General features: G+C 35.8%; 50 protein-coding genes (2 of these 50 only partly in view). 44 read left to right on the plus strand and 6 right to left on the minus strand.

Going from position 1 to position 57,671, the window contains the following annotated elements:
- The 21 genes from IPN70_04300 to IPN70_04400 form a co-directional block, all read left to right on the plus strand.
- Window positions 1-1,097 carry the 3' portion of an RpiB/LacA/LacB family sugar-phosphate isomerase gene (locus IPN70_04300; GenBank protein QQS61078.1) on the plus strand. 82 nt of this gene lie to the left of the window's left edge, so the window shows 1,097 of its 1,179 coding nt (coding positions 83-1,179); the start codon falls outside the window, past its left edge; its stop codon occupies window positions 1,095-1,097.
- On the plus strand, window positions 1,094-1,510 hold the full coding sequence (locus tag IPN70_04305; protein ID QQS61079.1) for a hypothetical protein: 417 nt from the start codon (window positions 1,094-1,096) through the stop codon (window positions 1,508-1,510). The genes IPN70_04300 and IPN70_04305 overlap by 4 nt, the downstream gene beginning before the upstream one ends.
- A gap of 15 nt (window positions 1,511-1,525) precedes the next feature.
- The gene (locus IPN70_04310; GenBank protein ID QQS61080.1) at window positions 1,526-2,536 is read left to right on the plus strand and encodes a hypothetical protein; all 1,011 of its coding nucleotides are present in this window, start codon (window positions 1,526-1,528) and stop codon (window positions 2,534-2,536) included.
- A gap of 263 nt (window positions 2,537-2,799) precedes the next feature.
- Entirely contained in the window at window positions 2,800-3,432 is a 633-nt protein-coding gene (gene lepB, locus IPN70_04315) for a signal peptidase I (GenBank protein ID QQS61081.1), read from the plus strand.
- 36 nt (window positions 3,433-3,468) lie between these two features.
- Window positions 3,469-4,881, plus strand: coding sequence for a histidine--tRNA ligase (locus tag IPN70_04320; protein ID QQS61082.1), 1,413 nt, complete (start codon window positions 3,469-3,471; stop codon window positions 4,879-4,881).
- Between the two features lie 5 nt (window positions 4,882-4,886).
- Window positions 4,887-5,381 (plus strand): HIT family protein, encoded by a 495-nt coding sequence (locus IPN70_04325; GenBank protein ID QQS61083.1) that lies wholly within the window; start codon window positions 4,887-4,889, stop codon window positions 5,379-5,381.
- Between the two features lie 40 nt (window positions 5,382-5,421).
- On the plus strand, window positions 5,422-5,679 hold the full coding sequence (locus IPN70_04330) for a 30S ribosomal protein S21 (protein QQS61084.1): 258 nt from the start codon (window positions 5,422-5,424) through the stop codon (window positions 5,677-5,679).
- Between the two features lie 5 nt (window positions 5,680-5,684).
- On the plus strand, window positions 5,685-6,152 hold the full coding sequence (locus IPN70_04335) for a GatB/YqeY domain-containing protein (GenBank protein ID QQS61085.1): 468 nt from the start codon (window positions 5,685-5,687) through the stop codon (window positions 6,150-6,152).
- A 4-nt stretch (window positions 6,153-6,156) separates the two neighbouring features.
- A complete protein-coding gene (gene ybeY, locus IPN70_04340; protein ID QQS61086.1) occupies window positions 6,157-6,621 on the plus strand; it encodes an rRNA maturation RNase YbeY in 465 nt (154 codons plus the stop codon).
- A 3-nt stretch (window positions 6,622-6,624) separates the two neighbouring features.
- Complete coding sequence (locus IPN70_04345; GenBank protein QQS61087.1) at window positions 6,625-6,978, plus strand: diacylglycerol kinase; 354 nt, start codon at window positions 6,625-6,627, stop codon at window positions 6,976-6,978.
- A gap of 45 nt (window positions 6,979-7,023) precedes the next feature.
- Entirely contained in the window at window positions 7,024-8,265 is a 1,242-nt protein-coding gene (gene ftsA, locus IPN70_04350; protein ID QQS61088.1) for a cell division protein FtsA, read from the plus strand.
- Window positions 8,266-8,376: 111 nt separating this feature from the next.
- Window positions 8,377-9,708: a cell division protein FtsZ gene (gene ftsZ / locus IPN70_04355; protein ID QQS61089.1), complete on the plus strand. Its 1,332-nt coding sequence runs from the start codon at window positions 8,377-8,379 to the stop codon at window positions 9,706-9,708.
- A gap of 275 nt (window positions 9,709-9,983) precedes the next feature.
- Window positions 9,984-10,349: a CoA-binding protein gene (locus IPN70_04360; protein ID QQS61090.1), complete on the plus strand. Its 366-nt coding sequence runs from the start codon at window positions 9,984-9,986 to the stop codon at window positions 10,347-10,349.
- A 3-nt stretch (window positions 10,350-10,352) separates the two neighbouring features.
- The gene (locus IPN70_04365) at window positions 10,353-10,850 is read left to right on the plus strand and encodes an NUDIX domain-containing protein (protein QQS61091.1); all 498 of its coding nucleotides are present in this window, start codon (window positions 10,353-10,355) and stop codon (window positions 10,848-10,850) included.
- Window positions 10,851-10,897: 47 nt separating this feature from the next.
- Complete coding sequence (secE, locus tag IPN70_04370; GenBank protein ID QQS61092.1) at window positions 10,898-11,083, plus strand: preprotein translocase subunit SecE; 186 nt, start codon at window positions 10,898-10,900, stop codon at window positions 11,081-11,083.
- A gap of 62 nt (window positions 11,084-11,145) precedes the next feature.
- A complete protein-coding gene (nusG, locus tag IPN70_04375) occupies window positions 11,146-11,691 on the plus strand; it encodes a transcription termination/antitermination protein NusG (protein ID QQS61093.1) in 546 nt (181 codons plus the stop codon).
- 39 nt (window positions 11,692-11,730) lie between these two features.
- Window positions 11,731-12,153 (plus strand): 50S ribosomal protein L11, encoded by a 423-nt coding sequence (gene rplK / locus IPN70_04380; GenBank protein ID QQS61094.1) that lies wholly within the window; start codon window positions 11,731-11,733, stop codon window positions 12,151-12,153.
- 73 nt (window positions 12,154-12,226) lie between these two features.
- A complete protein-coding gene (gene rplA, locus IPN70_04385) occupies window positions 12,227-12,907 on the plus strand; it encodes a 50S ribosomal protein L1 (protein QQS61095.1) in 681 nt (226 codons plus the stop codon).
- Between the two features lie 42 nt (window positions 12,908-12,949).
- Entirely contained in the window at window positions 12,950-13,513 is a 564-nt protein-coding gene (locus IPN70_04390) for a hypothetical protein (GenBank protein ID QQS61096.1), read from the plus strand.
- Window positions 13,514-13,535: 22 nt separating this feature from the next.
- On the plus strand, window positions 13,536-13,844 hold the full coding sequence (rplU, locus tag IPN70_04395; GenBank protein QQS61097.1) for a 50S ribosomal protein L21: 309 nt from the start codon (window positions 13,536-13,538) through the stop codon (window positions 13,842-13,844).
- A gap of 216 nt (window positions 13,845-14,060) precedes the next feature.
- Window positions 14,061-14,741: a metal-dependent hydrolase gene (locus IPN70_04400; GenBank protein QQS61098.1), complete on the plus strand. Its 681-nt coding sequence runs from the start codon at window positions 14,061-14,063 to the stop codon at window positions 14,739-14,741.
- Window positions 14,742-14,851: 110 nt separating this feature from the next.
- Here the strand turns inward: IPN70_04400 and IPN70_04405 are convergent, their stop codons facing one another.
- Window positions 14,852-15,088, minus strand: coding sequence for a hypothetical protein (locus IPN70_04405; protein ID QQS61099.1), 237 nt, complete (start codon window positions 15,086-15,088; stop codon window positions 14,852-14,854).
- Window positions 15,089-15,148: 60 nt separating this feature from the next.
- A complete protein-coding gene (locus tag IPN70_04410; protein QQS61100.1) occupies window positions 15,149-16,432 on the minus strand; it encodes a nucleotide sugar dehydrogenase in 1,284 nt (427 codons plus the stop codon).
- A 253-nt stretch (window positions 16,433-16,685) separates the two neighbouring features.
- On the opposite strand from IPN70_04410, the gene uvrA reads away from it, so the two are divergent.
- Window positions 16,686-19,538, plus strand: coding sequence for an excinuclease ABC subunit UvrA (gene uvrA / locus IPN70_04415; protein QQS61101.1), 2,853 nt, complete (start codon window positions 16,686-16,688; stop codon window positions 19,536-19,538).
- Between the two features lie 103 nt (window positions 19,539-19,641).
- Here the strand turns inward: uvrA and IPN70_04420 are convergent, their stop codons facing one another.
- The gene (locus tag IPN70_04420; GenBank protein ID QQS61102.1) at window positions 19,642-19,875 is read right to left on the minus strand and encodes a hypothetical protein; all 234 of its coding nucleotides are present in this window, start codon (window positions 19,873-19,875) and stop codon (window positions 19,642-19,644) included.
- 76 nt (window positions 19,876-19,951) lie between these two features.
- Between IPN70_04420 and IPN70_04425 the strand changes: the two genes are divergently transcribed.
- From IPN70_04425 to IPN70_04490, 14 genes are all read left to right on the plus strand, one after another.
- Window positions 19,952-21,265 (plus strand): GIY-YIG nuclease family protein, encoded by a 1,314-nt coding sequence (locus tag IPN70_04425; protein QQS61103.1) that lies wholly within the window; start codon window positions 19,952-19,954, stop codon window positions 21,263-21,265.
- Between the two features lie 42 nt (window positions 21,266-21,307).
- Window positions 21,308-21,727, plus strand: a complete 420-nt coding sequence (gene vanZ / locus IPN70_04430; protein QQS61104.1) for a VanZ family protein — start codon at window positions 21,308-21,310, stop codon at window positions 21,725-21,727.
- Window positions 21,728-21,755: 28 nt separating this feature from the next.
- Window positions 21,756-24,497 (plus strand): HAD-IC family P-type ATPase, encoded by a 2,742-nt coding sequence (locus tag IPN70_04435; GenBank protein ID QQS61105.1) that lies wholly within the window; start codon window positions 21,756-21,758, stop codon window positions 24,495-24,497.
- A 15-nt stretch (window positions 24,498-24,512) separates the two neighbouring features.
- On the plus strand, window positions 24,513-24,860 hold the full coding sequence (locus IPN70_04440) for a GNAT family N-acetyltransferase (protein QQS61106.1): 348 nt from the start codon (window positions 24,513-24,515) through the stop codon (window positions 24,858-24,860).
- Between the two features lie 161 nt (window positions 24,861-25,021).
- Complete coding sequence (locus tag IPN70_04445; GenBank protein QQS61107.1) at window positions 25,022-29,374, plus strand: hypothetical protein; 4,353 nt, start codon at window positions 25,022-25,024, stop codon at window positions 29,372-29,374.
- A gap of 264 nt (window positions 29,375-29,638) precedes the next feature.
- A complete protein-coding gene (locus tag IPN70_04450) occupies window positions 29,639-30,088 on the plus strand; it encodes a hypothetical protein (GenBank protein ID QQS61108.1) in 450 nt (149 codons plus the stop codon).
- A 168-nt stretch (window positions 30,089-30,256) separates the two neighbouring features.
- Window positions 30,257-31,996 (plus strand): single-stranded-DNA-specific exonuclease RecJ, encoded by a 1,740-nt coding sequence (gene recJ, locus IPN70_04455; protein QQS61109.1) that lies wholly within the window; start codon window positions 30,257-30,259, stop codon window positions 31,994-31,996.
- A 52-nt stretch (window positions 31,997-32,048) separates the two neighbouring features.
- Window positions 32,049-32,483, plus strand: coding sequence for a ribonuclease HI family protein (locus tag IPN70_04460; GenBank protein QQS61110.1), 435 nt, complete (start codon window positions 32,049-32,051; stop codon window positions 32,481-32,483).
- Between the two features lie 8 nt (window positions 32,484-32,491).
- Complete coding sequence (locus IPN70_04465; GenBank protein ID QQS61111.1) at window positions 32,492-33,517, plus strand: efflux RND transporter periplasmic adaptor subunit; 1,026 nt, start codon at window positions 32,492-32,494, stop codon at window positions 33,515-33,517.
- A 21-nt stretch (window positions 33,518-33,538) separates the two neighbouring features.
- Window positions 33,539-34,333, plus strand: coding sequence for an ABC transporter ATP-binding protein (locus IPN70_04470; GenBank protein ID QQS61112.1), 795 nt, complete (start codon window positions 33,539-33,541; stop codon window positions 34,331-34,333).
- A 166-nt stretch (window positions 34,334-34,499) separates the two neighbouring features.
- On the plus strand, window positions 34,500-35,747 hold the full coding sequence (locus IPN70_04475; protein ID QQS61113.1) for an ABC transporter permease: 1,248 nt from the start codon (window positions 34,500-34,502) through the stop codon (window positions 35,745-35,747).
- A gap of 9 nt (window positions 35,748-35,756) precedes the next feature.
- On the plus strand, window positions 35,757-37,010 hold the full coding sequence (locus IPN70_04480; protein ID QQS61114.1) for an ABC transporter permease: 1,254 nt from the start codon (window positions 35,757-35,759) through the stop codon (window positions 37,008-37,010).
- Between the two features lie 236 nt (window positions 37,011-37,246).
- Window positions 37,247-39,877 (plus strand): ATP-dependent chaperone ClpB, encoded by a 2,631-nt coding sequence (gene clpB / locus IPN70_04485; protein QQS61115.1) that lies wholly within the window; start codon window positions 37,247-37,249, stop codon window positions 39,875-39,877.
- Window positions 39,874-40,656, plus strand: coding sequence for a hypothetical protein (locus tag IPN70_04490; GenBank protein ID QQS61116.1), 783 nt, complete (start codon window positions 39,874-39,876; stop codon window positions 40,654-40,656). The genes clpB and IPN70_04490 overlap by 4 nt, the downstream gene beginning before the upstream one ends.
- A 10-nt stretch (window positions 40,657-40,666) precedes the next feature.
- Here IPN70_04490 and IPN70_04495 read toward each other — a convergent pair whose 3' ends face one another.
- From IPN70_04495 to IPN70_04505, 3 genes are all read right to left on the minus strand, one after another.
- Complete coding sequence (locus IPN70_04495; protein ID QQS61117.1) at window positions 40,667-41,926, minus strand: glutaredoxin; 1,260 nt, start codon at window positions 41,924-41,926, stop codon at window positions 40,667-40,669.
- A gap of 11 nt (window positions 41,927-41,937) precedes the next feature.
- Window positions 41,938-43,722 (minus strand): hypothetical protein, encoded by a 1,785-nt coding sequence (locus IPN70_04500; GenBank protein ID QQS61118.1) that lies wholly within the window; start codon window positions 43,720-43,722, stop codon window positions 41,938-41,940.
- 294 nt (window positions 43,723-44,016) lie between these two features.
- The gene (locus IPN70_04505) at window positions 44,017-44,265 is read right to left on the minus strand and encodes a carbon storage regulator (protein QQS61119.1); all 249 of its coding nucleotides are present in this window, start codon (window positions 44,263-44,265) and stop codon (window positions 44,017-44,019) included.
- A gap of 142 nt (window positions 44,266-44,407) precedes the next feature.
- On the opposite strand from IPN70_04505, the gene IPN70_04510 reads away from it, so the two are divergent.
- From IPN70_04510 to IPN70_04545, 8 genes are all read left to right on the plus strand, one after another.
- Entirely contained in the window at window positions 44,408-45,097 is a 690-nt protein-coding gene (locus IPN70_04510) for a WecB/TagA/CpsF family glycosyltransferase (protein ID QQS61120.1), read from the plus strand.
- Between the two features lie 246 nt (window positions 45,098-45,343).
- Window positions 45,344-46,795, plus strand: coding sequence for a glutamate--tRNA ligase (locus tag IPN70_04515; protein ID QQS61121.1), 1,452 nt, complete (start codon window positions 45,344-45,346; stop codon window positions 46,793-46,795).
- 17 nt (window positions 46,796-46,812) lie between these two features.
- On the plus strand, window positions 46,813-47,301 hold the full coding sequence (locus tag IPN70_04520; protein QQS61856.1) for a dihydrofolate reductase: 489 nt from the start codon (window positions 46,813-46,815) through the stop codon (window positions 47,299-47,301).
- Window positions 47,298-47,849: a nucleoside monophosphate kinase gene (locus IPN70_04525; protein ID QQS61122.1), complete on the plus strand. Its 552-nt coding sequence runs from the start codon at window positions 47,298-47,300 to the stop codon at window positions 47,847-47,849. Before IPN70_04520 ends, IPN70_04525 begins: the two co-directional genes overlap by 4 nt.
- A gap of 8 nt (window positions 47,850-47,857) precedes the next feature.
- A complete protein-coding gene (locus tag IPN70_04530; protein ID QQS61123.1) occupies window positions 47,858-49,561 on the plus strand; it encodes a (2Fe-2S)-binding protein in 1,704 nt (567 codons plus the stop codon).
- 38 nt (window positions 49,562-49,599) lie between these two features.
- Window positions 49,600-51,360: an ABC transporter ATP-binding protein gene (locus IPN70_04535; GenBank protein QQS61124.1), complete on the plus strand. Its 1,761-nt coding sequence runs from the start codon at window positions 49,600-49,602 to the stop codon at window positions 51,358-51,360.
- A 50-nt stretch (window positions 51,361-51,410) separates the two neighbouring features.
- Window positions 51,411-51,950 carry a hypothetical protein gene (locus IPN70_04540; protein ID QQS61125.1) on the plus strand — a complete coding sequence of 180 codons (540 nt, stop codon included), beginning with the start codon at window positions 51,411-51,413 and terminating at the stop codon, window positions 51,948-51,950.
- Between the two features lie 78 nt (window positions 51,951-52,028).
- Window positions 52,029-57,671, plus strand: the 5' portion of a protein-coding gene (locus tag IPN70_04545) for a fibronectin type III domain-containing protein (protein QQS61126.1). 2,244 nt of this gene lie beyond the right edge of the window; only the first 5,643 of its 7,887 coding nucleotides appear in the window; the start codon lies at window positions 52,029-52,031; its stop codon lies beyond the right edge, outside the window.

The following is a 57,671-nucleotide window of genomic DNA, read 5'->3' on the forward strand; positions in this document are numbered from 1 at the left end:
ACGCTCATCGTCTTATACAAGATCTTAAGAAAAAAGGATATCAAGTTATTGATTGTATTGTTGGGGAGAAGTCAAAAACTGATGATTATCCGGATAGGGTTTTTGATCTGTATAGAGCTATGGCGAGAGAAAATTTTTCAGGTGAAGGTATTTTATTTTGTTCAAGTGGTGAAGGGGTATGTATAAGTGCCAATAAATTACCAGGAATTCGTGCTGTGGAGGCTCGCGATAGCTTGGAGGCTCGAAAATCGAAAGAACATAATAATGCAAATGTTCTTTGTTTGGGAGCGAAAGAACTTTCTTATGAAGAATCTTTTGAATTAGCTATGGAGTGGCTTTTGGCAGTGTTTTCCGAAGAAACGAGACATGAGAGGCGCTGTGAAAAAATACAGAGGTTGGAATATGCTAGTTTTGTTTATAAAAGTCGACAGATGCCAAAGCAACATATTATTCCTGCCATTCTTTCTTCTCGATACCATGAAATTTCTGAAAAATTACACACATTGTATGGTTTGGTACAGTGGGTACAAATAGATGTTATTGATGATTCTAATGTATCAGGAAGAACAGTACTTCCTTTTGAAATGAATCTTTTAGAATGGCCCTTTCTTTTCGAGGCTCATCTTATGGTGGCCAATCCTATGAAATACATAGATACTTGTAAACATGCAGGATTTTCTCGGATTATTTTTCATCATGAAGTAGAAGAGGATTCGGAGCTCATTATTAATGCTATCCATTCTGCTGGAATGGAAGTGGGAATTGCTATTAATCCCAAAACTCCTTTGGTAACATTAGAGCCTTTTATAAAGAAAATTGATCGCATTCTTCTCCTTGGTGTTCATCCTGGAAAATCAGGACAGATATTATTTCCTGAAACAAGAGAAAGAATAAAAATACTAAGAAAAAAAATATACAGAAATCCTTCACTTTTTGTGGATGGTGGTGTAAATGAAAAAAATATAATGTCTATCGTCAATGCTGGAGCTGATGGTGTTTGTGTTTCGAGTGCACTTTTTGAAGGAAGAAAAGATGCTGACATAGCAAAAAGACTACAATACTTGGAAAGTTTTTTTGAAAATAATGAAAATATATGAAAATACAAATGAAAAAGGCTTCCGTTCTTGCGTTCACCCTTATTATGATGGGAGTTCTCCTTTTGGCAGGACTTTCTCTCTCAGAGGCAACACTAAGAGATAGAAGAACGGCTTTGGATTCCGGTAATAGCTTGCAGGCACTTCAAATCGCTGAATCTGTGGGGAATACTGCTATAGAGAAATTAACAGCTAATACAAGTGATGTCGCAACAATAGAGACTGTTATAGAAAATGGAACATCCATTATTTGTTCTTCTGGTCCTTCTGGCGTAGGTACATACGATATTCTTTTTTATAAAATAAATGAGATACGGATGGAATGTGGTGAGGCTGCAGAGGATGTTGCAAAGATAAAAGTATATGGAAAATATCGAGGGACGGCTCGAGTTATAGATCGGGCAATTGCCAAATAACTGAAAGATAAAAATATGAAAAATAAAAGAAATAGAAAAGGTTCCATCCTTGCTTTTACTCTTATTATGCTAAGCATTCTTCTTCTTGCGGGAATTTCTCTTTCGGGAGTTGTTCTGACTGATAGAAAGATGGCTATAAACTCAGGAAAAAGTTTACAAGCACTTCAAACAACAGAGAGTGGAATTGCAAATGTTGTGGATATAATAAAGAGAAAAGAACAGACTAATAATTTAGAAGATACCATTGGGAATACTGTGGAGGATTGGGGAGGGACTTGCAGTAATGGAGTTATTGAGGGATTGATACCAGATTCTCAAATTTATTTTCGTAATGAGGCGGGAAATGACACGCTTGATTGTAGTGATCCTCTTCATAAAATAGGAAGTATTCGTTCTTATGGAAAAGAAGCTCAATCTGCTCGAGCAGTTGAAGTTAATATAAGAAAGTATGTATTTTTTTGTGGATATCATAAAATAAAGGATAGCGATGAAACTATTTATTATACTCAAAAAATAGGTGATCAGTGCTGGATGAAACAAAATCTTACTGTGGGAGAGCAGATCGATGGAAATGAATTACCAAATGGATCAGAAATAGAAAAATATTGTCCTGATGATGAGGAGGATAAATGTACACAATATGGTGCTTTGTATTCTTTTGGAGAAGCAAAAGAGGCTTGTCCTTCCGGCTGGCATCTTCCTACAGACGGTGAGTGGACTATTTTAGAAAAAAAAATGGGAAATTGTGGAGCTTCTAGGGATGATGGCTGGGACTGCGCACCTGCTGGAAAAGAATTTATAAATGAAAACAATGAGCCACGACAATTAATATTCCCTCTTTCTGGAAAAAGAAACACAAACACACCTCCTCGTTTTGAATCTCCAGGATTTGATGGTTATTATTGGACTGCTAATGATAGCGGTAATACAGCAACATACAGACAAATACAGGCAATTAGAGAAGATGTAAACAAAGCTAGTATGAACAAAAGTTCCGGATTAAGTGTTCGCTGTATAAAGAATTGACCTTGGGACTTTTTTGTTATAGACTAAGGAGGAAGACGGTAGTGCGTTGTCTGTGAGGTTTTTGTAAGAAATAGTTCCTCTTTATTTCTTACAAACGAAATCGATCGAAGTAGTATTACTTGTAAAAGTATAAAGAAAAGATCGGGCCCCGCGGATGACGTGGTATCGTTTTTTCTTTATAACAAAAGGAAAGAGAGGGCTTGCTTTTTATGAAATAATATGGTACTTTTCTGGTGTTTTCTTTTTTGAAAAAAGAATCTTATATGATACATGAAAGACAGAAAGAGGAGGAAGTTGACTCAGCAACCTATGGCGTTGGAAGTTTTCTTTTGGAAATTGTAAAGGTTTTTTTGCTTGCGGTAATTATTATTTTTCCCGTGAGAGTTTTTTTATTTCAACCTTTTTTTGTTCAAGGGGCAAGTATGGAACCCAATTTTTATGACGGAGAGTACCTTATCGTAAATGAATGGCGTTATAAGAAAACAACTATTGGTTTGAAAGAAAGTCCTATTTTTCAAGTAGAGCCTTCGAAAGAACTTTCTCGTGGAGATGTTGTTGTGTTTCGTTATCCCAAAAATCCCTCTCAATTTTTTGTAAAGCGCGTTATAGGACTTCCTGGTGAAAGGATTCATATTGAAAATAGTTTTATTATGATATTTAATTCTGAACATCCAGACGGAATGATTTTAGACGAAGAAGAATATCTTGAAAAAGCAGCAAAAGCAAAAGACTCCTCCTCTTTTACTCTCAAAGATGATGAATATTTTGTTATGGGAGATAATCGACAACATAGTCACGATTCAAGATCGTGGGGACCCCTTCAAAAAGAATTTGTTATTGGAAAGGTCGTTCTTCGAGCGTGGCCCATTGATCGTGTGAAGTCATTTTTTAAGTAGAGAATTTTTTTGGTTATAGAATAGTAACATTTTAATATGAGTATGCAATCTAAATCATCTTCAGAAAAAATAGGAAAGAAAAAAGCTTCTCTTCCTCTTAAAAAAGAAATGACAGAACGCGTTGTAAAAAGAAGGAATAATTCTTCAAAAAAAGTGAACACCTCAAGTCTTACAAAAACTGTTCGAGGTATGCGAGATATTTTGCCAGAAGAATATGTGTATTGGAATCATGTGTATCGTGCGCTTGAAAAAGTTGTTCGCGAACTTGGTTTTCGAAGAATTGAGCTTCCTGTGATTGAATTTTCTCAATTGTATAAAAGATCTCTCGGAGAGGGAACAGATGTTATTGAGAAAGAACTTTTTGAATTTATCACCAAAGGAGGGGATAAAGTAGCCCTTCGTCCTGAAATGACAGCTGGTTTAGTTCGTGCTTTTCTTCAGAATGGTATGCAAGTATGGCCAAAACCTATCAAGATGTACTCTTGCGGTTCTCTCTTTCGCTACGATCGCCCTCAGGCTGGAAGGTATCGAGAACATCGTCAGGCAAATTTTGATGTTTTTGGAGAAACAGATCCTATTATGGATGCTCAACTTATTCAAGCTGCGTATAGAACATTGACTTCACTTGGTTTGAAAAAAATTCGTTTTTTTGTAAATAGTCTTGGAAATGAAAGTGATAGAAAAACATACCAAAAGCTTCTCACAGTCCATTTTCGTTCACAGAAATCAGGACTTTGCTCTGATTGCTTGGAAAGATTGAAAAAAAATCCTTTGCGAATATTGGATTGCAAAGAGGAGGCGTGTCACCAAATAGTATTAGGAGCTCCTCAAATTATTGACCATCTTTCTTTAGAATCTCATAAACACTTCAAATTTGTTTTGGAATATCTTGATGAATTAGAAATTCCTTATGAAATAAATCCCTTTCTTGTTCGAGGTCTGGATTATTATAATGAAACAGTATTTGAAGTATATTGTGAACAAGAAGAGGGAAAAGCATCTCTTTCTCTTGGAGGGGGAGGACGTTATGATCTACTTGTTTCACGAATTGGAGGAGGAGAAGGTGTTCCAGCGATAGGTTTTGGTTTGGGTCTGGATAGAATCATTCTAGAAATGCGAAGACAAGGAACAAAAATTTATCAAGAACCAAAACCAAAAGTTTTTCTTGCTCAACTTGGTGAGATGGCAAAGAAAAAGAGCTTGAAACTTTTTGAATATTTGGAAAAAAATGGGATCCTTCTTGCTGAAAGTTTTGGTCGTGGAAGTCTGAAGGCGCAATTACGACAAGCTTCCAAAATAAATGCAGAAATCACTCTTATTTTGGGGCAAAAAGAAGTTCTTGACCAAACACTTATTGTAAAGGATATGCGTACTGGATCTCAAGAAACAGTTCCTCAGGAAAAAGTTGTTGATTTTTTGAAAAAGTTTTTGAAAAAAACTTCTAAATAGAAAGTATGGCAATAGCATCTCATCCAGATTGTCTTTTTTGTAAATTTGTAAATTCTCAAGAATCGTGTTATAAAATTTGGGAAAATGATGATCACTTTGCATTTCTTTCAATTTTTCCCAACACAGAAGGTGTTTGTGTAGTTATCCCCAAAAAACATCTAACAAGTTATATTTTCGATGCATCAGATGAAGAAATATCTTCTCTTATGAAAGCATCTAAATTTGTAGCAAAGGCTCTTGATAAAACATTTTCTGATGTGGGAAGAACGGGTGTTATATGTGAAGGTTTTGGAATAGATCATCTTCATGTTAAACTTTTTCCTATGCATGGTACGGGAAATATGGAAAAATGGCACCCTATTGAAAATAATCGAGAGGAGTATTATACTACTTATCCTGGATTCCTTTCTTCGCATGATGCAAAACGAGCTGAAAATGCGTTTCTGAAAGATGTGGCGAAGAAAATCCAAGGAACTCTTACTGGAATAAATGAATTATGATTAAAGAAATGTTGATAGAATCGAGAAAGGAGGTTTTAGTATGACTGAAGTAAAACGAAAAGATCGCGAGACTATTGAAAGCTTATTGAGACGATTTAGTAGAAAAGTTCAACAAAGTCGTATTCTTCGTATTGCACGAAGAAAAAACGATCGCGAACAGGTTGTTTCCAAAACGAGAAAACGTGAACGTGCTCTCTATAATATTTCTATTCGAAAAGAGATCGATCGATCCAAAAAAATGGGTCGTTTTGATGAGAAAGAATTGCGCGAAATTAAGAAGCGTATGGGAAATCGTTAAAAATTATGACACTTCGTGATTCTTTGCGAAAAAACATGATAGAAGCAATGCGCTCGGGAGATACATTCTCCCGAGATGTTTTGCGTATGATTGAAGGATCTATTCGAAATAAAGAGATTGAATTTCGTGGTCTAAAAAAAGAACTATCAGAGGAGGATATTTTGAATATTTTAGCTACACAAATAAAACAACGGCGAGAGAGTGCTCGGCAGTATGAAGAGGGTGGGCGTACGGATTTAGTTCAAAAGGAAAAACAAGAAATATCTGTTCTTGAAAAGTTTCTTCCAGAAAAAATCTCATCTGATCAATTGAAAAAAATTGTTCAGAAAATTATTACTCTTACAAAAGCAAAAGATATTTCTGATATAGGAAAAGTTATAGGAGCTTCGATTGTTGAAGCAAAGAAAATAGGGTTTGTCGAAGGAAATGAGGTTCGAGAGATTGCAAATGATCTTCTTATGGGAAAAAAATAAAAGTATGAAAATTCTTTTGGATGTTCCTAAAGAAGGTTTGTGTGGTCTTTCAAAGAATTTTTATGAAGAAATTTCTTCTCTCATTTTGAGTGAAATAGAAATTTTATTCTCGTTTCCGAAAAAAATTGGCATTGGTTTGAGTAGTGCTTCTTTAGAAGATATGGCAATGCTGAATAAAGAAAATATAGGAAAAGAAGGTCCGACAGACATTTTATCTTTTCCTGCTTATCCAGATAAGGAAACTATTAAATCTCTGCAGGGAGAAGAATTCTTTTTGGGAGATATTATTCTTTGTGAAGATATTATTCGAAAAGATGCAGAAAAAGATGATGTTTCCTATGAGCGTGAAATGGCATTCGTTTTTTCTCATGGGATACTTCATCTTTTCGGTTATGAACATAGCGAGGAAATGTTTGCTCTTCAAGATAAAGTGTGCGAAAATATAAAGGAAGAAAAAATTACGAAATAAAATATGTTGAGATTGTTTCTCAAAAGCTTTCATCACGCGTTTTCCGGTTTGCAATATGCATATCGGCATGAACGCAATTTCCGCATAGAATGTTTTTTTGCATTGGTTGTTATTATTGCTCTTTTTTCTTTTCCGATGGATGTGTGGAAACAAGTGATACTTATTATAATGATTGGTTGGGTTTTAAGCGCTGAACTTGCCAATACGATTGTCGAGAGAATAGTTGATATGGTAAAACCGAAACTACATCCTTATGTTCGAGTAATTAAGGATCTCATGGCTGCAACGGTACTTCTTTCCTCCGTATTTGCTTTGATTGTTGGAATATTGATTATTTTGCCGTATATTATTCCATAAGAAGAAAGGAATAAGAAAAAATTTCTCCAAAAAATAAAATAAATTATGTCAAAAAGTCGTTTTCTTTCAGCTATTGATTTAGGGACACATACTGTTCGTGTTGTCATTGCTGAACAAATTTTTGAAGAGAATGTAGCACTTCGTATTTTGGGGGTGGGAGAGGCTAAGTCTTTTGGTATAAAAAAAGGATTTATTACGAATCCGGAAATTCTTTCTAAGTCACTTTCAGAAGCTATTACACAGGCGGAAAGTATGGCTAATACACAAATAAAAGAAGTTGCTGTTAGTATAGGAGGTGGAAATATTCGAACAAAGATAAATGAAGGTGTCGTGGGTGTTACAAGGGCTGATGCTGAAGTTGTTGCTGAAGATATTTCTCGAGCTATTTCTGCTGCAGGAAGAATAGATCTACCCCTCAATTATGATGTTATTCATATCATACCCTGTTCGTATCGACTTGATGGACAGGAGGTTCAAAATCCTATTGGTATGAAAGGATTTCGTTTGGAGGTAAGCGCATTAATTGTTTTAGGTTTTATTCCTCAAATGAAACAAATACGAAGCGTACTTTCTTTGTGTGGAGTGGATATTACTCAATTTGTTCTTTCTTCTTTGGCTGCGATGGAATCAGTAACAGATTCACAACAAAAAGAATCAGGTATTGCTTTGGTGGATATAGGGGGAATGACAACTGACGTTGCTGTTTATGGAGAGGGTGAAATTCTTCACTGTTCTTCTGTGGGAATAGGATCATGGCATGTAACCAATGATTTAGCTATGGGACTACGTATTCCTGTGAATCTTGCTGAACGTATAAAAATTGAATACGGAACAGCAAATTTAGCTTCTATAGAAGAATCTGAAGATATACGATTGAGCATACTTGATCCTTCGCAAGAAGAGAATGTTTCGCGATACCACATGGGTGAAATTATCGATGCTCGATTGGAAGAAATATTTGAAAAGGTAACTGAAAAATTTCGATCGATTGAAAAAGAATATTCTCTTCCTAATGGAGTTATTCTTGTCGGTGGTGGCGTAGAAATACCAGAAATACTTGATATGGCAAAAAATACTTTAAATTTACCTGTCTTTGTAGGATATCCGCATTCTATAGGTGGCTTTGTTGATAAGGTGAATACACCCGCTTATGCTACTGTTGTTGGTTTGCTTTTTTGGCAAATGAATGAAGATGGTGGGGGTATGACAAATGAATCTAGTGGAAGAATGATGTCTTTTATTATGGATAAACTGCGAAAATGGTTTCATACTTTTCTTCCTGTTTGACGGAGGGTTTTCCTCATGGTATTCTTTAAAGAGCCCAAAACAAAAATACTTATTAAATACATTCCTGAAAGATTTTTTATTTAGGATAAATAAGCAAGGGATATTTTTTTTATGGCAGAGATAAAACCAGATATAGAAACGTTTGCAAAGATCAAAGTTGTTGGTATTGGAGGTGGTGGAGGGAATGCTATTGTTCGCATGGTTGATTCCGATATAAAAGGAGTTGAATATGTCGCTATTAATACAGATGCCCAAGCATTGCACCATAGTTCCGCTTCGGAAAAAGTGCATATTGGAAAAAATTTAACGAAAGGATTGGGTGCAGGAATGAATCCTGAAGTGGGTCGTCAGGCAGCTGAAGAAAACAGAGCTGAAATTCAAGAAATATTGAAAGGTTCCGAAATGGTTTTTATTACTTGCGGTCTTGGAGGTGGAACAGGAACTGGAGCTGCTCCTATTGTTGCTGAAACAGCAAGAGAAGTTGGAGCTCTTACTGTTGGCGTTGTTACAAAACCTTTCTCATTTGAAGGTGCTCAACGGCGAGCCATAGCTATGGAGGGATTAGAAATTTTAAAAGATCGTGTTGACGCACTTATAACCATTCCCAATGATAAGCTCCTTTCTATTATTGATAAGAAAACAACACTTATTAATGCTTTTCGTATAGTGGACGATGTTCTTCGTCAGGGTGTTCAAGGAATATCAGATCTTATAACAAAATCTGGTATTATTAATGTGGATTTTGCAGATGTACGAGCAATTTTGGGAAATAGTGGTTCAGCTCTTATGGGTATCGGTATCGCTAGTGGGGAAAATAGAGCTTCTCAGGCTGCAAAATCAGCCATAAATAGTCCACTTCTAGAACTTTCTATTGATGGTGCAAAGGGTGTCCTTTTTACCGTTACTGGTGGAGCTGATGTGACTATGATGGAGATTAATGAGGCAGCAAGTATTATAACGGAGGCTATTGATCCAAATGCTAAGGTTATCTTCGGAGCTGTTATGGATGATCAACTTCGAAAAGGAGAACTACAAATTACCGTAGTAGCTACGGGATTTGATCCAGATCGTCCAAGTAAAGCAATAACTCCTTCTATGAAAACTGTTCAAGAAGAAAAACTTCATCAAAAAGAAGAAAATATTCATGATGGTGATGTAGTAAAAAAAGAAGAGATGCAAACATCTGACTTTTCACATAAAAAAAATATTCAAACGAATAATTCATTTAATTCTCGTCCAGTAAGTGGAATTCATCCTCAAGCCGAAAGGAATAATAATTATGGACAGAGTTTTAAATCTCCATCTACAACACCAACCATGATAACTGAAGATAAAATTCAGCAACGACCTCCAGTCATTCCATCACCCCTTGATGATATAGAGCCGATTGAGGAAGATTTTGATGTACCTGCTTTTATCCGAAGAAAATTAGGAGGAAAATAAAATAAATTTTAATTTTTTTAAATAAAAATAAATAAGGAATTTTATTGAAAAATAGTTTTTAGGGTGATAGTAATGTTTGGATTTTTTTACTAAAAATGAGTGAAAAAATAGTTTTTTCGTAGTGATGTTTGTTCTTGGGAGATATTTCTTGTATGTAGAGAAAGTTTCTTTTTGTACATAAATATAATTTTTTAAATAACCTAATTTGATAAGAAAAATACCTATCATTTTTTATATCAAATTTATTTTTAGAAAAACAACATTCAAAACTTTTTATGAAAACCATGGTTATATTTGGTGCAAGTAATAAGATAAACCGATATTCTTATAAAGTTATTCTTTTTTTGAAGCGAAAAAATAACTACAAAATTATTCCTGTACATCCAGATCTTTCTTATATTGAGGGAATACCTGTTGTTACTACGTTAGATGATATACACGAGTCTGTAGATATTCTATCTATTTATGTGAAACCAGAGATACTCGAAAAACATTTGGCTCACATTGTTGATTTAAAGCCTCGTATGATTATCCTTAATCCTGGAACAGAGTCTTCTGTAGCGGAAATGTATTTTGAAAAACATTGCATTATCTATCATAAAGCGTGTACATTAGTATTATTGAAAACTGGAGTGTTATAAATTATGAAATTAGTAAATAAAATTATTTCTTATCGCCCAACATTTGAAGTGTCTGTGGGTGTCGTCCTTTTTCTTTTGCGAGAAAATAAGCCACAATTTTTACTCCTTCAATATCCTCATGGACATTGGGATTTTGTGAAAGGACATAAAGAAGAGGGAGAAACTGACGAAGAAACTCTTCGAAGAGAACTCATAGAGGAAACGGGTATACAAGAAGCTCGAATTTTTCCTGATTTTTCAAAAACAATCCGATTTCGTTATACAGCGAAAGGAACCGAACGAGATAAGAGACAAGACAAGGGAAATGGTCTTTTTGTGAGAAAAAAGGTTATTTATTATGCCGCACAAACATCGCAGACTCGAATAGAATTAAGTGATGAGCATTATGATTGGGCATGGCTTTCATATGAAGATGCCTTGAGAAAAATAACTCATAAGAATTCTCGAGATGTTCTTTCTTCATTTAGAGAAATATTTGACACAACGTTAAAATTAGAGTAATCTTAGTTTATAAAAAGCCCCAAAGGGCTTTTAAAAAAGGGAAAAATATGTTAAAAGATTTTATTGCATACCTGAAAGAATCGAAGGCAGAGTTGAAGAAAGTAACATGGCCAACGATAAAGATGGTAAAAAGATTTACTATTCTTGTTGTTTTGATTAGTGTTGTAATGGCTTTATTTTTGGGATTTTTAGACGCATTTTTTAGTTGGGGGCTTAAAACATTCGTTTTCTAATGAAAATGAATAATTGTTAATTTTATTTTTCTAAAAAATATTTCATTGTAATTTTGTATACTATGGCAAAACAATCACAACATCACGGTAAAGCTTGGTATGTTATCCACACCTATTCTGGATATGAAGATACTGTAGCTCGTAATCTCACACAACGTATCGAGTCAATGGATATGCAGGATTTTATTTTTGAAGTCATTGTTCCTAAGGAGAAAAAAATTCGTATTAAAAATGGGAAAAGAACGCTTATAGATGAGCGGATCTATCCTGGTTATGTTTTGGTAAATATGATGGTAACGGATGCTTCTTGGTATGTTGTTCGAAACACTCCTAACGTTACAGGATTTATCGGACTTGGAACAACACCAACGCCCGTTAATCCTGAAGAAATACGAACTATCAAAAAACGAATGGGTGTTACTGAGCCGAAATATAGAGTAGATGTTAATGTGGGAGATGCTATAAAGATTACAGAAGGTCCTTTCAAGGATTTTGATGGAAAGGTACAGGAGGTTGATGAAGAAAAGGGAAAAGTGAAGGTCTTAGTTTCTATTTTTGGTCGAGAAACTCCAGTAGAATTAGACTTTTTACAAATGAAGAGGGTGTAATCTCAAAATAGTTTCTATTAAGTAAATAAGTAAACGTATATGGCAAAGTTAAAAACAATTGTTAAATTGCAAATTCAGGGAGGGAAGGCAAATCCAGCTCCTCCAGTAGGTCCAGCTCTTGGACAACATGGGCTTAATATTCAAGATTTTTGTGCAAAGTTTAATGAACGAACGAAAGATTTAATGGGGGATGTCGTCCCTGTTGAAATTTCAGTTTATGAAGATAGAACATTTGAATTTATTTTGAAAACAGCACCTGCTGCAGAACTTTTAAAAAAAGCTGCTAAGGTACAAAAAGGATCAGCTAATCCTTTGAAAAGTAAAGTAGGGACGGTTACGAAAGATCAGGTTCGCGCTATTGCTGAAGCGAAAATGGTGGATCTTAATGCAAATGATATCGAGGCTGCTATGAAAATTGTGGAAGGAACAGCTCGTTCTATGGGAATAAAGGTTCAAGAATAGAAGATAGGAAGAAGTTTTAATTTTTTATTAAAAAAGTGGGAGAAGAATTTTCTTCGTTTGAACCACAAAAAGTATGAAAAGAGCAAAAAATTATCGTGCTGTAACTGAAAAACTGGAGGAAAGAAGTTATTCTTTAGAAGAGGCTATTGCATTTCTTATTGAAAATTCAAAGACTAAATTTGATCAGTCTTTGGAAATGCACCTTCGTTTAAATATTGATCCAAAAAAAGGAGATCAACAAGTTCGCGCAAGTATCGTCCTTCCTCATGGAACTGGAAAAGAATTGAAAATAGCTGTTATCACAACGACAATGGCTGCTGAAGCAAAGAAATCAGGAGCTGCTATGGTAGGAGGGGAGGAAATGATTGCTGATATCAAATCAGGAAAGTTTTTTGATGGAAAATATGATGTCGTAGTAGCTACTCCAGAAATGATGCCAAAACTTGCCTCAGTCGCTCGAATACTTGGACCAAAAGGTCTTATGCCAAATCCGAAATCAGAAACAGTAACAACAAAGATCGCTCAAGTAGTGGCATCTTTAAAAAAGGGAAAAGTTCAATTTAAAAATGATGCAGGATCAAATATTCATCAGTCAGTAGGAAAGTTGTCCATGGGTTCTGCGAAGTTAAAAGAGAATGCGGAAGTATTCTTGGATGCAGTTAAAAAGGCGAAACCAACGGGAGCAAAAGGAAGATATATCCTTAATATTTCTATGTGTTCAACGATGAGTCCTGGAATTCTTATTCATGAATAAGAAGAGAAGTTTTTGGTTAATATATTTGAACTTTCCACAATCATGAAACAATTGATTATTGGTTTAGTAGGTGAGAGTGGTGCGGGAAAAGATACAGTCGCTGATCATCTCAAACACCGTTATGATGCAACACTTTTGAGATTTTCAGATCCACTTAAGAAAACCCTTTCTATGCTTGTAGAAAGGCCTTCTCGGGAAGATCAAGCATGGCTGGCCATTGCTTTGAAAAATCGATTTGGAAAAGACATACTCTTTCGAACACTTGCTCGACAAATGAGCGGTTCGCCAATAGTTTCTCTTAATGGGCTTCGCTATATGGAAGATTTGGAATTCTTAAGAAGTTTTGATAAAAGCATCCTTTTATATGTAACTTCTGACCCAAAGCTTCGTTGGGAACGATCCACGAAGCGTGGAGAGAAATCTGATGATAATAGCTCCTTTGATGAATTTATGCGTATGGAAAATCACTTGGAAACAGAGAAATCTATACCAAGTATCGCAGAGAAGGCTGATTATAAAATTCAGAATAACGGAACATTAGAATATCTTTTTGAACAGACAGAAGAAATTATGGAAGGAATTATTAAGAAATATTTCAATAAATAAGCAACTTATTATAATAATGCGTATGTTAGCAGTGATAAAAACAGGAGGGAAACAATATAGAGTTTCTGAAGGAGATGAGCTTCGAATAGAGAAAATCGATATCGAAGAAGGAAAAGAAGTTATTTTTGATGAAATACTTCTTATAAGCGATGCTGAAAAAGTTATCGTAGGAGATCCTTTAATTAAAGGGAAAAAAGTTTCAGCAACGGTTATATCCCAGGGTCGTGATGATAAAGTTTGGGGTATGAAACATAATGCCAAGAAACGATATAAATTGAAATTTGGACACAAACAACCACATACTATTGTAAAAATTAATTCTATTTCATAAAAAGAATTTTTTAAAAACATCTCTTTTAGAAGAGATGTTTTTTTAATGGCTGAAAAAATAGAAAAATAGGAAATATACTTAATAAAAACCATCATTTATTGAATTTTTAATAATGGGAGAGGTTACTTTTTCAATTCTTTCATTGTTTTTAAAAGTAAAGACGTTTTGTAAAATTTACGTTATACTATTTACTAGATATTGAAAAATAATGAGAATATGGCGAGTTTTAAAACGCATATAACTTTTGGAATTTCATTGGGCGTTCTTGGTTCTGTATTTATGGTAGTTTTGGCTTTGGGAGAAAATATTGATTTTCTTCTGGCTTTATTTATTTTAGCACTATTAGGGTCTATTCTTCCTGATATAGATAGTGATTCAGGAATTCCTTTCCATCTTACTTTCGGATCCCTTTCGATTATCTCTGGAGTTTTTGTCTTCTTTTTATTATTTGAAAGAAATAGCGAAGATACTCTTATAAAAAGTATTTTTGGCTCAGTTCTTGTTATGCTTTGTGTTTGGGGAATGATCGGGGGATTTTTTAAAAAACTTACGAAACACAGAGGTATGGTACATTCTATACCCGCAGCTTTATTATTTTTTCTTATTACTTTTATTCTTACCTCTAAATATTTTTTTGAAAATAACGAAGCTTTTCTTTTGGGACTAATACTTGGACTTGGATATGTATCACATTTAATTCTCGATGAAATAAATTCTTTAGTAGATTTCCAGGGAAGACGGCTTATACCTAAACAGTCACTTGGAAGTTCTCTTAAATTTTTTTCTTCATCAAAATTAATAAATTTTTTAGTATATGCAAGTATTTTTCTTTTATTTTTTCCTCACAAAGAAGATTTTAAAGATCTTGCTATGAACATCCTTTCAAAAATAGAATAAGTCTAAAAAATAATCGAAAACATAAAAACTTATTTTTTATTGGAAAGAAAAAATAAAAAGAATAACATGCCTCAAAAAAAGGAATGCATCTTCTTTATGAAAGGAAAATATTATTTGTTTTGAGCTTGGATTATTAATTTGGGATCGACGCAGTCGAAATCACATTTGGCATTTTCTGTTCCTTGTTTGATATATTCATTTTTACAATTATCGATTTTTTGAAGGCATTTTTCTTTACTTTCACTAAAGTAATCTTTATTTATTTCGTAACCAAAATAATTGAGTACAAATCCTCCAACGACTATAAATCCTACAATCCAAATTATCATTTTTATAAGACCAATCATAAAGATTTTTTTAATTATATTATTTTTTTTGATTTCAAACTCTTTTAAATCGTTTTCTAATTAACGTCCAATTCCTTTGTAGAGTACGGAACTTTTTTCGAAACTTTCTTTTTTAAGACAGTTTTTTCCATCTACAACAACGAGGATATTGTTTTTCTCGAAATCTTTGGCGGTGAGTTTTGTGAAAGCGCTATGATTGGTTGCTACGACAACTGCCTTGGCTTTTTTGAGAATATCATTGAGAGATTTTTCCGTTGAATTTTCAGGAAGATAGGGATCAAAAGTAAGTACATTCGCTTTGTGTTTTTTGAGAGCATCTACAATTTTGAAAGAGGGTGATTCTCGTTTATCCCCAACATTAGCTTTGTATGCCATACCAAGAATGGCGATGGGGGTTCCGTTGAGGGGCATTTTCTTTTCATTGAGAAGGTCCTGGAGAATTTCGACGGTATATTCTGGCATGGAATTATTTATTTCTCGAGCAAGTTTGAGGAATTTGTGATCAAAGCCACTTTGTTTAGCGCGCTCAATGAGATAATAAGGATCGACAGGGATACAATGGCCACCAACTCCGCAACTAGGCCAATGAGGCATAAAAGCAAAGGGTTTAGTAGCGGCTCCATTTATGACATCTACTACATCAATTCCGAGTTTGGTAAAAGATTTTGCTAATTCATTTACGAAGGCAATATTAATATCGCGGAAAGAATTTTCCATAATCTTCGTAGCTTCGGCCTCTCGTATGGATTGCATGGGACGAACGGGTGCATCAAGGATGCTTTCATAAAAAGCAATAGTTTGATCACGACCTTTTTTTGTAAATGATCCTGCAACTCTAGGAATATTGGAAACATTCCATTTTGGATCTCCTGGATTAATTCGTTCTGGACAATGAGAGAGTTCATAATGTTTTCCCACTTCGAACCCTGCCTCTTTAAAGAGAGGCTCAACAACTTCTTCACATACTCCGGGATTGATAGTTGATTCTATAACAACAAGCGTTTTTTTCTTGGGATTGAGATTTTCTACGATAGATCGAACAGCACTTCGTACGGGCTCTAAATCTGGTTGATATAGTTTATCGACGGGTGTAGGAACACAAACGAGAATAATATTCGATTCATGAATAACAGAAGCATTTGTCGTGGCTGTTATTTGACCAGCTTTGAAATGTTTTTCAAGAAATTCATCAGCAAGAAAATTTTCTCCAGCATTTACTTTTTCAACTTTTTTTTGGGTCTTTTCGAGTCCAAAAACTTTATATTTCTTTTTGGCGCTAAGCACTGCCAAAGGAAGTCCTACATAACCAAGACCAATAACCGTAACTGTTTGTTGTTCTTTCATATAAGGTATTTATCACTTATTTCTTTTTCATTGTAAGAGAAACTTTATAAAATTGCAAAAAAGATCGAATAATTAAAGATTGAAAATGAAGGACATTATGGAATAAAGAATATTTCTTAATGTATTCTGATTTAAAAAATAGATTTATTTTGAAGTAAAATTTTATAAAATGAAATTCTTCAGTAAAGAGCTTCTTTTTATTGAAAAAATATGATGTATTGATCTTTTTTGTTTTTTGTGTCATAAAAGAGAGATGTCTATGAATAAAATTATACGAGTTCGAGGAGCAAAAGAACATAATCTAAAGAATATCAATGTAGATATTCCTAAGGATTCTTTAGTTGTGTTTTCTGGTCTTTCTGGATCTGGAAAATCAACACTTGCAATGGATACGATTTTTGCTGAGGGACAGAGGCGTTATCTGGAATCTCTTTCGAGCTACGCGAGACAATTTCTTGGGAAAATGGAAAAACCTGATGTGGATAGTATCGAAGGACTTTCCCCAACTATTGCTATTGAACAAAAATCTATTTCACATAATCCTCGTTCTACAGTGGGAACTATTACGGAAATTCATGATTATTTGCGTCTTTTGTATGCAAAAATTGGTATAATGCATTGTCCAGAATGTGGTACGGAAATTCGTTCAACTCCTTTGGACTCTATTGTTGAAAGGGTTTTTGACATTGCAGAACAGAAAGAAATTCGAATATTTTCTCCTATTGTTCGTGAGCGGAAAGGGGAATATGAAACGCTTTTAGAAGAGCTCGCTAAAAAAGGATATTGGAAAGCAGAAATAGATGGAGAAATTCTTGAACGCTATAGCTGGCGTAGTGTTAAGCTTGAACGGTATAAAGCACATTCTATTTCTGTAGAAATTGATACGGTCATGGCTTCAGAAGAAAATTTTTCGCGAGTTTTTGAGGGAGTAGAGCGAGCATTGGCTCTTTCTAAAGGCTTAGTGGAAATTCGTTTTAAGAAAGGAAAACAAGAGAAAAAAACATTATTCCACCAATCACTTTCATGTCCGGATCATAAATTAGATCTTCCTGAAATTGAGCCAAGACTTTTTTCTTTTAATACTCCATTTGGAGCCTGTGAAGCCTGTGAAGGACTTGGTGTGAAACAAGATGTAGATGCAGATCTTGTCGTTGCAGATGAAAATAAAACCATTGCCCAAGGAGCGCTTCTTCCATGGAGTTATAAGCGAAATAACTATTATGGTACGGTTCTTTCTGCTGTGTGTGAATATTATCATATTTCAGATCATCGTCGATTCAGGGATCTTGAGGAAAAACAAAAAAAGATTCTTCTTTATGGTGATGATGAGTATGATCAAATAGAAGTATCTCATCATGCAAGATCTGGGCGTATAACATTTATGATGAAATGGAAGGGTGTTGTAGGATGGCTTCGAGATAGATATAAAAAAACAACTTCAGAATCGATTCAACATGACATTGAAAAATACATGTCCCAGCAGGCATGTTCTGTATGTGAAGGGTCACGTTATCGTCGAGAAAGCTTATTAGCAACCGTTGGAGGAAAAAATATTTCTGTAGTTTCTGGTTTAGATATTCGAAGTGCAAGAATTTTTTTTCAAAAACTCCAACTTTCTAAAAGCGAAGAACTTATAGCTAAAAGAATTTTAGAAGAAATTTTAAATCGTCTAACATTCCTTATTGATGTTGGTTTGGATTATCTTACTTTGGATCGAAGTGGAAATACACTTTCTGGAGGAGAAGCTCAACGTATACGATTGGCTTCCCAATTAGGATCTAAACTTACGGGGGTTTTGTATATTCTCGACGAACCTTCTATAGGACTTCATGCAAGAGATAATACTCGACTTCTTAATACACTCAAATCTCTTCGTGATATTGGAAATTCCGTATTAGTCATTGAACATGATGAAGAGACTATACGTTCAGCCGATTGGGTTATTGATGTCGGACCTTTTGCTGGAAAGAACGGTGGAGAAATTATATATTCTGGTAAAGCTGAAGGTCTTCTTGATTGCAAAAAATCTCTTACAGGAGAATATCTTTCTGGCAAGCGTTCCATCGTTCTTCCTGAAAGTAGACGAAGTATAAAAAAGAAAAAAAGTATTATACTCAAAAATGCTGTCTCTCATAATCTTAAAGGAGTTACCGTAGAATTTCCTTTGGGTGTATTTACTTGTGTTACTGGAGTTTCCGGATCAGGGAAATCAACATTAGTAGAAGAAACATTGTATCGAGGATTGGCTCATAAATTACAAGGGAAGCTAGATATTCCAGGGAAACATCAAGAAATTGTTGGTTCGGAACATATTTCTAGAGTTCTTCTTATTGATCAATCTCCTATAGGTCGTACACCCCGATCTAATCCTGCTACGTATACAGGAATGTTTACTTTTATTCGAACGCTGTTTGCCTCTACTCCTGATGCAAGGTCAAGAGGATATAATCCAGGGAGATTTTCGTTTAATATTCCTGGTGGGCGATGTGATAATTGTTCGGGAGAAGGATTTTTGAAAATAGAGATGCAATTTTTACCTGATGTGTATCTTCCTTGTGATGTTTGTCGGGGAAAACGTTATAATCGAGAAACATTAGAGGTTGAATACAAAGGGAAAAATATAGCTCAAATTTTGGAAATGACCGTTTCTGAGGCGAAAAGTTTTTTTTATGCTTATCCGACTGTAGCTCAGACACTAATTCTTTTGGAGGAAGTGGGTCTTGGTTATATTGAATTAGGGCAAAATGCAACAACGCTTTCAGGAGGGGAAGCTCAACGAATAAAACTTGCAGCAGAACTTTCGAGTCGACGAAGAAATCAGACGATGTATATTCTCGATGAACCTACGACGGGCCTTCATTTTGAAGATATCCGGAAACTTTTGGATGTATTGAATCGTTTAGTTGACCAAGGGAACACCGTAGTTGTTATCGAGCATAATATGGATGTTATCAAATGCGCTGATTATCTTATTGATTTGGGGCCAGAAGGGGGAGAGAATGGAGGAAAAATTCTTGTAACAGGAACTCCAGAAGAAGTAAGTAAATATTACAAAGAAAGCTCAACTGCCAAGTACCTTAAACCGTATTTAAAACGTTCTTCATAAAATTAAAGAAAAGACCAAAGACAAAAGATGTTATTTCTTGTGGAATAATTTTTTGTTTGGTCTTAGGGAAAAGGAAAAATTTCCTTATAATAAAGAGAATTTTTTAATGTTTCTTATACTCTTTAAAGACAAAATTTGCTTGTTCTATTAAATGAGAAACGTGCCAAGGGTAAGGGTTTCGACTCTTCCACTCAGTCTCTTTTATGAAGGTATAAGGTATGCCGTGTTGCCAGGCATACTCGGCAGTATTTGCTTCATTTTGGAATCCATTCCAACGTAAAGAGTCAAGTGCTTGCTCTTGTATATTGGCAAGAAAAGAATGAGAATGAATGTTCATGGCTTTTTCCTCCTTTTTAGAGCAAATAGTGAGTGATAAGAAAGGAGTTCTTAAAGAACTAATACTTCTCTAGTATATGAAAATTTTTGATTTTGTGCAAAATGAAATTATTCTCTCAGAAAGGAATAAACTCCCAAAATCGCCGGGAGTCTATATTTTTCGTGGAAGTAAAAAAGAGGTTTTATATGTAGGCAAAGCTACTAATCTTCGATCTCGAGTTTCTCAATATTTTACAGGCCGTGATAGTCGGGGAGAGAGGATTCGTATTATGGTAGAGAAGTCACAAAGTCTTGCCTATATTCCGACAGAAACTGTTTTAGAAGCAGTAATATTGGAAGCGAATGGTATAAAAAAGTATCAACCAAAATATAATGTGGAACTCAGGGATGATAAAAGCTTTTCTTTTATTGTTGTAACACGTGAAGAATTTCCACGTTTTGTATTTGTAAGAGAACGGGATCTGATGAAATATAATCTCTCGGGGAATAGAATTTTGTCTAAAGAAAAAGAAATATCCCCATTTTCTCGAGTATACGGGCCATACACTTCCAAAAAACAGGCGGAATTAGTGATGAAAGTATTAAGAAAAATATTTCCTTTCCATTCTCTTTCTGGGCATTCAGAAAAGGGTTGTTTGCATTTTCAAATAGGTTTATGTCCAGGTCCATACGAGGGGATAATATCTCGAAAAGCATACCTTTCCCATATTCGCAATATCGAATACGTCCTTAAAGGACAAAAAAAAAGACTTTTGGTAACATTAGAAAGAGAGATGAATATTCTTTCTAAAAATGGTAAATATGAAGAAGCTCTTAAAAAGAGAGATGAAATTTTTGCTATAACTCATATACGAGATGTTGCTTTTCTTACGAAAGAGAGTGGTTTATTTTCACAAAAAGAAGATGAATTTTCTTCGAAGGAACGTTTTCGTCTTGAAGCATATGATATTTCTCATATTTCAGGAGAGCATCCCGTAGCATCTCTCGTTGTTTTTGAAGGAACAACTCCCAAAAAGGATTCTTACAAAAAATTTCATATAAAGTCTGTTGAGGGTGTGGATGATTTTTCTATGATGAGAGAAGTTTTAGCTAGACGTGTTCGTCATGAAGAATGGATTCGTCCAGATGCTATTGTTTTAGATGGAGGTATCGGACATCTTCATATGGCCGAGGAACTTTGGAAAGTTTTGGGTGAAGATATCCCACTTCTTTCTGTAGCAAAAGGTCCAACAAGAAAAAAAGTTGATATTTATCCTTCAGAAATTTTCCCTCCAAATAAAAAAATAATAGAGAAAAGACTTTTGGAAATAATAAGAGAGGAGGCCCATCGTTTTGCCATAACCTTTCATCGAAAAACAAGATCCCGCGCTTTATTAACAAAGAAAAAATAAAGATAAAATAAAAATATTTTTTGTGGTATACTTCATTATGGTATGAAACAAAAATATTTTTCAAAAAACCATAGAAATCTTTTATTTTTTTATCTGCCTCTTTCTCTGTGGATTTTTCTTATTTGGTTTTTGAGCTCTCATAATTGGACAATACATTTTTATTCTGATACTTGGAATCAGGAAATGTTTATCCGAAAACTAGCTCATATTGGGGAGTTTTTTATTCTTTTTATTTTAATCTTTCGAATGATCTCTCTTCGAGAAAAAAAATTCTCACAAAGTGTTATAGGTGCTCTTGGTATAGTATTTTGTATTTCGATAATTGACGAATGGCATCAGACTTGGGTTTTTGGAAGAGAGGGAAAAATAGGGGATGTTTTTATAGATATGTCGGGGGCTTTTCTTGGAAGTATTGTTTTGATCGAATATTATAGATATATTCAGAAAAAGAATAAAAAATGAAATAAAATTTTTCCGAAAAAGAAAAAATATGGAAAAACAAAAAGAGCGAAATACACGAATACCTTTCTATACATGGCCATCAAAAAAAGTGGTAGATTTTTTTCATTCAAGACCAGAAGGTCTCTCTCAAGAAGAGGCAAAAGCACGGTTTGATAGGTATGGAGAAAATTTTATAGCGGACAAGAAAAAAGTACATCCTTGGATTATTTTTTTTAGACAATTTCGAAGTGTTTTAATTTATGTTCTTTTGTTTGCTGCAGCTATTTCTTTTGTTGTAAATCACTTTTTAGATGTTTGGATTATTTTGGGAATAGTTGTTTTTAATGCATTTCTTGGATTTTTTCTAGAATATAGAGCAGAAAGATCTATTGAGGCATTGAAAGATATGATGGCTCAAAATGCAAAGACTTTGCGTAATAATAAACTTTCTCAAATTGATTCTCGGCTTTTAGTTCCTGGAGATATTGTTTTTCTTGAAGAAGGAGATAGAATTCCAGCCGATGGGAGAATCCTTTTTGCTGATGATGTTCGTGTAGTTGAAAGCTCACTTACGGGAGAGGCTTTTCCGCAAAGTAAATCGGTAAAAAATCTTACAGCAGATCTTCCCTTGGGGGATCAAAAAAATATGCTTTGGTCGGGGACATATATGGTTTCTGGTGAGGCACGAATGATTGTAACGGCAACGGGTTTTTTTACGCAATTAGGAGAAATTGCTCAAAAAATGGAAAAAATTGAAACTACCCCAACGCATTTTAAAGAAAGAATAAGCATACTTTCAAAACAATTGGGATTTGTTGCTGTTTTAGGAACCATACTTACCTTTCTTGCTGGATATTATCTTGCTGAATTAGAATTTTCGGAGACATTTTTGGCGGCAGTTGCCATTTTAGTTTCTGGTATACCGGAAGGACTTCCTGCTGTCTTAACTATTGTCTTATCCGTAAGTGCTTCGAGGATGGCTAAGAAAAAGGCAATTGTTCGGTCATTACCAGCAGTGGAAACTTTGGCAATTGTAGATACTATTCTTACTGATAAAACGGGAACTCTTACGGATAATACAATGAATATTGTAAAAGCATATCTTCCTGGTCAAGAAGATATCTCTATAGAGGGAAAGGGTTGGGAGTCATGCGCAAGATTTCTTCAATCAGGAATACCCGTAGCACCATTAGAAGATTTAGCATTTCGACAACTTGCACATATTGCAGGGAGATGTTCATCAGCCAAAGTGTATCCTGTTGAATTTTCTAGTGGAAATCCCGGGGATTGTTCTTTGGAAAACTTTGAAATTGTGGGAGATCCTACGGAAGCAGCTCTCGTTGTTTTTTCTCGAAGAGCTGGTATTTCTCCTGATATTTTGGACGCTACTGAATTTAAGGTTGACGATTTACCTTTTCGGTCCGATAGGCAATTTCGTTCAACATTAGTCCATAAGAAAAATGATGAAGCTCAAATTCTTTATGTTGTAGGAGCTCCAGAAAAAGTTTTATCTCGATGTGATTTTATTTTTCAGGATGGACGTGTTCAAAAATTACTTGCTGGACACCAAGAAGAAATTCTTTCTCAGGTTGAGAATTGGTCAAAAAAGACTTTGCGTGTTATAGCTTTGGCCTATAGAGAACGAATGGAAAATAAAAAATCTATTTATGAAGATGATGTTGAAATGCTCGTCTTTGCAGGACTTGTCGGTATGATGGATACGCCAAGAGAAGGTGTTTCTGAGGCTGTTTTTCAGGCAAAATCTGCGGGAATTCGTGTTATTATGACAACGGGAGATCATAAAGAAACAGCGATGGCAATTGCTCAAAAGGTAGGAATAGCTACCAAGAATGAGAGAGCTTACACTCAGGGTGAATTGGAGATGTTATCAGAAGAAGAATTTTTGCAAGTAGTTCGAAAAGTAAATGTTTTTGCTAGACTTACTCCAGATATGAAGTATCGCATAACACAAACTCTTCAGGCTGATAAAAAAGTTGTGGCCGTAACTGGAGATGGTGTGAATGATGCGCTTGCCTTACGAAAAGCTGATATAGGTATCTCTATGGGAAAAAATGGAAGTGATGTGGCAAGAGAGGCTGGAGCTATCATTTTAGCTGATGATAATTTTTCTACTATTGTGAGTGCTATAGAGGAGGGACGTATCGTCTTTAATAATATACGACGGTCAAGCTCTTTTCTTCTTACAACAAGTTTTGCTGAGTATGGGACTATTATCGCCGCGCTTTCTTTAGGCACTCACCTTCCTTTTCTTCCGACGCAAATTCTTTGGCTTAATTTAGTTACTGATGGATTTTCTGTCATTCCTCTTGCTATGGAACCAAGTCATGGAAATGCTATGAAACATCCTCCTTTTGCTAAAAAAGAACGAATTCTTTCTCGTCAAACATTACCATTTCTTCTTTTTATTACAACAGTAATGATTATTCTTTCTTTAGGAACATTTCTTTGGTTTTTTGATAAAAAAGGCCTTGATTCAGCCCGTGCTGCGGGATTTGCCGTTTTGGCAATGACACAGATATTCAATGCTTTCAATATGAGGTCATTTTATTCTAGCTCGATTAGTCTTGGATTTTTTAAGAATAGATTACTTATTTGGGCAACATTAGCATCTTTTTCTCTTTTGGTACTATCTCTCTATTTTCCTCCTATGCAAAAAATATTTGGCTTTTCTTCATTAAATATTTCAGAATTTATAGTATTATTTTTTCTTTCGAGTTTAATTCTTGTTGCAGGGGATATGTATAAACGTATTCTTTATACAAAAAGATAAATAATAAAATACTGTATGGAAAATGAAGAAGAAAAGATTTGTCAGGAACTTTCAGCACAAGGATTTCGTTTTTCTTTCTCTCAAGAAGGGCATGAAATAGCTCGCGCGAGATTGTATATTTTAAGAAATGACCTTCACGAAAAACCTTTCGGTTTTATGGAGGATGTTTTCGTTCAAGAGTTTGTTCGAGGTAAGGGTTGGGGAAAAAAACTTATTGAAGTTGTTAGAGAGAAAGCAAGGGAAATGGGTTGTTATAAACTTATTGCTACAAGTAGGGAAGAACGTGAGTCTGTACATATACTGTATAAAAAATTTGGATTCAAACAAAGAGGAAAAGAATTTCGCATTGATTTTGAGGAGTAGGGGAGGAAAATATTTTTTTTAATTTATACAAGAGAGTATCTTTGGTAGAAACAGGAAAAAATACTTAGTTTATAAATTTAGTTATCCACATTATGTAATATTTCTTCTTTCTGCTATACTTTAAGTTAGTATAAAAGTTCTACTAAAAATAATAAAAATATATGAGAGAAAAAAAACTTAATTACAGGATAAGTACGTTCGTAGCTTTTCTCTTCCTTTTTTTGAATGTTTTTTCTGTTTCTGCACAAACTCTTGAGCCAAAAGACTTTCCTCGAGAAGAATTCGATAGAATAAAAGCAGAAAATCCAGAGATGATACAAGAAATGGAAATAATTCGTATAGCGAGCGTGAATGTATATAATCCTGTAGTGGTATCAAAAGAAGGAACTTCTATAGAAGTTGCTTATGATATAAACAACAGAGAGGGGATACAAACAGATATCATAACTTCATTGCTTCTTCTTAATAAAGAGGGAATACCATTATTTCAAAATGTTTTCAAAGATCCTATCTCTCTTAAAAATGATGAAACAAAAAAAATCATTCAAAAACTAGAACTTCCTTTCTTTCCAAATGGTACGTATGATATTGGTATAGAAGTTTCAAACTCTTCTGGCTTAACTCTTGCTCAGAGTAGTATTAAAGATGTAGAAATTGCAGGTATAACTACAGGATATGTAAAGATTGAAAGTTGTCGTTTGACAATAAATAAAGAAGAAAAAGTGTATAGTCCATCAGAAGGTATTGATGTTCTCCCTGTTGAAGAATTATATGTTTCTTGTTTTTATAAAAGCACCTTCCTTGAATCAGTAACAGTAAAACCAGAATTTACTGAATATAGAAGATCTCTTTTTGGAGAAGCTCTTAATGTCTACAAAAGAGATTCCTTTGTTCTTGAGCCAAATAAAGAGAAGGAAGTTTCTTTTTTGATAGAAAAAAATACACTACCTCAATCCTATACACAAAATCTTGTTTTGAAAGATGAGAGTAACAAGATCATTTCTACTGAAGCTCAATTGCATTATGTTGTTTCTGGAGAATCTGCAACTATTCAAAATATTGTTTTTGATAAAGAAAGTTATACAAAAGGAGAAACAGCTAATGTATCTTTTGGTTGGACAGGGTCTGCTGATCAATTTTTAGGAGCGAGGAATAAAACAAAGATAGCAGGGACTGCCTATCTAGAAATATCTGATGCTCAAGGAGTGTGCGCAAAAGAAGTTGAAGCACCTTTTGATTCAGCTTCAGGATCGGGTTATGAGCATAAAGCGATGAATATTGAAATAACAAAAAATTGTACTCAGCCAACAATACGTGTGGTAGTAAAAAACAAAGAAGGAAAAACTTTGGATGAACGAAGCGTCTCAGCAAATACAGAAGAAAAACAAGAAGGAATATCTTACGCAGGTATTTCCCAAAAAACTCTTCTTATTTCTCTCTTAGCTTTGCTTTCAGGATTTCTTGCTTTTATCGTATTAAAAAAAAGTAGAAGAAGGAAAGGAATAGTTTCTCTTTTTGCTTTCTTCTTGGGTGTTAATATGTTTTTCGTAGCTCAAGATGTGAGTGCGGATACGTTTGTGTTTAGAAATGCAAATACAGATTTTGTTGTAACTGCAAACCATAATAAAAACGAATATTCTCCAAATGAAAATGCCACCACGACGACAACTATAAAGTCAATAGCTTGCAATAATGGTTGGATGGGAATTAGTGCTGAGTTGTGGTTGACGAGTCCACAAAGTAAAAAAATAAATACATGGCTAGCGAATACTTTTATTAATAGCGGTTGGTCAAACTGTACATTTGCTTTTAATTTTTATCATGATCATTATCGCTGTACAAGTAATGGAGTAGGAACTTTTAATGTTGGCACTAGTGCTACCTATCCAAGTACTAAAAATGCGAATTATAAGTTGGATATGGTCGTATATGATGGTTATAATCAATATCAAACAGGTACTTTTTCCATTCCCTACTCCATTGTTTCTGAAAAGGCTCTCGCCGTTTCCAAAAGTGGCACGGGTTCAGGGCTCGTAACATCAGCTCCTTCCGGAATAAATTGTGGAGCTGATTGTTCACAAAATTATAATACCGGAACGACGGTTACTCTTACAGCATCGCCTTTAGCTGGAAGTACTTTTTCAAGTTGGACAGGATGCGATAGTGTAAACGGTGCAACTTGTACGGTTACTATGAATGCAGCGAAAACAGTTACGGCAGGATTTAATTTAATTCCTGTTTGTATGGGAACACGTCCTGCAAATACAATAGTATATGATGGTGATACAGTAAATCTTACTCAGAATGTAGATTATCTTTATCACGCAACAGGTACTGCTCGTAAATGCGAATATCGTTGTAATACTGGCTATACTTGGAATGGATCTGCTTGTGTTCTTCCTGCTTATTCTTGTACAGGAACCGATCCCGCAAACGCTACATTATGTTCAGGAGACACTACCGGTCTTTCTGCAAATACAGCAAAAACTTTAGTAAATAGTTGTACAGCAACCAAATGCGAATTCACCTGCAATGCTGGATACCACAAAAACGGAACTGTCTGTACACAAAACCCAACCTGTGGTCCTTCAGCTGGAGGGTCATACATCAATGCTCCCACAACAGGTCTTTGTTCCATAGGAACAGCAAGTCCTGTAGCAGGCGCATGGAATTGGACTTGTTTTAATGGTGCTTCCAATATAGCGTGCAATGCTACTAAACCAGCTGTTGTAAATGGATCTTGTGGAACGAATCGTTCTACGTACGCATCTACAGTAACAGCATGGCCTTCAGTTGCACCAACAGCTTTCTGCGCCACAGGAACACTTAGTGGAGTTACTCCTACTTTTCCAAGTATCGGAGGTTCTACTTCATGGAATTGTCTTGGCTCAGGAGGAGGAGCTACAGCAACATGTTCGGCTTCTAGAAATGTAGCTGTAGCTTACGCATGCACAGGAACCAATCCCGCAAACGCAACATTATGTTCAGGAGATGCTACTGGTCTTTCTGTAAATACAGCAAAAGTTGTAGCAAGTTCTTGTAGTACTCCTGCAGGCTCAGCACCAAAATGCGAATTCACCTGCAATGCTGGATACCACAAAAACGGAACTGTCTGTACACAAAACCCAACCTGTGGTCCTTCAGCTGGACAATCATTTATCACTGCTCCCACAACAGAACTTTGCTCCATAGGAACAGCAAGTGCTGTATCAGGCGCATGGCTCTGGACTTGTTCCAATGGTGCTTCTACCATATCGTGCAATGCTACTAAACCAACTGTTGTGAATGGAGCTTGTGGAACGAATCGTTCTACGTATGCCTCTACAGTAACAGCATGGCCTTCAGTTATACCAACAGCTTTCTGCGCCACAGGAACACTTAGTGGAGTTACTCCTACCTTCCCAATTATCGGAGGCTCTACTTCATGGAATTGTCTTGGTTCAGGGGGAGGAAGTACGATAGCATGTTTGGCTTCTAGAAATGTAGCATTAGTTGCTCCCGCTCCCAATCTCAAAATCAATGGTTCTGATGGACCTCTCACCATAAATGCAGGAGCAAATCTTAATCTTACCTGGCCTGCTGTAGCCAATGCTACAAGCTGTACAGGATCAGGAACTGGATGGACTGGAGCAAAAAGTGTTTCTGGAGGAAGCGATTGGATTTTTGCAACAGCTTCTTCTACCTACACTATTACCTGTACCGGACCAGGAGGGAGTGGAAATGATTCTGTTACGGTAACTGTAACGACTCCTGCACCCGCTCCCAATCTCAAAATCAATGGTTCTGATGGACCTCTCACCATAAATGCAGGAGCAAATCTTAATCTTACCTGGCCTGCTGTAGCCAATGCTACAAGCTGTACAGGATCAGGAACTGGATGGGTTGGAGTAAAAAGTTATCTTGGAGGAAATGATACTATATTAGCAACTACAACCTCAACCTACACTATTACCTGTACCGGACCAGGAGGGAGTGGAACGGACTCCGTTAGTGTAACGGTAACAGCTATTCCCCAACACACACTCACTGTTACACTAGTTGGTCCTGGTTCTGCAGTATCTTGCAACCTCCCTTCTTGTCTATCAGCAATAATTAATCAGGGAACCCTCATTGAGCTTCATGCAGATCCAATACCAGCCTCTAATGCAAAATTTATAGGATGGAATGCTACTGGAACAAATCCTTGTGACAATATCAATAAAGATTGTTCTTTTAATATAGGTGAGGACGAACATTTAACAGCAAACTTTGAATGTTTGAAAGGCTATGATCCAGTTGGAGGAGGAACGTGCGTCGGTGTTACAGGTAAATGTAGTGATGATCATAATGCAAATTCTTGCTATGAAGGAAATCTTAATGATGTGACTGACGACAATTTCTTCTGTGAAGAAGGAACTAAAGAAAACGTTAAATACGCTTCTGGAAAATGGACGTGGACATGCTATGGAGGTCTTGCTTCTTCTGGTACCTGCACTACAAATCAATGCGCACGATACAAAGAACTAAATCCCTAAAAAGTACAAAAACGTAAGAAACTAACAAAGTAAAAAAGTAAAGTACAAAAATACAAAAACTTAGAACAGAAGACTCTTCCTGAGGGAGGAGTCTTTTTTGAGAAGAGGAGGCGTTAAAAAGATCTAAGTCTATACAATGTATGTAATATCTATCATTTTCAAATCTTATTGATGGTATCTTTTATCCGCACTAGACAATATTTTCTTTTCTTACTATACTTACACTTAGTATAAAAGTGTTACTAAAAAAATAATAAAAAACGTATGCAGAAAAATAAACTTTTAATAGGAATCCTCATTATTTCTCTCACAGGAGGTATTTTAGTTGTTTTGGGAGTATTTTTCCCAAAAAATGAAAATCAACAAACAGAAATGATACAAGGAAAACCAACTGAAACAAAAAAAGAAATAACACAAAAAGAATCAAAAGCTGTTTCAGATACTTCCATGAAAAAAGAAGATGATGGTGTATCAAAACTTTCTGGAATGATTGTAGAACTTTCTCAATTTCCAGAGACTCAAGATGTGCAAATTGTTTTGTCTGTTTTGAGTGATTCCGGTACCCAAGAAGAATATAAATTCTTTCTTTCTAAAGGAAAAACTTTAGGAATCGAGAATGCTAAAATTGAAAACAAAGTAACCCTTTCCTTTCAAGGAGATCCTTCTTCTACGAGTTATGTCGTAGCAGATGCGATTACTCTTATGGAAAAGTAAAGAAGAATAAAAGGTATTTATAAAAGAAGCTTACAAAATCTCCTCCTTAAAAGAGGGGATTTTTGTATTATTTAAAAAAAGAAAAAGAGACTTCGAAAGATAGATTGTTGTGGGAATGTGTTTGAGTAGTTATAAAATATTTTTTAGAATGTGGTATACTGGGCATCTATGATATGGGAAATACAACCGTTCCACAGACAAGCACAGATTTTTGCCAAAGAACTTAATCTTGATGAGTTATTAGCACATCTCCTTTTAGCAAGAGGAATAGACTCGATACAAAAGGCAAATGATTTTTTGACTCCTGATTATGAAAAACATCTTCATGATCCTTTTTTATTTCCCGATCTCGCATCTATTGTAAGAAGAATAGAAAAGGCCATAAAGAAAAAAGAAAAAATAGGAGTGTTTGGTGACTATGATGCGGATGGCGTAACGGGAAGCGCTGTTCTTCGTGAAGCATTGGAAGGTCTAGGCTTGGAAATAGTTGTTCATATTCCAGATAAACACAAAGAAGGACATGGTTTAAGTTATGAAGGAATACAAGTTTTTGAAGAAGCGGGAATAAAACTTTTTTTTACCGTTGATTGTGGTATTACCAATAAAGATGAAATCGCTTTTGCTAAGAAAAAAGGATTAGATTGTATTGTTGTGGACCATCATCATGTTCCAGAAATTATGCCAGATGCTTTGGCTATAATTAATCCAAAAATTCCTCATTGTGGATATCCTTTTAATGGACTTTGCGGAGCAGGAACGGCCTTTAAAGTGGCGCAGGGACTTTATCAAAAACTTGCTCCAGAAAAGGAGGATCAATTGAAATGGCTTCTTGATATTGTGGCTATAGGGACTGTCGCTGACTGTATGCCGATTATTGATGAAAATAGAATTTTTGTTCGATACGGTTCTGTTGTTCTTGCTAAAACTCGTCGAGTTGGACTTCGTGAGTTGTACACTGCAGGAAGAATACCTATAAATGATTCTAAACATCCTGATGCTATGATGATAGCTTTTCAGATTGCACCAAGGATTAACGCTGCTGGACGCATGGCTCATGCACGTCTTGCTCATGATCTTTTAGTGGAAACTAATAAAGAAAGAGCTTATTCTTTAGCACAAGAATTGGAAAATCATAATACCCAAAGGAAAAAATTGAGTGATAGAATTGTTAAAGATGTGCGTCAAAGAGCTAAGAATGAATTTGAAAAGAGGAATACTATTGTTGTTGCAGATAAAGAATATCCTTTGGGTATTGTGGGTTTGATCGCTGGGAAAATAGCCGAAGAATTCTCAAAACCCACAATAGTACTTGCAGAAAAGGAAGATGAAGATGTATATCAAGGTTCTCTTCGGAGCTCTCAAGGGGTGAATCTTATGACGGTATTGGAAGAATGTTCGCATTTTTTGGAAAAATATGGAGGTCATGCTCAAGCTGCAGGACTTACTGTGAAAAAGGAAAATTTTAAAGTTTTTTCAGATCATTTTGAATTTGTGGTTACGAAAGAATTAGGAAAAGGAGAAAAATATGAAGAAAGGCTTATAGATGCTGAAATATTTTCTCAGCATATAACTTTGGAATTTTTAAAATATTTACATCAATTTTCACCTTTTGGAGAAGGGAATCCTGAGCCAATATTTTTTATTCGAGATGTTCTTATTTCTGATGTTCGATTTTTGGGAAATAGCAATCAACACCTTAAATTAAAGATTCGTTTAGAAGGGGAGGCTTCTTGGCAAATAATTGATGCTATAGGATTTTCTCTTGGCGAGAAATTTTCGGATATTTCTGTGGGAGAAAAAATTCATCTTGTAGGAAGGCTTCGAGAAAATGAATGGAATGGGAAAATTTCAGTACAAATAACCATAGAGGACATTCGTCGATCAAATCAAGATGATACGAAATATTGAAATAAAAATATCGGTTTGCTCTTGTTTTTAGCAAGGAGTATACTAAGAGAATATGGAATACCAAAAAATATATATGTACACTGACGGGGCTTCTCGTGGAAATCCAGGACCAGCGTCTATTGGCGTTCATATTGAAACTTTAGAAAAGGATTATGGCGAATATATAGGGGAAACCACAAATAATGATGCAGAATACCAAGCGCTTATTTTTGGTCTTAAGAAAATAAAAGCTCTTATAGGGAAAGAAAAAGCAAAAAAAATAGCAGTAGAATGTTTATTAGATAGTGAATTAGTAGTGAAACAACTTAATCATAAATATAAAATATTACACGAAACTACACGAAAACATTTTCTGGAAATATGGAATCTTATGTTGGATTTTTCTGAAGTAAGATTTACGCATATATTTCGAGAAAAGAATACTATTGCGGATGCTCTTGCTAATAAAGCTTTAGATGAAAGAAATAAACAGACATTATTTTTGTAAAAATACATATGAAAAAGATATTGATGTCCAAATGGTTTTGGTTCTTGGTTTTTCTTGGAGGAGGTGGCTATTGGTGGTGGGCGAGTAATCAAGAAAAAGTTCCTGAATACGAAACCGTGACAGTAGGAAGGACAACTATAACGGAAATTATTGACCTTACGGGAGCTGTGGAGCCTGTTTCTTATGCTGATACCTCTTTTGAAATAAGTGGCCAGGTGGAAAGCGTTTCTGTTAAAATCGGAGATACGGTAAAAGAAGGGCAGATATTAGCACGCCTTGAGGGGGCGCAATATTATGCTTCACTTTCTCAAGCTGAAACAGCAGCGAGAATCGCTGAAACTGACGAGCGTCTTGCTCGAACGAGAGAATTAACAGCGGGAAGAAAGTGGGATGAATTAAAACCAGAAGAACGAGAAGTCATAAAATTAAGATCTCAGCAAGCCAGACAAAATGCATCGATTGCAGCTGCTCAACTTAAAAAAATTTACTTACGATCTCCTATGGAGGGAATTGTAACAAAATTTGATTTGAAAGTTGGAGAATTTACGGGAGTAGGATCTTCCTCAGTGCGAATTACTTCGGGAAAAGATTTTCGTATTATAGCTGATATTTCGGAATCTGATATTGTACAGCTTGCAGTAGGCCAGGAAGGAACTGCAAAATTTGATTCTTTAGATGTGCGTGAAAAACAAGGCGTTGTTGTTCGGGAGATTGAACCAGAGGCCAAAATAATTCAGGGTGTAGTTTATTATACGGTTCATTTTGATTTGAAAGAACAAGATACTCGCTTAATGTCTGGAATGAGTACTGATATTGAGGTTCGTGTAGCAGAAAGTCAGCAAGCACTTTTCTTACCTTTTCGATCGGTATATGAAACAGAAAATCGTGTTTTCGTAGAAATTTTTGCTCCAGACGGTTCTATTATTGAGAAGGATATTCGTATAGGATTGAGTGATGATGAGGGAAATATTGAAATTCTTTCTGGTTTAGAAGAAGGCGATATTGTTGTTGTTCGACCGAGAAAAAGCCTTTGATATTTTTTTGAGAAAAATTTTATGGTACCCCTTATTGTTTGTGATTCTCTCGTTAAATCTTATGAGAGTGAAGGTGTAAAAACCGATGTTCTTCGAGGAATTTCGCTTTCTATAGGAAAGGGGGAATTTGTTTCTATTATGGGACCATCAGGATCGGGAAAGTCTACCCTTATGCATATATTGGGCTTATTAGAGGTTCCAACGGGGGGTCTTTATACTTTTTATGACAAAAATGTGAAAGAACTTACTGAAAATGAGGTGGCTTATTTAAGAAATCAAAATATAGGTTTTGTTTTTCAATCTTTTAATTTATTACCTCGAACAAGTGTTTTTGAAAATGTCGAACTTCCTTTGCTGTATGATATTTATGATGAAGAAGAAAAAAGTTGTGACAGAGAAATAAAAACAATGAATCGAATAAAACGATTTTTTACGGGATCAACGAAGCAATGCCATGCTGAAAAAGTCAAGAAAGCTTTACTTTCAGTAGGAATGGATCATCGTATGACATATCGTTCGAATCAGCTTTCTGGAGGAGAGAAGCAACGAGTAGCTATTGCTCGTGCGCTTGTAAATAATCCTGAAATTATTTTTGCTGACGAGCCCACGGGAAATCTTGATTCCAAATCAGGTCTTCAGGTGATGCAAATTCTTCAGCAGCTCAACGATGCTGGTCATACTATTGTTTTAGTAACGCATGAAACCTATACAGCTGAGCATGCTAAAAGAATTATTCGTATTCTTGATGGAAAAATTGAATCAGATGAAACTCTTTTAGAATGGAGAGATGCTCGGTATGAAAGTAAATTAAAATAAATATACGTTTTTATTTTTGAAACGATGTGAGAAATTGGTTATATTTTCGTCGAAAGAAAAAATAATCTTATTGAGCGAAAGTGTGAAATGCATACCTCAAAACAAGAACTAAGAAAGTTTCTCAATATATTTAGAATAGTAAATGTTTTTCTGAAGCCGAGAATATATGATACGAAGACTACTACTCACATGGAAACTTGCCTGGTCAAATATGATGGCTGCAAAATTGCGGACATTTTTGACTGTATTAGGAATTGTTATTGGCATCTCTGCTGTTATGATTGTTATGAGTGTGGGTTCAAGCGCACAATCTCTTATTCTTGACCAAGTGAGAAATGTGGGATCTGATCTTGTTATTATTCTTCCTGGTGAATCTGAAGAAGATGGTCCTCCCGCCATAGCTTTTGGTGTTGCTATAACAACCCTCACCAATGAGGATGTGGAAGCTATGAAGAAAAAAGAAAATGTTCCATATGCTGTTTCTGTGGCAGGATATGCCAATGGAAGTACTATTGCTCAGTACAAGAATGAAAGTTTTAATGTGAATTTTAACGGAACATCTGCTGAATATATTAATGTAGAAAATGCGAAGATAGAGCGAGGAAGATATTTTACCCTTGACGAAGAAGCATCTCTTTCTCGCGTTGTAGTATTAGGGTTTACTCGGGCACGTGATCTATTTGGGGATATTGATCCTGTAGGGAAGCAGATTATGTTAGGAAATTTTTCTTTTCGTGTCATTGGTGTTCTAAAAGAACGAGGTTCGGTAGCTTTTTCTAATCCTGACACAGAAATATTTATTCCACTTTCAACTTCTCAAAAACTTATGCTGGGTGTGGACTATCTTACGTATGCCAGAATGAAAGTGAATGATGAAAAAAATATCGATATAACAAAATTACATGTCGAAAGACTTCTTCGAGATAGACATCATCTCGAATTTGGTGAGGCGAACGATTTTTCAGTTCGAGGCGCGGGAACAGCGCTTGATCTTTTGAAAAAAGTTACCGACGCACTAAAGATTTTTCTTGTAGGTGTTGCGAGTGTTGCTCTTTTGGTTGGAGGTGTGGGAATTATGAATATTCTTCTTATTTCTCTCAAACAGCGAATTCGAGATATTGGCTTAAGGAAAGCTCTAGGAGCTCTTAATAGTGATATATTTGCCCAATTTCTTGTAGAAGCAATTGGTATTTCTCTTGTAGGCACCGTGATAGGAGTGATTGTGGGTATTTTTGTAACATATGTAGTGGCTATCATTGTACAAAATCTTGGCTATAATTGGCCTTTTATATTGACATTTGAATCTGTGGGAATAGCTTTTGTTATCGCTTTGGCTATAGGAATTATTTTTGGTTTATATCCAGCAAAAAAAGCAGTGAAAATTTCTCCTACAGAAGCACTCCGATACGAATAAAAATATTTTATGAGAGCGTTTATACAATCAATTCGAATGGCTTTAAAAAATCTTTCGCAGAACGCGACAAGAACTTTTATTACGCTTATTGGTATCGTTTTATCGATAGCTGCCATTATTATGGTTATGAGCGCTGGAGAGAGTGTAAAACAATTTATTTTAGGACAACTTGGTGTTTTTGGAACAGATTTAATTCAAGTAGAACCACGAGTTCCTTCAGGGACAACAAGTCAAGATCGAAGCTCTACGAGTATTGTAAACGCTTTGACACGAATAACAACGCTTAATCTTGAAGATGGAGAAGCTATACAAAAGCTTGATAATATAGAAACATTTTCCGGAGGTTCTTTTGGACAAGGACAAATTCGATATAGTCGCGAGAGGAGTAGTTCTATGATCTTTGGGACAAGCCCTGATATGATTATTGTGGATGAAAATATCGTTATTTCTGAAGGACGATTTTATTCTGAAGAAGAAGATCGTTCATTGGGACAAGTAGCTGTTTTGGGAAGTGGCCTGAAAGAAAAACTTTTTGGGAATCGAAATGCTGTGGGTGAAAAAATTGAAATAAATGGAAAGGGTTACAGAGTTATCGGCGTTCTCAAAGAAAGGGGAGGTGCCGGATTCTTATCTTTTGATGATATGCTGTATATGCCTATTCAGACACTGCAAAAGAAAATTTTGGGTGTTGATTATGTAAGTTCTCTTACTGTAAAGGTGAAAGATAATAGTATCGTAAAAAAAACAGCCGAGGACGTTCGTGCACTTCTTCGAAAACGTCATAATATTTATGATGCAAAAAATGATGATTTTGAAGCGGTGTCTATTACGGAAGGACAAGAATTGGTAGAGGAAGTTTTTGGAGCTATATCTATTTTACTTCTTGCTCTTGCCTCGATTTCTCTTATTGTGGGAGGTGTAGGAATTATGAATGTAATGTTCGTTGCTATGGAAGAACGTATTTCCGAGATAGGTTTAAGAAAAGCAGTGGGTGCGAGGTCCGGAGATATTCTTTGGCAATTTCTTGTGGAAGCTGTGGTTATAGCACTTTTTGGTGCTTGTATAGGCTTGGCTCTCGGCGTTGGTTTGGTGTGGGTTATTATTGGAGTGCTTGGATATTTTGATATTGATGTTGCTTTTGGCGTAACTATGAATTCTATTTTTGTAAGTATTAGTTTTTCTGTTTTTGCGGGAATACTTTTTGGTTTGTATCCGGCGTGGCGAGCATCTCAAATTCCTCCGACCGAGGCTATGCGAGGATGAAAAATACAAAAATATTTGTTCATTTTTTCTTTCATCACAAAGTCAGTCAATTTTTTAAAGAAATTTATAAAAAATACCAAACATACGTATAAAATTTTCATCAATACATGATAAAAGTTTGAAAATTACAGGAAAAAATTAAGATAAATAAGTATCTCTTTACGAGTGAAGAAAGGCGGGATATATTAAGGAAAGAAAGATTGTATTACATTCTAGAATGGTAATATCTCATCATTATGAATATCGAACGATTTACGGAGAAATCCCAAGAACTTTTGAGAAATGCTCAGGAAGCGGCTATTTCTCGTTCTCAACAACAAATTGATACTTTTCACATAGCGTATGCCATGCTCCTTCAAGAAGGTTCTGTTGTGACAACTCTTTTGGATGCTCTTAGGGTTGATAGAATTAAAATTCAAGGGGAAATTCTTTCAGAAATAGAAAAACTTCCTACTGTTCCTTCTCCCTCTTCTCAAATTATTGTAACGAGTGATGCTGCTCGTATTTTAGAGCAAGCTAAAAAAGAAATGGAAGGAATGAAAGACGATTTTATTTCTACGGAGCATATATTTTTGGCTATTTTATCAGTTAAAAGCATTGTTTCTCGTATTTTTTTGCAGTACGGAGTAGAATATTCTAAAGTTTTGGAAGCTCTTTCTAAGGTTCGAGGATCTCATCGGGCAGACTCGCCCAACCCAGAAGGAAAATATCAAGCTTTAGAAAAATATTCTCAAAATCTTACTCAACTTGCTAGAGATCAAAAGCTTGATCCTGTGATAGGGAGAAATGAGGAGATCAGACGTGTTATGCAAGTTCTTTCCAGAAGAACGAAAAATAATCCTGTACTTATAGGAGAAGCAGGAACAGGAAAAACTGCTATTGCAGAAGGGCTTGCGTTAAGAATTATACATGGAGATGTCCCAGAGACGTTAAAAGAAAAAGAGTTAGTTTCTTTGGATTTGGGAGCACTTCTTGCAGGGGCAAAATTTCGGGGAGAATTCGAAGAGCGCCTTAAGGCGGTTCTTAAAGAAATTGAAGATTCTGATGGAAGATATGTTTTATTTATTGATGAACTCCATACTCTTGTGGGAGCAGGCGCTACGGAAGGGGCTATGGATGCTTCCAATATGCTCAAGCCGGCTTTGGCACGCGGAAGGCTCCGCACTATAGGAGCGACAACACTAAAAGAATACCAGAAATATATTGAAAAGGACGGCGCTTTGGAACGACGATTTCAACCAGTTTTTGTATCAGAGCCAAGCGTTGAAGATGCTATAGCCATACTTCGTGGAATTAAAGAAAAGTATGAACTTCATCATGGAGTAAAAATAACAGACACGGCTATTGTAAGTGCAGTAAATCTTTCTAAGAGATATATTAGTGATCGTTTCCTTCCTGATAAGGCTATTGATCTTATTGATGAGGCGGCTTCTACATTACGAATGGAAATTGATTCAATGCCTTCTGAAATTGATGCTTTGGAAAGAGTTATTCGCCAATTAGAAATAGAAAGAGAAGCTTTGAAACAAGAAAATGGGGCTGTGAATAAAAAAAGACTTTCGAGTATTAAAAAAGAATTAGCAGAAATAAAAGAAAAATCAAAAACACTCACCATTCAGTGGAAGAAAGAAAAGGAATTAATTTTGGGGCTTCGAGAACATAAAAAACAAATTGATATATTGAGAGGGGAGGCTGATCTTCTTGAACGATCTGGTGATCTCGCCCGAGTAGCAGAAATTCGATATGGAAAGATTCCTGATTTAGAAAAGAAAATTATAGAAGAAGAGGAAAAGCTTACTTCTATGCAAAAGGACAATCCCATACTTAAAGAAGAAGTTTCTGAGGAAGATATTGCCAAAGTAGTTGCTCGTTGGACGAGAATTCCTATTTCTAAAATGCTACAAGGAGAGCTGGAAAAATTAGCAGATATGGAGTCTGATCTCAAAAAAAGAGTAGTGGGACAAGAAGAAGCTATCATTGCTGTTTCAAATGCTATTCGACGTTCTCGAGCAGGAATCTCTGAAGAAGATCATCCTATAGGATCTTTTCTTTTTCTTGGACCAACTGGAGTGGGAAAGACCGAATTAGCAAAGGCTCTTTCTGAACTTTTGTTCAATGATGAAAAATCTCTTATTCGTCTTGATATGAGTGAATATATGGAGTCTCATTCTACAGCAAAAATGATAGGCTCTCCTCCAGGATATGTCGGTTATGATGAAGGGGGACAACTTACCGAAATTATTCGACGTCGTCCTTATAGTGTTATTCTTCTCGATGAAATAGAAAAAGCTCATACTGATGTATTTAATGTTCTTCTTCAAATTTTGGATGACGGAAGACTTACAGACGGTAAAGGAAGAGTTGTAAATTTCAAGAATACCGTTGTCATTATGACTTCAAATGTGGGCTCTGATGTTATTTATAAGATGCATAATCTTGGGTTCCAAACAGAAAAAGGAAAAGAATCTCTCAACGAATCTGAGATGCGAGAAAAAGTTTTAGAAAAACTTCGAGAAAGATTTAAACCAGAATTTTTGAATAGAATTGATGAGACTATTATTTTTCATCCGGTAAATGAAAAAATGCTTGAGAAGATTGTACAATTACAGATACAGAGAGTTTCTCGTCGTTTAGAAAAACGAGCAATTCATATTTCTTTGACGGAATCTGCTGAAAAATATCTTACGAGAAAAGGCTTTGATCCTATATATGGAGCCCGTCCACTTAAACGGGTTATTCAACATGATATTTTAGATCCCTTGGCGCTTCATATTATAGAAGGAAAAATCAAAGACGGAGATTCTATAACAGTAGATATTTCATTAGAGGAAGAAATTATCTTTAAACAAAATAAAAATAAAGAATGAATATTTTAAAGTTAATACGAGATCAACGACATGACATTCTTGCTTCCTTCCTGGTTGCTTTCTTGCTTTTTTCTTCCATGGAAGCTCTTTTTTTGGGTTGGAAATATCTTTACGTAAGTGCAGGTCTTCTTGTCGTGCAATTCTTTTTCCTAGCCATTAAATTTTCACAATCAAAAAGAGATTTTCTCTGGGCATTTATCGCTATTTTGTATTCGATAGGTTCTTGCGGAGTTCTCTTTTTTGTAAGTTCAAATTTTTTCCAACAAATAATGATTTTCGGATCATCTTTATTTATTTTTTTCGCTTCGTATTCTTATAGACAACTTGCTTTGAGTGAGAAAAAACTTTCTTCCCAGGGAGTTTTATTTGCTATGCATTTTCTAACCCTTTTTCTCTTTTTTGGATTCTTTTGTGCTGTTCATATTAATTATAGTATTCCGCAGTGGCTTTTGGCATTTTTATTTGGAGGGGCATCTTTTTTTGTGAGTCTTCATTCTTTTCTTCTTACGAGACCCACGATGCCAAAGGATGCTTTTGCTTATAGCTTTGTTATGGGATTTCTTTTCTTTCAATTCGCATGGTTTGTACATTTTTGGCCATTCGGATATTTGACTATTTCTGCTGTGTTACTGGTAACATTTTTTTGTCTTTGGGATTTACTCCAAACCCATATGGAGGGAACACTTCGAAAACAACGATTTCTTATGAATACAATATTCTTTTTGGTTCTTGTGGGAATTGTATTAGCAAGTTCTCCTTGGACTATTGTTTTGGAATAATAAAGGATGTTTATCCAAATTGAAGAAGATTTGGAGCAAAAAGAAGAAGAAATCCAAGAATGAGCATAAGGACTCCTCCGATAAGATTGGAGAGCGTGGAATATTTTGAAGTGAGATGAATTTTCTCTATACCTTTGAGCGCTATAGCAAAAACAAAAAGATCATCGAGCATATAAGTAAATATATACAATCCAACCATAGATTGTTGGAAAGCGAATCCAGCCCCGTTCATTTCAATAATTTTGGTAAATGTTTGAGGAATACCTATTGAACAAGCAAATTCAATTATAGTGATACTAAATGAAAGAAATACAACAGCTAGGATAGTAGAAAGATTGAAAGGTGAAGATATAATAGATTTTATTTGTTTGATAATTTTTTCTCTTTTTGATGCGGCTGTTACGGAACAAACACCTTTTTTTATAAGCCATTCATAAAGAAAGAAAACTCCTCCACCAATAGCAACGATACCTATAAGAGGAGTGATTATTGTATCGAGCTTAACAAAATTCCAAGTAGTAAGCCAAAGATTGAGGATAAAAAAGTAAATAATTGCTTGAGAAAAAAGGAAAATACCAACAAGAGAAAAAATCTGTTTCCGAGAAGATGATTGAGAAAGAAAGAGAAGAAAGGTAACAAGGACCCACATGGCACATGGGTTGAATCCATCTACAAAGCCCAGTATAAGAGACAAAAATGGTACCGGGTAAGAACTTAGATCAGTAGCTCCGAAAAAGGGAAGGGAAATGATAAGTTCTTGAGAAGGCATGGCACATACACCTGTTTCAGAATTTTCTAAACAAGTAGCTCCTTGAGAAATCTCGTTTTTTCCACTCCCACCCTGTTCTATAAATTTTTCTGGAGTTATTTGTTTTTCTTTAGAATACGTAAGAATAAGATCTTCTATTTTTTTGCCTGTGGTTTCTGCTGTTTCAAATCCAGAAAGGACGGTGTCACCAACTAATGTGATGGGTGTGGCCAAGGGAAGTTTCTCCAATTGAGCTATACTTTTCCATTGTGAAGCGTAGGGTTCTGTGTAGATATCAAGATAATGTATTTCAAGAAAATCATAACGATTTTTTAAAGTATTGAGAAATTCTTTTTCTTGCAAACAATGTCTACAGTCTTCTCTGGCAAAAACATACACAATAAAATGTTCCGAAGAAGTGGCGTTTATATTTTGAGCATAGAGGGTTGGTGATGCATTTGTGAACAAGAAAGAAAACGTAAGAACAAAAATAAAAGAAATTTTTTTATAGGAAAATACCATACATGCAATTTTTAAGGAATAATCAAAAGTCTATCTTCCGCCGTATAGGAGGAAAAAGTGGGAAAAGAGAAAGAAGTTGTATTTTCTGGTGAAGCTAATCTGTAATCGTTAAAAATAACTTTTTGTCCGTCTTCTTCGGGGATATTACCATACTGTTTGAGAGAGTCTTCACGAACAAGAAGAAAAACTCTTTTAAATTGAGAAAAATTAACTTTGGAGAAGTCTTCAGAATTAAAGAAATAAGCAGAAGAAAGGCCCATTGAAGTAAGAACGCCTGGAAACATTACAAAACCATTACCACTCGCTGATTTATCAATAAGGATAAGGTCTTCTTTTTCAAAATTTTGACCAAAGAGTTTTACTTGTTCAAGAAGGCTTTCATCTTGTTTGAGAGTAAAAAAGAAAAGAAAGGGAATTGCTTGTGTTAAAAAAAGAAGAGTGACACAAAATAAAAATGGTTTCTTTTTGGAATAAAAAATCTTTTTTTCTATAAGAAGATGGCTAATATAGGCCAAAATAAGTATAAAAAAACCAATAGTAGCAAAGGTAAATCTTCGAAACATCCAAGGATGGTCTGGAGAAATAAAAGGAACAAAAAGATAGATAAGTCCAGGCGAAAGAACAAAAAGAATGGTGACTATATGGGGGAGTGTAAGAAAAAGTTTCTTTTTGAAAAGAAAGATTGCACCAAGAATTCCAGAAAAAATAAGAACGCCCACCCCATAGAGAAAAAGTAACTTCCAAAGATTGAAAATTGAGATATTTGCAATATTTATGAGAGTAAGATCATTGGGTTGACGAAGGCCAAGTGTTTCTAAAATAGCTTTGGCGACTATGGTGAAAAAGGGGATATTTGCAAAAACAGCAACAAGAAAAAATGAAGAGATGAGGAATAAAGGGATAAGTATCCTTTGAAAAAACTTTCTCTTAAGAAATGTGCGTGTATTTGAAAAAAGAAAAAAGGATATACCCATAAGGGCGACAAAAATAGGCCCTTCAACACGCACAATAAGAAGAAGAAAACAAGAAGATAAAAAGAAGAGATATTTTTTTGTATCGGGAGATTCTAGAAATCGAAGAAAAAAGAAAAGTGTTATCCAAAGACTTGCCATCATAACATTTTCCGTAAGAGAAAAACGAGAAAACCACCAAATAGGAAATGAAAAGAGAAGAAGTGAACTAAAGATATATACTATTTTCTTCTTAAAAAAATGTGAAAGTATAAAGTAGAAAGAAAGAAAAAAGAGAAAAAGTGTAATCGCATTCCCCACCATAATATGAAAGGGTGATGGTATTCCAATAGCAAGAAGAGATGCGTACCACGCTATAGTAGGATGAGGAAATTGAGTGGTAAGATTTCCATCAGAATCATAATAAAAACCTGGGAAATGAAGAGCTTGACCTTCTCCATAGGCTTCGAAAAATGAAGAAGATTCCTTAGTTTTAAAATGAAAAGAGTGTTTTTCCGCCAAAAAATAAGATGCTTGAGCAATAGAGCCCTGATCTCTTCCTGTAAAAAGTGTCTGGGGTTGAAAAAAAATAAATGTATTCGTAAGAATAAAAATGATTACCCCAATGAAAAAAAATATTTCTTTGGAAGTATCTTTCTCATTTTTTATTTTTTTAGAGGGGTGAAAATGTTTCCAGCTAGATTCCCACGCAAAGTAACAGATGGTAATAGAAAGAAAAATCCAAAAAATACGAGCGTGAAAAAACCCTATCCAACCCAAAAGAGTTGCTAAAAGGATCCAAAAAATCCAAAAAAGAAAAACACGATAAAATATTGAAGTGTTCATATTTCACAGTATAACAAAGACGAATCAAAAAATGAAGAGTAGTTTTATTTTTAAGGGGAAAAGTTATTGAGACCGTTTGTTTTTTTGAAGATTAGCAGGGAAGAGAAATAAAAAAACGCTTTATAAGCGTTTAAAGATGGGGGAGCCGTCCATGGCTACAAAAATTTTTTTTTCGTTATACACGAACAAAAATAAAACGAATAGGAATAAAAAAGGGAAATCTCCCATATAATCTCTTTGATAAAGAGTGAGGAGGAATTAACTTTTTTCATTACGCTATTTTTTTATTTTTGATTAATGGGAAGAATCCCAATCAATGAACCGAGCTCCTCGTCTCAAGAAGCCTTTATTGGGGGGGCTTTGTTCTAGAGAGGGATTAGCATTACCAACACCGTTATTTCTTTTATGCTGATCTATCAGCATTTCTTTCGGGGCTTTAATACCTAGCTCTATACTCCCATTCTCTTTTACTTTGAGAACGTGAAGAACGATTGCGTCCCCGATAGTGATACTTTCCCCGGGAAATCGTGCTAGAATGAACATGGCTGGGTAACCTCCTATCTTTATATGAAGTACTTAACGAGAGCTTTATAAAAGTACTATTTTTATCAAATTTGTCAAGTTTTAGCGTGCTATTGGATGTATAAATTTTTTAATTCTTCTAGGGGGGGCATAGAAAAAGAGTATGGAAAAAATAGAGCTTCGGTTGAATAGAATTTCTCAGAGTAACTTTGTCAAAAAAATATTTCTTTCTATCCAAAAGGAAAGACCCTTCCGCATAGCTACTTTAAATACAGAATATTTTTTGGAGATGAGAAAAAATGAAAAGTTTCAAAAAGCGGTTTTTACATCCGATTCTTTTGTGTGTGATGGCATTGGTCTTAAGGCATTACTTTTTTTTAGAGGAATAAAAAATATACCGAGAATTTCCGGTGTTGATCTTTGTAGAGAAATTCTTGATTGTTCAGAGAAAAAAGGAAATGTAAAAATATATGTTGCTGTTTGGAAATCAGGACTAAGCTCAATAGAGGAAATTTCTTCTTTTATACAGAAAAACTATCCCTCAATATCTATTTTGGGATACACATTTTCTCATAGAAATAAAGAATGGGACTTTGGTATAAAAGATATACAGAAAAAAAATCCTGATATTGTTTTTTGCAATTTTGGAATTCCAGAACAAGAATATTTTCTGGAAAAATTACAAGAAAAATACAAAAAAGGTATTCTTATAGGAGTTGGTGGAACATTCGACTATTGGACAGAGAAGCAAAAACGAGCACCTTTTTGGATGTGTCAAATGGGATTGGAGTGGTTTTGGAGATTTTCTCGAGATCCCCGAAGGATTTTTCGATTTTTTAAAAGATTGTTTTAGGGGACTGTTGCCAATCTCCATTTTCTATTACAATATTCAAATTTTAGTTGCAAATTCGATAGAAATTTGACAGAATATCCAGATATTCCTTACAAATTTCTACAATTTTCACAAAAAAATTTGAAAATTTCATATACGAAAGGAGATCGGCAACAGTCCCTTTAGAGCTTGATTTTTGAATCATTTTCAAGGATACTAGAAATATCTTTTAATTTTAAAAAAAGAGGTTTTTGTAATATTTTTTATATGGAAAAAACAGTAATTACTCGTTTCGCTCCTTCTCCTACAGGATATCTTCATATAGGCGGTTTGAGAACGGCTCTCTATTCTTATCTTTATGCTAAACATACGGGAGGCATGTTTTTTTTGAGAATAGAAGACACTGATCGTACTCGATATGTGGAAGGTGCGGAAGAAAAATTGAAAGATTCTCTTTCATGGGCGAATATTCATTGGGAAAATAAAGAAGATATTCGTCAATCTGAACGTTTACCTCTCTATAAAAAATATATTGATGAGCTTTTGGAAAAAAAGAAGGCATATCATTGTTTTTGTTCTCAAGAAAGACTTTTAGAAATGAGAGAGGATCAAAAAAAATATAAAATGGCTCCAAAATATGATCGTCATTGTTTGAATCTTTCTTCTGAAGAAATTGCAGATCGATTGAAACGAGGGGATACTTTTGTAGTAAGATTTTTTATTCCTCAAGATGAACGAAGAATTGAGTTTCGAGATTTAGTTCGAGGAAAGGTTTCCATTGAAACTGAACTTCTTGATGATCAGATTATTCTCAAATCTGATGGATTTCCAACTTATCATCTTGCTAATATTGTAGATGATCATGAAATGGGAGTGACACATGTTATTCGTGGAGAGGAATGGCTTTCAAGTACTCCTAAACATATTCTTCTTTATAAGGCTTTTGGTTGGGAGATTCCAGAGTTTGCTCACCTTCCACTTCTTCTTAATCCTGATAGATCAAAACTTTCCAAAAGACAGGGAGATGTAAGTGTCGAGGACTATGCCCAAAAAGGATATCTTCCCGAAGCATTAATAAATTATGTTGCTCTTCTGGGTTGGAATCCTGGAAGTGGAAGCACTCAAGAATTTTTTTCTCTCGAAGAATTGGAGAAACGATTTGATATTGCTCATATAAATAAAGCTGGGGCGGTATTTGATTGTAAACGATTGGACTGGATGAATGCTCATTATATTAAAAAGCTTTCCAGAGAAGAACTCTTGGAAAAAACTCGCAAATATTGGAAAGTATTTTTTAAAAAACATACTCTTGAGGAAGATGATTTTTCTGACGAATTTCTTTGTAGAGTTTTGCGTGTTGAGCAAGAAAGACTTTTCACACTTTCTCAAGTCGGAGAAAAGAGTCTTTTTTTCTTTCAAAATTTTGATATGGACAAGGAACTTCTTCGATGGAAAGATATGGAAGATAGTATTATTTCTAACAATATACAGACGGCGATTTCTTATTTGGAAACAATAAATGAAGATCAATGGACCATGGAGTTTCTTCAGGCGGGACTTATGGATCAATGTGAGAAGGAAAAACGAGGAGAATTTTTTTGGCCTCTTCGAATAGCACTTACCGGAGAAAAACAATCACCGCCACCACATGAGGTTGCTTGGGTAATAGGAAAAGAGGAAACGCTTCAACGTCTTAAAAGAGCAAAAGAAAAACTATGAATGATAAACGTACGACGATTCTTTCTATGATTGCTGCGATAGGGAAAAATCGTGAATTAGGAAGGGGACATCTTCTTCCTTGGGATATTCCTGAGGATATGAAATATTTTCAGGATATGACACGAAATCATGTTGTTATTATGGGACAGAAAACATTTGAAGCGATTGGATTTCCTCTTCCCAAAAGAATGAATATTGTACTTACCCATGACAAAGATTTTTCTCCAGACGGGGTTATTGTTTCGAGAAGTCCCGAAGAAGCATTGCGCCTTGCCAGAAAAGAAGAAAAAAACGGAGAGATATTTATCATTGGGGGTGCTAGTATATATTCGATTTTTCTCGAACAATCAGATAGACTCTATTTGACTCTTATAGAGGATGTGTTTCCTGAGGCAGATATCTTTTTTCCAGAATATGAAAAAATATTTTCCAAAATAAAAAGTTCTTATGATGGTAAAGATGAGAATTATTCGTATCGTTTTGTAGTGTTTGAAAAAAATATATGAATCATAAAATTATAGGTTTATCAGGAGCTATGGGCGCTGGAAAAGGAACAGTCGCTCATTATTTGGTGGATAAATATGGATTTTCGAAGTTTCGAATGTCGGATGTTTTCCGAGATATTCTTATTCGTCTTCATATTGAACAAACTCGTGAAACTGTCTCACTTACGTCCAAAATAATACGAGAGACATTTGGGCAAGATATTCTTTCTCGAATTATTGCCAAAGATGCTAATGATGCAAAAACTGATGTTGTGGTAGATGGAATACGAAGAGAAACGGATATCGAGCATTTACGCAAGAATCCTTCTTTCGTTTTTATTTATATTGATGTAGAAACTCAGCTTCGTTATGATCGATTGGTAAAAAGAGCTGAAAATATAGGAGATGAAACAAAAACATTTCAGGATTTTCTTAAAGAACAAGAATTTGAAGCAGAAAGCCAGGTGCAACAATTACATTCGATTGCAGATTATGTGGTCAAAAACGATGGAGATCTCGGAAAGCTTTATGATCAAATAGATGCTATAATGGAAAAAATAAAAAAGTAAAAAATGATATGAACAATATTACTATTACGTTAGACAAAAAAGAATATTCAGTTGAAGCGGGAAAAACTATCCTTGAAGTCGCCAAAGAAAATCAAATAGAAATTCCGACGCTTTGCTATCATCCAGATGCTGAAACGGAGGGTCATTGTGGAATGTGTGTAGTAGAAATAGGAAATGAACAAACACGAAGATATGCGTGCATGACTCCTGTCGAAGAGGGTATGGTTATCACAACAGAATCTGATCGATTAGATACTCTCAGGAAGAAAAATCTCGAAAGAATTTTTGAAAAACATGCTATGAAATGTGGAGATTGTCTTTTGATGGGACGATGTCAATTGTTGGATCTTTCTAGGAAGTTAAGCGTGAGGCCTGTTATAGGAAATCATGAAAATGATAGCATTTTTCAAGAAGATACTATTATTTTTGATCAATCTAAATGTATTGATTGTGGGCACTGTGTGAACGTCTGTCCAGTTGACTATTTAAAACTAACGGATTCAGGTGTTACGGCGGTATCTCCGGAAGAAGAAAAAGAATGTATTAATTGTGGTCAATGTATTCTTCATTGTCCTGTAGGAGCAATTGATGGCCTTGGTGAATTTGGAGAATTGAAAGAATTAGAACAGCTCATAGGAGAGAAAAAAAAGACGGTCGTTGTGCAATTTGCTCCTTCTATTCGAACAGCTATTGGGGAAGAATTTGGAATGGAGCCCGGAGCGATTGCTACGGGACAACTCGTTGCCGGACTTAAGAAAGTTGGTTTTTCCTATGTTTTTGATACAGCATCCGGTGCTGATTTCACTACAACAGAAGAGGCTTTGGAATTATCCGAAAGGTTAATGAGTGGAGAAAGGCTTCCTGCTATGACATCATGCTGTCCGTCATGGGTTCGATTTGTGGAATACTATTATCCAGAATTTGTTCCGAATCTTTGTACATCAAGATCTCCTCAGATTATGTTGGGGGGAATTCTTAAAGAATACTGGGCAAAGAAAATGGATAAGGATCCAAATGATATTTTCGTTGTTTCTGTTATGCCTTGCGTTTCCAAGAAATTTGAAATAATGCGTGAAGAACTTAAGATTGACGGACGAAATCCTGTTGACATGGTTCTCACTACGAGAGAAATGGCACGGCTTCTCAAGAAAAATAATGTTGATCTCAAAACTATAGAAGAAGAATCTACGGAAAATCCTTTTGGAGATCCAAGTGGTGCTGGAGTTATTTATGGTTCGAGTGGTGGAGTGTTTGAATCAGCTCTTCGAACGGCATACTTCAAAATGACTGGTGAGAATCTTCCTCTTGATGCAGTCAAAGAACTTCGAGGTCTTGATGGTATAAAAAAGAAAGAAATAACCATAGGAGAAAAAACAGTCAAAATATGTGTTATTAACGGTATAAAAAATGCCAAAAGTATACTTGAAGAGCTTAAAACTGATCCTTCTCGTTATGATGCAGTGGAGGTAATGGCTTGTCCTGGGGGTTGTGTCGGTGGAGGAGGGCAACCAACACCAATGACGAAAGAAACTATCCTTGAAAGAGCGCGAGGACTCTATACTATTGATGAACTGAAAAAAATTCGTTGTGCTCATGAAAATGAAGATGTGAAAAAAACGTATGATGAATTTTTTCTTTCTGAGGATATTCGCAAAAAAATACTGCATACAAAATTTTCACCAAGAAAACATATCTTGAAAGATGAAGGATAATTTTTTAGGAAAAGATAGTTCGTTTTGTCTTATTTAGTATGTCCCTTCGAACAATTTTGAAATATTATTGGATACAAGCAAAAAAATACTCCAAATCAGGAGTGGCTCTTTTGATTTTGTATAATGTGGCAGGTTTAGTGGCACAAACAATTTCACCGCTCATCTACAAAGAAATTATTGACACTGTATCGCAGGGAAATATAAATGAAGAAACAATCCAAAAAATGTTTTTTTGGGTATGGATGCTAGGAGGACTTATTATTGTATATAATATTTGTTATCGTCTTGGTGATTATTTCGCTATATTTTTTGAAAGTAACATTTTAAAAGAATTAGCAGATGATACCTTTAGACGACTTCATAATCATTCATATACTTTTTTCATTGATAATTTCTCAGGTTCGTTGGTGACAAAATCAAAACGTTTTGTATGGGCTTTTTCAAGTATTTTTAACAATGTTTTGTGGCATGTGGTGAATCGATCGATTCAATTAATTGGAGCGATCGGAGTTCTTTTTTGGAATGTCCCCGTAATCGCTTGGATGTATGTAGTATGGATCATTGTCTTTTTGGGGATCTCCTTATATTTTGCTCGAAAAAAAATACCGTATGATTTGGCAGAAGCAAATATGGATTCGCAAGTAACGGGTCGTCAAGCTGATACTATTACGAATGCTGTAACAATAAAAATATTTGGTTCGAAAGAGAAGGAACACCGATCATTTCAAAAGATTACGAGGCTTTGGGAGAAGGCACGTCGAAAAGCGTGGATTATGCGAAACCTTCAAATTGGGCTTCAGGGAATATTATTTATACTTTTGGAATTTGGTGCCATGTATTTCGTGGCAATTTTGTGGAGTCAAGGTCAAATTTCAGTGGGAACTATTGTATTAGTGCAAATGTATATTTTCGGAACGTTTGATGCTGTTTGGTCTTTTGGGAGAGCTCTTATGGATATTGAAAAATCTCTTTCAGATGCGAAGGAAATGGTGGAAATTTTTGAACAAGAACCTTCAGTAAAAGATCCACAATATCCAGAAAAATGTCACATACGAGAGGGACGTATTGAGTGTAAAGAAATTTCTTTTTCTTATGAAAATAAAGAGCAAAAAGTATTTGAAAAATTTTCTTTACACATAGCCCCTGGAGAAAAAGTGGGTATCGTAGGGCATAGTGGCGCAGGAAAAACAACCATCACAAAAATGCTTCTTCGTTTTGTGGATATTACAGAGGGAAGTATTGAGATTGATGGTCAAAACATTGCTCATATTTCTCAAGATGATCTTCGTCAACATATTTCTTATGTTCCTCAGGAACCCTTATTATTCCATCGCTCACTCAAGGAAAACATTGCTTATGGAAAAATGAAGGCTACAAATGAAGAAATTATCAAAGCAGCAAAACGTGCTCATGCTCATGATTTTATCGAAAAGCTTCCTAAGGGATATGAAACTTTGGTAGGAGAGCGAGGTGTGAAGCTTTCGGGGGGAGAACGGCAACGAGTGGCAATTGCTCGTGCTATGCTCAAAAACGCACCCGTCCTTATTTTGGATGAAGCGACAAGTTCTCTTGATAGTATGAGTGAAAAATATATTCAAGAAGGACTTGATGAACTTATGAAAAACAGAACAACACTTGTAATCGCTCATCGTTTGAGTACTATTCAGAAAATGGATCGCATTGTTGTAATGGAAAATGGTATGATTGTAGAAGAGGGGAGTCATAAAGACCTTTTAAATCATAATGGAATATATTCGACATTTTGGAATCAGCAAGCGGGAGGTTTTATTAAGGAATAAAAAGTAAGATCATTCTATTTTAGAAAAGAATAAAAATAACAATACTCTCTATGATAAAAGAAAATGTGTTAGCTTTAGAAAAAGTTCAAGCTTGGAGTAATGTAACACAATTTGCATTTGTTTTTGGTATTACTTTGATGGCACCGTTTTTTCAACAGCAAGTATTTTCGGGCATTATGGTAAATGCTATGCTTTTTGTGGCGACGGTTATTTTGGGAGTTCGTGCAGCGGTTATTTTGGCTTTTCTTCCAAGTGTAATTGCTTTTTCTATGGGAACGCTTCCTGTAGCGTTAGCACCTATGATTCCGTATATAATGATCAGTAATATTCTCCTTATTTTTGTTTTTGATTTTTTTCGAAAAAAGAATTATTGGTTGGGAATGATTCTTGCGAGTGTAGGGAAGTTTTCATTTTTATTTCTTATGAGTCATTGGATTTTTGATATCATTTCACAAAAAACAATATCTACGAGTGTTATGGTTATGATGAGCTGGCCACAACTTCTTACAGCACTTTTTGGCGGGATGCTTGCTTACGGAATCATTCTCTTTTTAGCTAGAAATGAAGTTAGTCCAGATAAAGGTGTATAACAAAAATCACCCTCTACACAAAAAACAAAAAGAATACTATACTAAAGTCAATACTAAACACTAAAAAAAGAGAAGAAAATGCTTCAAAACAATATACAAAAAATCTTTTTTTTTGGACTATTTCTTAGTATAGGATTCTTATCATTAGGAAATCATAAAGCTTTTGCAGCACTCTCTGTTTCAACACAAACAACAAGTGATGTTTCTTTTTATACTGCCACAGGAAATGGAACCATTTCTTCTTTAGATGACACCCTCCCTATTACAGAACATGGTCACGTATGGTCAAAAGATCCAAATCCGGAACTTGGACCTGCCTCCACTCCTATAGCACAGTGGAAGATGAATGATAATGCTGGAAATACAACAGTGGTAGATTCTGTAGGAGGAAATAATGGAACAGCAGCAAGAAATACATCTCTCATGACAACACCAGGAAAAGTGAATGGTGCTTTGAATTTTAATGGGAGTAGCGACTCCATATCAATTCCTGCGGGCGTGACTTTGGCTGGAAAAAGTAAATTCACATTATCTCTTTGGATTAATCCAAGCGTTTATCCAAATAGTGGATTGGAAAAACCGATATACTATGAATCAACAAGTAATTCTGCTTATACAAGGGTGGGTTTAGTTCTTGATAGTAATGGAAAGATAATGTTGGGAGGTAGGGATTCATCTCAAGATCCAACGGGAGCTTATCAGGTATTTGTTCAAGGTAATGGCGTTATACCTCTAAACACATGGACTCATATTACAGCATCTTTTGATAGTGATGCTGATGTTTTTACTCTTTATAAAAATGGTATTTTGGATGCAAATAGTACCACAAATCGATCAGCGCTCGGCTCAAGTGTTTCTGCTATAAGAAAGATTGGCACCTATCCTAACCAATTTTTTAATGGCTCTATTGATGACGTTCGCATCTATAATACCGCGCTCTCTGCGAGTGAGATTGCTCAGATATATAACTCTGGAAATGGTACTGAAGGGTCTTCAAAAACTCAACTCGGACCTCGCTCAACCACAGGAACATTCACTTCTTCTCTTACAGGACTTGATTTTTTAACTACCTACCATACTCGTTCCTACGCAGTACTCTCCAATGGTTCTGAAGTGTATGGAGAAGATGATACCTTTACCACACTTATAGCTCCTTCTGAAACAAGAACATGGACAGGAGCTCTTTCTTCAAGTTGGACAACTCCAGGGAATTGGGCAGAAGGTTCTGTGCCACGGTATATCGATAATGTAGTGATCAATGCAGGAACGAATCAACCTACACTCGATGTAAATGGTGGAACCATTACTATACAATCTCTTACTCTTGGAGGAGGAGCATCAACTTCTACTCTTACGCTTTCTTATGGATCGCCTACAAACAAATTTATTGTTACGGGGAATGTTACGATTCTTGATAAAGGATATCTTACTCACACTGCAAACACAACAACAGCTGCGGGAGAAGTTCATAGACTCTTTATGGATATCGGTGGCAACTTGGATGTACAAACCGGAGGACAGATTAATGCGGATGGAAAGGGGTATCAAGCAGGTAATGGTCCAGGGTATTGTGCTACGAATGGATATTATTCTGGTTCTTATGGTGGCCAAGGTGATGGTGGAGTCTGTCCAACTTACGGCTCTCTCATAGATCCTGTAAATTTAGGGAGTGGCGGTTGGGGCGGTGTCGGTGGTGGTGCTGTTATCCTTACTATTTCTGGAGGCTCAATGATAAACGGAATGATTTCCGCAAGCGCAATTAGTAGCGGTGATATGCGATCATCGGGAGGAACTATAAACATTTCCTCAAATACGATAGCTGGTTCTTTTTTTATGAAAACAAATGGGGGTGGTAGTCCATACTATGGAGGAGGGGGTGGTCGTATTGCTGTTAAACTCATATCTGGAAATGATTTCGGATCGATTACGATGCAAGCATATGGTGGGCTAACTGGAGGCGCCGCCGGTACCATCTACACCGAAACCGCCGACCAAGGATCTGGAAATGGAACGGTAATTATTGATAACAATAATATTACCTCATCACGTTTTGCCACTATCCCTTCCACCCAAACCTGGACCATTAAAAATCTTGTCCTTCGTAACAAAGGACAAATCAGTGTCCCCACAGGAACGACTCTTAATCTTACCAATGCAACTATTACGAATGATGGACTCGGAACAAGTGGAATCAATGTAAATGGAGGAACACTAACTAACACAGGACTTTCTATAAATGGAATCTATCTTACTCTAACTGCGCCTCAAACTATAAATGGAAATCTTTCTCTTGGAGGAGGATCTACAACATCTATACTTACTGTAAGTAATGGTTCCCCAACGAATAAATTCACTGTTACCGGAAATGTAACCATTACTAACAACGGTTATCTCACCCACACAGCAAACACTACTGCAGAAACTCACAGACTCTTCATGGACGTAGGAGGGAATCTCGATGTCCAAGTAGGAGGACAGATTAATGTGGATGGAAAGGGGTATTCTGCTGGACCAGGATCAGGATTGGGCTTTTGGGGAGTGAGACAGGCCTCTTATGGTGGAATGGCATATGATCTTAATCTTACATATGGATCTATTTTTAATCCTCTAGATTTAGGTAGTGGCCCCTCTTACTGTGGAGCGATTAAGGGTGGAGGCTCTGTCATTTTTACTGTTACTGAAGAAATAGTAATCAATGGTTTAATTTCTGCTAATGGAGCAAAAGATTCTTGTGGTGGGGGTTCTGGTGGAACTATTAATATATTAAGCAAAATATTCTCTGGTTCAGGAGCTATTAGTTCAAATGGTGGAGGTATTTCTTATGGTGGTGCGGGAGGTGGTCGTATCGCCGTCAAACTCACATCAGGAAATGATTTTGGGCTAGTTATTATGCAAGCTTTTGGAGGTGGAAATTCTTCTAATGATAATGGTGCTGCGGGGACAATCTATACCCAAACATCCTTACAAGGTATGGGCAATGGAACAATAACGATTGATAATAATAATGTTATAAACACAGCACGTAATCAAACCCTCATCCCCCAAGACAACTTCACCAACAACTCCCTCTCTCTCGGAAACATCATTGTAAAAAACAAAGGACTTCTTGCCATTCCTACAGGAACCACTCTTAACACTACAGGAGACATAACCATAGGAACTCTTAACTCTTCTACTGACACCTCACACATAGTAGCCAATGGAACAGGAACTCTCATTTCTACCAATCTCACTATTCATGGAGTAAGTGGTACAGGAGCATCCATAAACACCAACACGAAAGGTTACACTCCTACTCTTGGAACAGGAGCAGGAACAACAGGCTCTCTTGGATATGGATCAGGAGGAACATATGGAGGAAGAGGAGGAAATAGTAGTGATGGAGCAACTTCCCCTAACACCTATGGAAATGACTTTGTTCCCGAAGATCTTGGAAGTGGAGGAGGAAAGTCTACAGGAGGAACAGGAGGAGGAGATATACGAATCAGAACGAATAACAATCTCAACCTCTATGGAACCATATCCAGTAACGGTAGCGCTGGACTCACCAATGGTGGAGGAGGATCAGGAGGATCTATAAACATACTCTATGCAAAAAACTTCACCATAAACGGTGGAAAGCTTCAAGCCAATGGTGGGGCGGGACAAGGTGGTGGAGGAGGAGGGGGAGGAGGAAGAATCGCCTATGCCTATGAAAACAAAACATTTACCAATCAAACGATTCAAACACTCGGAGGAACAAAAGGAGCTACCGCACCTGCAACTGATGGAAGCGCAGGTTCACTTAAATCTGGATACCTTGCTGGTTCTCTTATCTCTTCAGCATTTGATTCCAGTAGTGATGCTAATGTCATGGGAACAATAGAATGGAAAGAAAATGAAATACTCCCAGCAAATACAACCGTAACCATCTCTCTCAAAACTGCAGGAACGAAAGAAAATCTTTCTTCTTCCCCCTGGACACAACTTGCACAGTCCACTGCTTCTTCTCTTACCTCAGGATGTACAAAGAATGGAATCAATGTTATCTGCTCTCTTTCTTCTATCCCTAATACTCTACGAGATACTATAGGAGATCGCTTCTTTCAATACAAAGTAGATCTTTCTTCTCCTGACCTTCTTTCTCAACCTCAAGTCGATGATGTAAGTGTTTCCTATGTTGTAAACGCTCCTCCTGAAATAGAATCAGTAAGTGCTTCTCAATCTACTCCCAATGATACCATTACCTTTACCTACAGTATTCAAGATATCGATACACAAACAGGAACCTATACTCCCAACTACATCACTCCTACCTTTGAATATTCTCTTGATGATGGATCAAGCTGGCATACCATCTCTTCTTCATTCTTTACCTACAACAGCGCACCCTTTGGAGGAGATATTTCTGATCAAAACGCTGATACTATCATGGAGAATAAAGTTACCGATACCTACAAAACCTATTCCATTAATTGGAACGCTCAACAACAACTCGGTCTTAATACACAAACAAACAATGTACGCATACGACTCACCATTACAGACAATGAAGCAGCAAACAATAACAAATTCCTTGTAAGTGATCCTTTTGGTATAGACACAAGACCTCTTACCTCCATTACCGTTTCTCAATCATACCAAGAAGCTACACTCGGACAGGTTCTCATTTCCTATGACTATGAGATTCAACCTACTATCCAAAACAATACAACACTCACTCTTGAATACTTCAATGGAAGTACATGGATAGAAGCAGTAAGTGTAACAGGGGATATCGGACTCAATGTATCTACAGGAAACAAAAGTCTGGTATGGATTCCAAAAACAGATATCCCTGAACATTTCTCTTCTACCTCCAGAGTTCGACTCATCGCTTCGTATCAAGTTGCTTCATACACCATGACTTCAGTAAACTACACCCTCGATACAAAAACTCCCACCAATCCCTCCCTCCTTGTTGATGCTTCCACTCAAGACCTCACCATTCCCTCCACCACATCTGTTCTTACTCTTGGAGTCAGTGATGACTCTCCAACACAGATGAAGATTTCTCTTGACGAAAACCTTACCAACTCTCCTTGGGAACCTTTTAATGCAACGGTAACAATAAAACTCGAAACTGATCCCGACATTGTCTATACTCGCTTCAAAGATCAATACGGGAATGAAACACAAACCATACACACAACTACTCCAGAAACTCCTACACGAGTCATTTCTCAAGATACGAGTAATATGCTTCTTACCCCTCCAGAATACCGAGCCTTCGTAGGATTCAAAACAATAGAAGAACCTCCAACAGGATTCGGAAACTACAAACTCTATAGAAGTGATGACGCTACTACCTATACGCTTCAAAATATCATAACCTCAAGAACAACAAACTTCCTTACTGATGCTACCCCACAACCAGACATTCTCTACACCTACAAAGCAAAGACAACAGACACACCAGGAAATGTTTCTTTCTTCTCACAAACCGTTACGATGAAAGCAAATGGTATTCAAGACTTCGGAGAAGGTGGAGGAGGATCAGATCAAACCCCTCCTGTTCTACAAAACGTAACCGTAGAATCTAAAGACACCACAACCGTAACTATCACATGGGAAACAGATGAACTCTCTGACTCTCGTGTAGAATATGCAACCACTCCCAACACCTATACCAAACAAACAGGAGTCTCTACCTATGCTGACACCCAAGCACAATCAGGACTTCATAGAGTCACTCTTACCAAC

It is taken from the genome of Candidatus Moraniibacteriota bacterium (assembly GCA_016699795.1).
GTDB lineage: Bacteria > Patescibacteriota > Minisyncoccia > Moranbacterales.

What these genes read in the sequence shown, in the direction of transcription:
- IPN70_04305 (QQS61079.1), top strand. Translation starts at nt 1,094, where the DNA reads ATGAAAATACAAATGAAAAAGGCTTCCGTTCTTGCGTTCACCCTTATT.
- IPN70_04310 (QQS61080.1), top strand. Translation starts at nt 1,526, where the DNA reads ATGAAAAATAAAAGAAATAGAAAAGGTTCCATCCTTGCTTTTACTCTT.
- lepB (QQS61081.1), top strand. Translation starts at nt 2,800, where the DNA reads ATGATACATGAAAGACAGAAAGAGGAGGAAGTTGACTCAGCAACCTAT.
- IPN70_04320 (QQS61082.1), top strand. Translation starts at nt 3,469, where the DNA reads ATGAGTATGCAATCTAAATCATCTTCAGAAAAAATAGGAAAGAAAAAA.
- IPN70_04325 (QQS61083.1), top strand. Translation starts at nt 4,887, where the DNA reads ATGGCAATAGCATCTCATCCAGATTGTCTTTTTTGTAAATTTGTAAAT.
- IPN70_04330 (QQS61084.1), top strand. Translation starts at nt 5,422, where the DNA reads ATGACTGAAGTAAAACGAAAAGATCGCGAGACTATTGAAAGCTTATTG.
- IPN70_04335 (QQS61085.1), top strand. Translation starts at nt 5,685, where the DNA reads ATGACACTTCGTGATTCTTTGCGAAAAAACATGATAGAAGCAATGCGC.
- ybeY (QQS61086.1), top strand. Translation starts at nt 6,157, where the DNA reads ATGAAAATTCTTTTGGATGTTCCTAAAGAAGGTTTGTGTGGTCTTTCA.
- IPN70_04345 (QQS61087.1), top strand. Translation starts at nt 6,625, where the DNA reads ATGTTGAGATTGTTTCTCAAAAGCTTTCATCACGCGTTTTCCGGTTTG.
- ftsA (QQS61088.1), top strand. Translation starts at nt 7,024, where the DNA reads ATGTCAAAAAGTCGTTTTCTTTCAGCTATTGATTTAGGGACACATACT.
- ftsZ (QQS61089.1), top strand. Translation starts at nt 8,377, where the DNA reads ATGGCAGAGATAAAACCAGATATAGAAACGTTTGCAAAGATCAAAGTT.
- IPN70_04360 (QQS61090.1), top strand. Translation starts at nt 9,984, where the DNA reads ATGAAAACCATGGTTATATTTGGTGCAAGTAATAAGATAAACCGATAT.
- IPN70_04365 (QQS61091.1), top strand. Translation starts at nt 10,353, where the DNA reads ATGAAATTAGTAAATAAAATTATTTCTTATCGCCCAACATTTGAAGTG.
- secE (QQS61092.1), top strand. Translation starts at nt 10,898, where the DNA reads ATGTTAAAAGATTTTATTGCATACCTGAAAGAATCGAAGGCAGAGTTG.
- nusG (QQS61093.1), top strand. Translation starts at nt 11,146, where the DNA reads ATGGCAAAACAATCACAACATCACGGTAAAGCTTGGTATGTTATCCAC.
- rplK (QQS61094.1), top strand. Translation starts at nt 11,731, where the DNA reads ATGGCAAAGTTAAAAACAATTGTTAAATTGCAAATTCAGGGAGGGAAG.
- rplA (QQS61095.1), top strand. Translation starts at nt 12,227, where the DNA reads ATGAAAAGAGCAAAAAATTATCGTGCTGTAACTGAAAAACTGGAGGAA.
- IPN70_04390 (QQS61096.1), top strand. Translation starts at nt 12,950, where the DNA reads ATGAAACAATTGATTATTGGTTTAGTAGGTGAGAGTGGTGCGGGAAAA.
- rplU (QQS61097.1), top strand. Translation starts at nt 13,536, where the DNA reads ATGTTAGCAGTGATAAAAACAGGAGGGAAACAATATAGAGTTTCTGAA.
- IPN70_04400 (QQS61098.1), top strand. Translation starts at nt 14,061, where the DNA reads ATGGCGAGTTTTAAAACGCATATAACTTTTGGAATTTCATTGGGCGTT.
- IPN70_04405 (QQS61099.1), bottom strand. Translation starts at nt 15,088, where the DNA reads ATGATTGGTCTTATAAAAATGATAATTTGGATTGTAGGATTTATAGTC.
- IPN70_04410 (QQS61100.1), bottom strand. Translation starts at nt 16,432, where the DNA reads ATGAAAGAACAACAAACAGTTACGGTTATTGGTCTTGGTTATGTAGGA.
- uvrA (QQS61101.1), top strand. Translation starts at nt 16,686, where the DNA reads ATGTCTATGAATAAAATTATACGAGTTCGAGGAGCAAAAGAACATAAT.
- IPN70_04420 (QQS61102.1), bottom strand. Translation starts at nt 19,875, where the DNA reads ATGAACATTCATTCTCATTCTTTTCTTGCCAATATACAAGAGCAAGCA.
- IPN70_04425 (QQS61103.1), top strand. Translation starts at nt 19,952, where the DNA reads ATGAAAATTTTTGATTTTGTGCAAAATGAAATTATTCTCTCAGAAAGG.
- vanZ (QQS61104.1), top strand. Translation starts at nt 21,308, where the DNA reads ATGAAACAAAAATATTTTTCAAAAAACCATAGAAATCTTTTATTTTTT.
- IPN70_04435 (QQS61105.1), top strand. Translation starts at nt 21,756, where the DNA reads ATGGAAAAACAAAAAGAGCGAAATACACGAATACCTTTCTATACATGG.
- IPN70_04440 (QQS61106.1), top strand. Translation starts at nt 24,513, where the DNA reads ATGGAAAATGAAGAAGAAAAGATTTGTCAGGAACTTTCAGCACAAGGA.
- IPN70_04445 (QQS61107.1), top strand. Translation starts at nt 25,022, where the DNA reads ATGAGAGAAAAAAAACTTAATTACAGGATAAGTACGTTCGTAGCTTTT.
- IPN70_04450 (QQS61108.1), top strand. Translation starts at nt 29,639, where the DNA reads ATGCAGAAAAATAAACTTTTAATAGGAATCCTCATTATTTCTCTCACA.
- recJ (QQS61109.1), top strand. Translation starts at nt 30,257, where the DNA reads ATGATATGGGAAATACAACCGTTCCACAGACAAGCACAGATTTTTGCC.
- IPN70_04460 (QQS61110.1), top strand. Translation starts at nt 32,049, where the DNA reads ATGGAATACCAAAAAATATATATGTACACTGACGGGGCTTCTCGTGGA.
- IPN70_04465 (QQS61111.1), top strand. Translation starts at nt 32,492, where the DNA reads ATGAAAAAGATATTGATGTCCAAATGGTTTTGGTTCTTGGTTTTTCTT.
- IPN70_04470 (QQS61112.1), top strand. Translation starts at nt 33,539, where the DNA reads ATGGTACCCCTTATTGTTTGTGATTCTCTCGTTAAATCTTATGAGAGT.
- IPN70_04475 (QQS61113.1), top strand. Translation starts at nt 34,500, where the DNA reads ATGATACGAAGACTACTACTCACATGGAAACTTGCCTGGTCAAATATG.
- IPN70_04480 (QQS61114.1), top strand. Translation starts at nt 35,757, where the DNA reads ATGAGAGCGTTTATACAATCAATTCGAATGGCTTTAAAAAATCTTTCG.
- clpB (QQS61115.1), top strand. Translation starts at nt 37,247, where the DNA reads ATGAATATCGAACGATTTACGGAGAAATCCCAAGAACTTTTGAGAAAT.
- IPN70_04490 (QQS61116.1), top strand. Translation starts at nt 39,874, where the DNA reads ATGAATATTTTAAAGTTAATACGAGATCAACGACATGACATTCTTGCT.
- IPN70_04495 (QQS61117.1), bottom strand. Translation starts at nt 41,926, where the DNA reads ATGGTATTTTCCTATAAAAAAATTTCTTTTATTTTTGTTCTTACGTTT.
- IPN70_04500 (QQS61118.1), bottom strand. Translation starts at nt 43,722, where the DNA reads ATGAACACTTCAATATTTTATCGTGTTTTTCTTTTTTGGATTTTTTGG.
- IPN70_04505 (QQS61119.1), bottom strand. Translation starts at nt 44,265, where the DNA reads ATGTTCATTCTAGCACGATTTCCCGGGGAAAGTATCACTATCGGGGAC.
- IPN70_04510 (QQS61120.1), top strand. Translation starts at nt 44,408, where the DNA reads ATGGAAAAAATAGAGCTTCGGTTGAATAGAATTTCTCAGAGTAACTTT.
- IPN70_04515 (QQS61121.1), top strand. Translation starts at nt 45,344, where the DNA reads ATGGAAAAAACAGTAATTACTCGTTTCGCTCCTTCTCCTACAGGATAT.
- IPN70_04525 (QQS61122.1), top strand. Translation starts at nt 47,298, where the DNA reads ATGAATCATAAAATTATAGGTTTATCAGGAGCTATGGGCGCTGGAAAA.
- IPN70_04530 (QQS61123.1), top strand. Translation starts at nt 47,858, where the DNA reads ATGAACAATATTACTATTACGTTAGACAAAAAAGAATATTCAGTTGAA.
- IPN70_04535 (QQS61124.1), top strand. Translation starts at nt 49,600, where the DNA reads ATGTCCCTTCGAACAATTTTGAAATATTATTGGATACAAGCAAAAAAA.
- IPN70_04540 (QQS61125.1), top strand. Translation starts at nt 51,411, where the DNA reads ATGATAAAAGAAAATGTGTTAGCTTTAGAAAAAGTTCAAGCTTGGAGT.